Below are 57,671 nucleotides of genomic sequence, written 5' to 3' on the forward strand. Positions count from 1 at the left end.
TCCTCTCCGGGTTTGTACCCGGCTTTCTGAATAGCTTCCAAGATCACTTCGATGGCCTCTTCGTTGGAGCTGAGGTTGGGTGCAAAACCGCCTTCATCGCCCACACCGGTGTAATAGCCCTTATTCGACAAGAGCTTTTTTAGCGTATGAAATACTTCTTCGCCCATGCGGATACTTTCTTTAAAGTTCGGCGCATGGTGCGGAGCGATCATGAATTCCTGAAAGTCTAGGTTATTGTCCGCGTGACGTCCACCGTTGATCACGTTCATACACGGGACCGGCATCACATAGGTATCGCGCTCGATAAGCTGACGGTAAAGGGGGATCTTTTTGGATACAGCGTTCACCCGCGCAAAGGCGATCGAAGCGGCCAGAATGGCGTTAGCGCCTAACCGGGCCTTATTGGGTGTTCCGTCCAGGTCGATCAGCACCTGATCAAAGGATGCCTGATCAGCGAATGCGGAGCCGATAAGTGCACGCTTTACTTCCTGATTGATACCGGCCACTGCTTTTTCAACGCCCTTGCCCTGATAGCGGCTTTGGTCGCCGTCGCGTAGTTCCACCGCTTCTTTCTCGCCGGTGCTGGCACCCGATGGTGAGATCCCCCTTGCTGTTGAGCCATCTTCTAGAGTGATCTCCGCTTCAACGGTCGGATTACCTCTTGAATCCAAAACTTCCCTGGCCATAATGTTCTTGATGTTCATTTTATGTTGTTTTTAAAAGTTTAAATCGCATGGACAAAACCATGAACTGATGCCGGAACAATGAGCAGGGAGGTGACCTGGCTAAATGCGAGACGGGATAGAAAAGGGATTGAAGTACCGCTGATCATTCACCTACAATAATGTTCACGACAAGACCTGCAAGGTTTCATCTATGCTATAATTGTAGGCGTCATCAGCACGAGGCGGTTATTTTGAACGGAAGACACCATTTCCGTTTAAATCATAACAATCAAAACGCTATTTGTTTTTAAAAAATATGAGCATACAATAGATATGTTAGGAATGAGTTATTTTAGTGCTGGATAATTGGTCGATGTCAAATTGGACACAGTTTGTGTCCAGTTTGCTGTTGATATGATAAGGTCTGGCCAGTTATCATTTTTGAATATAAACTTGGCTCAAAATAAAGCGCCCCCTGTTTTCACCAAAAATCATCATCGATACGGAAACAGGGGGCGTCCTAAATGGGCGGGCGATAGCCCGCCGTCCGGCAATTTTTGAAAACAAGGGGGATTGCTCCCCCTTGTTGGCTTTAGTTAAATATTAGTGCCTCATTGCCTCGCGTAGCGAAATCCCGGCAAAGATTAAAGGCGGTTTGTGCCCGCTGTTTGGCGGTGCCGTCCATGATGGATTTAAACTTCGCTTCCTCGCTTTTGAAACTGCGTACATTCTGAAAATACCCGGTTACCGCATTATAAGCACCAAATACCGTTCCTGCAGTCGTATCGATCTGTTGCGTCGGGCTGGCTAAAGCGTATTCATAAACGCTGTCAACAATGTTTGTGTAATGCGTAGAAAGCTGTTCAAACCTGCTTTCGGCTAAATGTTCTAATACCTCTTTATTAGGTGCCATAGCAATCTGTATCAGCTTTCTCACTTCACGGTCTGTAATGCGGACTTTTGCCCACTGGTTAAACAAGCCTTCCATTTCCTGGCTCAACTCACGGCTGATGCCCATGAGCGTATGCGCTTGTTTTAACCGCTCGGCAGCAGACGCGGTATGCCGTATCTTAATTGCTCCTGAATGATTCCGCATAGCAGCATTAAGCGTGTTATTACATACAATTCTGATAGGCGTAAAAGCTGCGGTTATACTGCCTAAACCATCATGCGAAGTGGTCAAAAACAAGTATTGCTCTATCCAGTCCTTGACACCTACACGGATATAATCAGGCAGCTTGGCGGTTATGAATACTCGTTCGCCGTTGCCTAATGCGCCTGCGGTCTCGTACAAAATACCATCACTACCGCCGACAATGGCGTCAAAGAACGAAAACGCATCACGGTTTTGCACAACTTCATAGTCATTGCCGACTACACCTAAAACCTGCTCCGTGTCTGCCCTTACGGTGGCAAAGAAATTCGGTACTTCTATTTCAGGAATGATCATATCGTCGCTGCCTTCACCCAAATGGTTGGCAGTATCATAAGTAAACAAAGGACGTTTTTCTACAATGTAGTCCAAACCCGCATGCTGTATCGCTTCGCTGCTGGTCGGGTAGCGGTCAATGATCTGCCCTAAACCGTGCCAGGCTTTTTCCTTTACGCTCATAAAGCTGTGTTTGCCTGTTTTCTGATTGAAATTGATCTGATGTGCCATTGCTTTAATTTTTTGTAGTTCTTGTATTCATGGGTATGATCTCGGTGCGCAGCACCTGTACATTGCCAGTGCTCGTAATTTTTACGTCGCTGTTTTGCAGTTCTGCAATAGCGTCGTGTATGTTAGGGTGCGTGGTTTGAATGGCCACTTTCACCAGTATGAAAATTTTGTCTTCCATTGCCTTAATATTGATAGGTGTTCAAAAAATCACGGAATTCCATTTGAAATTGTGCGGGGTTCTCCTGCGCCAGTTGTTCGGCGTAACCTTCCCAAAATAGCTGGTCGGTCAGTTCTATAAATTGCTCGTACATGGGAGTAGCTGTTTTGATGAAACTTAAAAATGCCCCCGGCTAAACGCCGGGAGCAATACCTGTTCAGGCGTTCGGAAAAACGATGTTAGCCTCGATGTCGGCCAGTTTTTCGTGGCAGGCATCAAAAATGAACTGTGCCACCATGCGGATAAGGTTCGGCGTGTTAGTGACGAATTCGCGGCGTTTATCATCCTGAATGATGAGTTTGCAGCCTTGGTAGGGGTTGCTTTCCAGTTCGTCGTTCTCTTCCTGTAATTGCACCTCAAAATCTTCTAAGGTCTTAATTCGGGCTATCAGGGCCAAACGCTGGATAGACAAGCGGTGCAGGTCATTCACGGATTTGAGCGTTTGCTCTAAATTCAGCGCGAACTTTTTAGGCTCAAATTTTACTTCTTCCGTTTTAGCGGGTTCGGCCTGTGCTTCGGCTTTCACTTCTTCGGTGGCTGGCTGGTTTGCAGCGTTAATGGGTTGGTTATCCACTGTAGCGGTGCCACTGGGCGCAGCCTGGGCAGGCGCAGGTTCCGCAGTTTGTGAATTTTCGGCGGGCTGTTCATTGGTAGTGTTTGCATGTTCTTTGGCTTCTTTGCCTGTAAGGCTTGGGCGGTTTGTAGTTCTGTTAGCTTCGTTTGCTTTTGCTGCTGCAACTTGTACACCGTTTGCATTTTTTTCTGCTGTTTTCATCTTAGAAGATTTTAAAGGGTTAAAAAATTTGTTTTTCGTTTCCCTCTTTTCCCGAAGACTTCCCTTAAAAAGCTATTTTTCAAAAGAAAAAACGGTAAAAAAGAAAGTCAAAAAAGCGGTCGTAAGCCAGAGCGGGAGAACTATAAGTCCCGAAGGGTGGCCGCAGCGAAGCGAAGGACATTATGCGTTCGTACGTAAAGGCTGACCGAGATTGACGCCGCTTTTGTCCGTTTTCGTTGGAAAATAGCAGCTAAAAGAAGTCCCTTAAATCGAATCAGCAAGGGCAGGAATGCAGGCAAGCGAAGCTTTTCCCGGCGAAGGGTAACGGAGCGGGTAAACGAGTGAAGTCCGGAATGATGCGCCTGCAGGACGTAGCCAGTCAAACGTTATAAGCGAATGCTTTTGCAGCGCAGCAAAAATGCAGGAGCGGAATTTTAAGCAATAGACATTGGAGAAGTTAGCCTGTCAAGGATTGCAACGGCATCCTTTTCATGGAAAAGATATAGTGAAAAGCCTGGCCTTGGGGACAGCCAACGAGCTTTCAATTTATACGCTTGTATAATATCTCGCTGTTTACCCAGAGAATATCACATGACAATCCTAATTTGTAAACAGCGCAGCTATGGTCTGTATCGTCAGAAACATTTTCCCAGAGTCCAGTTTAACAAAGTCATATTTTAAGTAAAAGGCTTCCGCATCGGCGTCAAGCGGATCGACGATCACAGCCATTGCCCCGACATGCGTCAAAGAGACGTCGTAGCACTTCTTTAACGCATCAATTAAAAGGTATTCGCCAAGGCGTTGTCCTTTATAGTTTTGATCCAATGCGAGCCTTCCTAATAATATAGCAGGGAGGTTATGGTAAGAAGGCGGCATTTTCTTTTGCACTTTTTCCGGCACCAGTTCGTAGGGTATGCTGGTACTTGATAGCGTATAATAGCCGATGATGCGGTCACCATCCAGCATGACAGACACGGTACTTAAACGCCTTTTGATATCCTGGCTTGCCTGTTTGTGCAGGTAATTATCCAGCATTTCCTTGCCGCAGGTAAACTCTTTTTTGTTAAGTCCTGAATGCAGCGGTTCAATCGGATAACTCATTAAACTTCCGTTGACTGATTATTTAATTCACGGTAGCGCTCAGCAGCCTCTTGTAAGCGTTTGCCAGGTTTCGGCGGGTTCATGATTGCTTCGAAAAAAACATTCCTGTCCCTTTCTGTAGCCAGAACAGCTTCGTGCTGTTCCACAATAAATTTTGCTTTTTCCTGAACAGTGGATACCACAAAATCGGTAAGCGTACGGTAACCGCCTAATTTTGCTGCCCGTTCAAATAATGTTTTCTGATCTGTTGTCAGTTTGGTATCGAATCTTGTCTTTTCAGCTTTGATCGCTCGTTCCATAATTATTGCCTTTCAAAACAAATATACGGAAAAATTCCGTACAAATAAATAGACCTTTGCAATAATCAATCCATTTTTATTCACACCAATATCGTTAATAACATTCACGATTTAGCTGTTAACGAGAAGGTGACTGCTTTTTTATTTTAGCGGTACGGGTGCTTTCAAGTCGCAACGCTTGTTTTCGCATATCTTCGAGAGAAAGTTTAGGTTGACGGATTTTTATCTTCATAGCTAACCGGTTCATCTCTGCAAATGACACGTTGTAATTCATTGTTAGATTGATTATATAAAACAAGATAATTAATTGATAAACATTAGCTATCTATTGATAGTGCAGTGATGTAGATTGATCAGGCAGCGTCTTTTCCATCTAAGCTCAGGAAACATCAATGCATATCATAGCGAGCAGGGCGGCCTGAGAAACTCAAGCCGCCTGCCGCTACTACTGGCCGGTGCTTGGTGGAGCGGATTTTTCTTTAATAAACTGCTGGTAAATTTGCTCAATCTTAGCTATCAGCAGTTCAACTTTATCTTTTAAGCGCTTTACAGATTCTTCATCTGGATTAAATTGGCTTTTATATCGTGCTTCCGAATATCCTGATTGCAGCAAATTGAATAGCTGAACGCCTTCCGTCGTGTCTAACTGCAAAACCCGCTTAATTTCTTCAGTAAATAACAATGTTATTCTAATCTTTCTCGACAAATTATGCACCGATAAGCGGTAACCTAATACCGCCCGAATAATAGCAATCAAACTACTTTCAGCAGCCTGATGAAGGGAGAAAAGTGCCAGTGAATAATTGTTATCTTCAATGTAGCGAAGAGCGCCTTTCATGAATTCTTTGCCTTGAACACCCCATCTGTTCCAGTCGTGCCCGGCTCTTTCCAGCCACACACTATTATCAATGGAATGCGCACCTGTTAGCTCAACATCAGGAGCTTTATAAACATTAATACTTTTGAAGAGTGTGTTGTGCCAAAAACGCTTATTGTTTGCCAACGCATCTTTGGCACTGGCCAGTTTATGTACAAAGGCGAATACTGATGCCAGGTGACGACAGTTATCCTCAATTTTGTTGGCAATCTCGTGTTCAGGCGTTTTTTCCTTGTCGTCTATCAGTATCAGTAAATAATACGTAAATGGGTTGGAGTGTGTACCCATCAGGTAAATCATACAAACAGATGGAATACGCTCAACGATCAGGTTCTTTACTTCGTCAATGCCTGACTTTTCAGCTTGATTTAATACCGGATCAAGGTCTTTTAGTGGTGCTAATTTATCATCAATGCTTTCTTTTTCCGACGCATTCCGGTTTCTGCCCCAACCTTTATGCGTGATCGTTTCTTCGGTCTCGCGCTGGTGAATGAGCCATGCTGCGGAATAAAGTTTACGGATATTATCATACACGTCAATGATCTCGCCAGCGATCAGCGTTTCGTCAGCAGCACTGTTATACAAGGCGCTGTGCAGCCATTCGTGCAGATAGTCGCGATAATCCTGCGGCGTTATTTTTTTGAAACACTTCTTCACGGCTTTATATGGGTTAGCAAGTTCTTTTGCAGACAAATTTTTTGGAAAGTATACCCATTCCTTTTTTTCCTGTTCGATCTGCTCTTCGGTCACGTCCTGTAAGCGTGGCCACCTGTCGTAATTTCTGAGTAGTAATAAATGCAGAGCTTCGATCAACTGAAGGGTTTGATCATAAATGAATAACACGTGTCCAGGCCCATGCCGATCTTTATAAAACTTGTCATTTAATACATAAAAACGCCATTCCTTTAAATCCTCCCGGTGATCTTTGGGCCACCCAGAACTGAAAAAGTCGGTAATGACTTTTAAAGGATTCATAATTTCGCTAAAACGCAGATGTTTGGGGTACTGCTCCCACGGTGCTATGTTTCCTAAATACATCGTCATGGTCTTGATGCCGCCATTGTTGCCAGCAAGACAAATGACCGCAGGAACAGCTTTCTAACCTATTCTACAGCTTTCTATCGAAGTAGCAAACTCGTATAATTTATGCTTGCTTTAGGCCGATAAAACTGGTAACTTGAAACTTCAAATTTTCATACATTTGCTTAAACAACCATTTTCGTCATGAGGACAGCTACCGATTCGCCAAAAAATATTCATCAGGGACGCAATGTGAAGCGCTTTCGCGAGATGCTCGGGTTAAAGCAAGAAGCCTTGGCCTTGGCTTTAGCGTTAGGAGATGATTGGAGCCAAAAAAGAGTATCGTTATTGGAGGGAAAAGAGCTTATTGAAGAAGATATTCTTGCGCAAGTAGCTGCTATACTTAAAGTTCCCGTTGAAGCCATCAAAAACTTTGATGAGGAAAAGGCGGTGAATATCATCTCGAATACATTTAACGATACTTCGATGTTAAATGCTGTAAATTACAACCCTACATTCAATCCTATAGACAAGTTAATTGAAGTCTACGAAGAAAACAAGAAGCTTTATGAGCAACTTCTCGCAAGCGAACGGGAAAAAGTAGAAATTCTTAAAGGTAAAGCCAATTCATAATATCATGACAGTGGAGCAGCACGAAAAGCCATACAGAGAAAGGATGTTCAGTCTTGTTGCAGACCCCGAACTAAAAGCAATGGAAACCAGGTACGAGCCGTATCTTGACATTCATGCTATTGAGGACGTCTTAGAAGGCTGCGACATTATACAAGCCCCTCTGGGTGAGGTGCCTACAGGCAAGCTAATATGGAAAGAGGGTTATGATCTGCCGTTGGAACTCAAACGAGATATCATCAACTTATACAACAAGCACTTCATTGATCAGGAAGCGGGTTAAGCTCAAACAACGTTCTCCAGGTATCTTCTACAGGTTTTTCAACTTCTGCAAAAGGCACATCATCCCATAGATGCAGTTCCTCGTTGATGAACCGATATAGCTTCCTGATTCCAACTTCGTTACTCGCAAACACATGGGTGATACCTTCTTTTTCCAGATAGTCTTCCCAATAGCCGTCTGAACTAAGGGGTTCAATATATACGTCATCATCAATATCCTGGTCGAAGGCAAACCGGAATCCGGATACTTGTGGTAAAGGGTTACCATCAGTGGGATCATCTAAAATAGTCGTTAAACGAAAATGCATCGCCGGGTAATGGCCGACACTATACATAATCTCCACTTTTGCCAACGTGCGGGCATTCAGCTCTAACACGCCATAGGTTAGCATCTCGACGAGTTTCAGCCATTGCTCGTCTGATACGCTTAATAATACATTGTGTGCCTCATCTAATGTTTTCATAATAGAGTATTTTAGATAAATAGCAACAGGTCAATGATGACCTGTTGCCTAAAAATGTTAAACACTCATTTTGCTTTTACGCGACTGTTTTTTTTTTGGCAGCTCCTCCGAGGATTGCGCATGAGACTTCAAGCTTTTTGTTGCTTTGGCACTTGTACCTAACAGCTCTTCCCGCTTGATCTTCTTCATCTGATGGTCGTAAAGATCGACGGTTTTGAACTGCGGGTTAGCTGCAATGAAATACTTTTTTTCGCCTTCACCGGTTGCAACGGTGATCTGCTGCGCATTGCCCTTTTTCAGAGAACGATATAAATCTTCTTTTGCTTTTGGATCTTCCAGTTCCTTGATACCTTTTCCGGCAATGACCTTTTCAATATCATAGCCGTAATTCTCGTGGTAATGCTTGATCTTCTTATTGCCACTTTCGGTCAGATTTTGGTCGTCCAGCGTTAGCCAGGCCTGATATTTTTGATTTTCCAGGTTCGTTAGCTGTTTATGAACAGAACGTCCCTCCATCAAGTTGAAGGCTTCTTTAGCTGTAACGCCATTTCCTTTATTAATAAAAAACGTTTGGCTGACCTCCTTTGCAGCGTCTTCGTGCCGGATATGCGCATCGAACTTATTAAAAAAGTACATGTCCTGGTTGTCGCCTGCTTTAAAATGAAGGGTGTAATCGACGGTCTTTTGATTGAACTCGTGGCTTAGGCCTAACCTGAATTCCGGCGTTTTCGCTTCCATTTCCTTGTCAAGTTCCGCATTTACCTTTTCTCCAAAACCTAAATTCAAAAGGCTTTTCTTTAAAAATTCTGAATTTTGTGTCTTCATAACTGTATGAATTAAATGGTTAATTAAATGATTATTAATTAGCGGCCAGCGTCAGCGCAGCCCGTGATGGTACAGGAAGGACTTTGATATCATCCAGATCATCTTGCCTGATTTGTAAATAAAGGTGCCGGTTACCCGAACGCTCGTAAACCTCGATGAATAGCGCCTCGTCCTCCGATAGCGAAAACCGCTTAAAAGCAAATACTTTGGTAACATCATGATCTTTGACTACAGCTGTACGGCTCCGTAAAGTGCTGTAAAGCGGGACGATCTCCTGTTCGTGGGTAGCCATCCGGTCCACGGTTTTGCGGTCACGAATATAGAAACGGACAAAATCAATCCCGTAAGGCAGGTTCGAGCGATTTCGTAGATCAAGCCGCAAATAGATCCGGTTACCCGCAAGTGAAACTTTATTGATCCAGGCCTTGATACCGCCCGTTTTCTCATGGGTTGCGACATCAGCACGTTTTCCTGATGCCAATTGCTGCGCGATAACCTCTTCGGTATTTTCCGGCCTGTTATTTACAAGTGTACGTACAAGCGTCATACCATAGCCAATCCGTCGCCCTGCCCGTCCATAAGAATAAGCTACCGGGATGCTGTAGACCTTTTTGGTGCTTTGATCCTGAACACTAAGCGTAACATTTTTAAAATTCGACGCGACTGCTTTGATCGTTAACACCCCATTGCCTTTGTCCGTAATTACGTACTTGCTGCTTTGGCTGCCGAGCACTTTAACTGGCCCTTGAAAAAATAATGCTGTTGCCTTGTCGTGGCTTACATAGGCTGTGTCCTGTGCAAACGCTATTTTCCCTATCAACGCAAGGAAAAATATAACTGTTAATCTTTTCATATTACCTCCTTAATTATCGCGGTCATTGTTGTCCTTAAGCAGAACTTCATATCCGGCTTTGACTTTGACCTTAATCTGTTTTACCTTTTTGCCGAACAGCCCTTTAGCGGCTTCAATACCGGCCCCGGCTGCTTGTGCGCCTAACGATTGATCCATGGTCATCAGCTGCATGGAGCTAACGGCGTTGCCCATTCCGTTCTTAGCAGCGTCGCGGCTGATGGACCCAGGCACATATAAACCTTCCAGACCATCCAGGTCATACACAGTGAGTGCGACCGGCAAGATGTTATTCAGGTAGCGTATACTGGCAATCTTGATTTCCAAGCGTTCGTTGTTCAGGGCACAAGTGCCGTAAACGAAGCTGCCTTTAGGAATCATTTTGCCTTTAACATAAATCCCGTCCAACAGCCGCAGTTTAACCACCGCGCCGCTGACCAACGTTTGATCTTCGTGAATCACGGCTTGAATGGTATTCCCTTCCGCATTTTCACCCTGAGCGGTTTTATTGCTTGCATACCTAACGTTGGGCCCTTCACCATATTCGTCGCTATCATCGCTTACGGCAGTTACCGCATAGACACGGTTACGATTTTTTAGGGAGCGGGCGCGAAGGACGTTATCGGAGTTGCCGGGATTTTGAATATCATTGATCTGCTGAAGCATGCGGCTGAGCTGTTTCATTTCCGGGTCTTCAGCACTGCCGCTGTTCATGGAAGCCATCATCATTTGCAGTCGCTTAACGGCTGCACCGGAATTTGGCTGCGGCTCATAACCGCCCGTTTGTACCGGTGACGAAGACTGATTGAGCTGCGTATTGATTTGCGCAAGTTTCGCCTGAATTTTGGCTTCATTAGGATCGTTCGCCGCCAGTTCGCCTGGTAACGAAGAGGTGTTTTGCAGTTCTCCTTGTGAAGCCTGCTGTTCAGCAAAGCCCATCGAACTAACGAAGTTTTGGCTTACGCTGCCCGCGGCGGAACTGTCTGAGTTCTTCGCAGATGTTTGATAGACACCCATTTTATCCTGATCACTACCATTTTTAAATTTAGCTTGAGGTAAAGTAGTGTTCAGCCCTTTGACCGCCGTCTGTTCGCCGGTCATATGGCTACTGTTCCGTCCGCCACCCAACGCCCAAAAGGCCATCGTCAGAAAAGGAAAGATCAATACTGGTATCATCATTAAGAATTTACGCTCTTTAAGAAATTCAGGAGCGTGTGCAGGCAAATTGCCTTGTTTGAGTGTTGCTTCCATGATCTAATCATTTTTTAGTTAGTGAATCTGTTAATTGTGCATCCCTTCTTCCAGAGAGATTGACGTCGGATGCCATACCGATATGTGTTGCGGGTTTATAGGATTGATGAAGGGCCGGTATTGTATAGGAATTGGTAAAAAGTCCTGCTAACAATATGACCGTTATGATCGCCACGACACTCACCAGCAGGACCTTTTGCTTACCGGCGCTATAAGCATTGAACCGTTGGCCGATTGACGCTGCTAACTTAGCCTGAAAACTTACAATAAATTCCGAGACCACTTTCGCTATTCGGTCGTTCATCGGAGTGGATGAGCTATTATCGTTACTTTGTGTTTTCATGGCTATTGATGTTGAAGGGTAGTATCCCTGTTGGCTAATGTTTCCCAATGCTGAATCAGGAATCCGTGCGGGTTGTTATCTGAACGCGCCACGTTTCGGAGATAACCCTGGGTAACCAGACTGCGGTTAATGGTTGATGTTGCGCGGATCAGCTTTTGCGTAGCAAAGCATTTAAAGTAATAAGGGTACTTATCAATGTCGAGTTGAATGCTGTCCACCACAACCTGTTGGCTGATGTTGCCGGAAATCAAGTTGTTGTAATAGCTTTTTTCCTTAAGATCGTTGTACTGATTTTTGGCGCTTTCATCGGCCAGGTACAATGCCTTTCCGATGTTGGCATTGATCACTTTTTCATCAGGGTCAAGCGTGAAAAAGTAGTGATGAAACATTTTGATGTGATCCCGTGCCTCAACCGGGATGTTATCTTTGCGGTCTGCGGCGAAGGCTTCTAAAGCTTTGCCGTTCGCTAATATGTAAATATGCCTGCTGGCGAGGTCTGCTGCCTGGTAACTTTTATAAAGGGCAAAGCAGGAGATGATCGTGCAGGCCGCTATCAGGAAGTAACTGAACAACTTCACATGCCGGAAGGCAGTTTCAATATTCTTTAGGTGTGTAAACATGGCTACGAATTTTATGGTGAACTACTTAATTTCCGTTGATGCGAGCTGCCTGATGGTTAGCGGGCTGTGACTTATTTTCCTGACCCGCATTGTTCCAGCCGCTCATAAAGTCGCCTGGTGCATTGCTTAAATTAATTGCGCCGTTGACCATTCGTTCTCCCACTTGAGAACCAGCCGCCACGGTGGCATTGGAACTGGTGATGACCAGTGCATTTACTTTTTGTAAAAGCCCATGGCCGCTGCCTGCATTGACAATGTAATTGGCTACGCTCGGAACCGTGAAGTAGCCTATGATCCCAATGATCAGGAAAATGAGGTAAGCCGTATCAGTCGAACTAAAAAAGGTATCACCCGCTGATTGTACTTGTGAAATATCCAGTTTGAGCATATTTTCCTGCACTTTACCGATAATGGCACCGAATATATTCGCGACTGGTAACCATAGGAATACATTGATGTATTTAGCCAGCCACACCGTTAACGTGCTTTGAAAACCGTCAAATACCGCAAGCCCAAAAACGATCGGCCCGAGGATAGCCAGAATGATCAGGTAAAACGTACGAATAGTGTTGATACATAGTGCTGCGGCTTCATACAATACCTGTAGTACCTCTGACATCCATTGCTTCACGGTATTACGAAAGTTATAGGACGCTTTAGCCATAGCGAATTTCATATCATTTCCAACGCTTGCTAATACACCTTCACCACTGCCATCTTTGTCTTCAGGATGGGTATACTTGTACCATTTATCCCGGTCACCATCACCGTCAGGCCCAACGTACATTTGCCACGTATCTGTCTTCTCAACGGCTTCCTGTTTGGCTTTTAATAAGGCGGCAATCGCTGCATCTGAGTTTTGCACCATTCCGCCCGTCGCATTTACGGTAGGCTGCATGATGCCGTTGATGATTGCGATGACCGTGGGAAATAACAGGATCGCCAGCCCGAGAGCGAAGGGACGCATCAGCGGGTAAAAGTCTATAGGTTCTGCCGCCGCAATTTGCCGCCATACGCGGCTGCCGATGTACCACAGTGCGCCGAATCCTGCGATGGCCCTGCCTACGCCGATCAAGCCGCTGCACATCGGCAGCATATCATTGTAAACATTATTGAGCGTTCCCTGCAATCCCTGGATGTTATCTGCAAGCCCTGCTGCATTTGAAAATAATGGGAAAAGAATCCCCGTTACCGCAATGATTGCGGTTAAAAAAGCTGTCTTTTTCATAATGTCTGAATTAGTGGTTTATACCGTAGAGCTTCTTTAATGAGAGGGCATCGCCGGTTTCCTTCGTTCGCTGCAAACTGAGCATCACACCGTTGCGGTTGAAGTATCGCAAAAACTGAAGCTTATCAGTAGAGTTCACATAAATCCGATCTATTGCCCTGATCCTTTCATCATCGGTCATCCTCAATTTAGAAGCTGTCAATACATTGGTTAGCTCATTGATATTGTCAAGGCTTTGCTTTACCAGCCCGCCATATACCTTACCCATATAGTCAAGTTCGCCTGCGGAAAACGATCCGCTTTGTTTAAAGCGGGAAAAAGCCTTCTTGTACTCACTTAGCAAACTGGCCTGCTGGGAGATGATCTCGGCAACCCTGCCGTAGTTTTTGACAGCCGGACTGATCTGAAGCAAGCCGTTTAGATACACATCATGCAGATTAAAGTTTCCTTGGGATAGCGACGAAATCGTACTGTAGCCCCTTTGATAGATCTGGTAACCTGTCTTCATATCGGAAAGGATGCTCTTCAACTGAGTTAGCTTTTCTATATTCAATAACAACTGCTGTAGTTCCTGGCCCTGAGCCTTACATACCTGAGTATGCGAGAGAGTCGCTACTGTAAATCCTGTCAGCAAAAATGCTTTGATGTGCTTTTTCATAATCCTTGATATTATCGAATACCGAATATGTATTTGCTGGTTTCGAGGTTGGTATTTTCTTGCTGTTTCTGAAGGCCATAAACCTTGATCTTGCCTGCGAAGTCTGCGATAAACCGGTAATTGCTCTGCATCGCCAGGTGAATGCTGTTCAACCGCTTTAAACGTTCATCGTCAGTCATGGTCAGTTTGCCGTTTGTGAGGAGAATTTGCAGCGCTGTGATCTGTTCATCGCAGTCTGAAAGCAGTGCCTGTTTGACTTGACCAACGTAAACCTTTTCCTTCGTTGACAGGTAAGTTGCCTGATCAAGACCTTTAACTGCTCCTAGAATATCCCTTTGCCATGTCAGGATATTACCCACCTGCGGGTTATTCTTGACTACCATATTGATGGATCTCAACTTATCATAGTAGGTCGTATGCAAACTGAACTCGTCCTTTAACGAGCCGGTGATATAACCCAAGCCGCCGTTAGCGATTTGGTAACCTTGCTTCAAATAATTGGAGTAAACCTGTAAAGCTGCTATTTGCTGAAGCAGGTATTTCTTTTGGGTTTTCTTTTGAGAGAACCATTCGGCAAAAGTCTGCGCATGTGATTGTGACAACCATAACGAAGCAGCGGCGGTCACCAGCGCATAGGTTAATAGTGCCTTGCTTTTCCGGCCGATATCATCAGCACGGCGCTTTAACTGGCTAATTGATTCCATACAATTCCTTAATTGATTTCGTATCTGCAAGGTCACGGCTTCGTTGCAAGCAGATCCGAATGTTTTGATTGTTAAACTGCTGCAAGTCGTTGTAATTGATATCCAACTGGTCACTTGCATGATTAATCAGTTCGAGCCGATCAGCATCGGACATTTGCGTTTTGAAGCTATTGATGACCATTAATATCTGATCGAGGTTCTGAACGCTGGCATCTAAGATGCCGCTGTAAACCTTCTGCATGTAATTGATTTCTTCCGGACGAAAGTGGTTGTCTTTTTGAAACAGCCCCCAGGCCCGCTTGTACTGACCCACCAAAGCAGCCTGTTTCAAGGTGACATCTTTGATCCGCTGGTAATAAGCAATGGTGGATTTGATCTTCCATAGCTCTGTATAGTAGCCGCTGTACAATTGTTTTTGTTCTTCTGTCCAGCCGGATATCTCCGTAAGTTTAACTTTAGATAGCTCGTTTTCTAACACTTTCTGTGCATTCTGCAACCAGATGGTCTTGTTCTGCATCCGCTGAACTTTAAGGTCAATGGCCTTGATCACTTTCTTGACGGTGAGTTTAATTACTTCTGCTACTACGAACTGCGCATTAGCTTTCGGCACTGTGAACAATAACATTATCAAGGCGATTAATATCGCTGGTCGTACCTTAAATTTTTTCATAAGAAGTCCCTTTCCGATTATTTATCAGATTAAAAAAGGCAAGAAATAAATTGCTATTTTATTTTCTTGTATTCGGAATCGCCGAGTTTAACGCCGTTATGGTCTGTAATATAAACCTGATTTCCAAGGTCAGTTTGCTGTAGTACCTTTGAATCTTCGTTGTAAGTGGCATCCCATTTGGCAGACTTAAATTCCTTGCTCTTTAAAACGCCATTTCTGATTTTTTGAAAACCAGATTTTCGTTCAATGTTATATGCCTGGTTAGAAGAATTGATATTTCTGATAATAAGAGTATCGTCTGTAAGCGAATATTCATTCTTGAAATGGGTTACATAAGTCCCGGACGGGTCTGACTCTTTAGCGGTCTCTGAGCATCCGTAGATGATAAATAATATCAATAATAGAATGATTAATGCTTTCATAATGATATAATTTAATTAAGCTGCTTTTTCTAATTCTTCCTGAACAATAGCCGCAATGCCTCGCTGAATACTTCCATATTTCTTAGCGTATTCTTGAACACGAGCTTTTTCCGCTGATTCCGTTGTATAAGTCCAGTATTCCTCACGGCTCACCTCTGTCCGGTAAACTTTTGACAACTGACCATTGAGGCTGATAAACACCTCTTTGTATTTTAGCTTTTCATCATTGTTCCGGTTCATGCTCATGATCAGTGCCGTTTCTTTATCCGTGATGCCCAATAACTGCTGAATTTTCGGAAAGTCATTCTGGTACTTGCGTTGGTCAAGCAGAATTTTGCAGTCGCTGTTATTGATAATAGCCTGCTTGACCACCGGCGAACTGATGATATCTTCAATATCCTGGGTAACTACCAAAGCTTCACCAAAATATTTTCGAACCGTTTTAAATAAGTATTTGATGTATTCGGCCATGCCTTCACGCGCAATAGCTTTCCATGCTTCCTCGATTAAGATCATTTTGCGGGTGGCCTTACTGAGTTTGCGCATTTTGGATACAAAGGTTTCCATAATGATCAGTGTCACTACCGGGAAAAGAATGGGGTGATCTTTGATGTTATCCAATTCAAAGACAATAAAGCGGCGATGCAATAAGTCGAGATTTTCTCTTGCATTCAACAGGTAAGCGTACTCACCACCTTTGTAATATGGTTTTAATACGAACAGCATGTTATCAATATCAAAACGTTCATCTTTTACTTTTGATTGTTTCATGGTCTCATAAAACTCTCCTGCAAGGAAATCATAGAAGCTATCAAAGCAAGGAAAGATATCAGAATTCACTTTAAGCTTTTCATAATAGTGGTACAAAGCATCGGAAATCGCAATGTATTCTGAACGTTGTACGCCTTCATCTTCCTTCTTCCACAATGCCAGGATCATGGCTTTAATGCTTTCCTTCTTTTCCGTATCCAAGTAGTCGCCCTGAGCGATATAAAAGGGATTGAAGCTGATGGGGTTGTCTTCTGAATAAGTGAAGTAATATCCTCCGACGAACTCACAAAGCCCCTGGTAACTGTGCCCTACATCGACCAATACAATGTGAGCGCCCTGTTCAAAATAGCTTCGCAAAAGGTGGTTGGTAAAAAAAGACTTTCCACTGCCCGACGGACCCAAAATAAACTTATTCCGGTTAGTCGTTATGCCTTTCTCTATCGGTTCATCACTGATGTCTACATGGACAGGTTTGCCTGACAAGCGATCGCCGAGCCTAAGCCCGCAGGCACTGATACTGGATTGGTAGTTTGTTTCAAGATTTAAAAAGCAGGTTGCCTGTTCAACAAATGTATCAAAGGTATCATTCATTGGAAAGGTAGCTTCATTGCCTGGCAATCCCGACCACCATATCTGCGGTGCTCCGTCCGTTTCCTGTTTAGGTTGCGCATCCATTTGAGCTAAAGCTGAACTTACTTTATTTTTGAGGTCTTTAAGTTCGGCTCGGTCGCTTGTCCAGGCCATCACATTAAAGTGTGCTTTAACCGGCAGCCGCTGCTGACTGATTGCTTCATTTAAAAATTCGTGAGTCGCATCCCGGCTGATCGCATTTTCACGGGAATAAGCGGATAACGATTGTAAGCGCAGCTTCTTTGCCTCCAGCTTCTTTAAGGTTTGCTGGCTGTCTTCGATAAATATGTACTGGTTATACACATGGTTGCATCTCAACAAAGTGCCGATCGGTGAGGCAAATCCAGTACTAAACTTTGTTTTGTCCGTGCTGTACTTGTCAAAGGTTATCCTCGGGCCACAAAGCGGCGGCAAGTCTTCCGCATCGCTTAAAGTAAAAAGCTGACAATAATCATTGCCAATGCGGATCTCGTCCTGAATATGAATATCCTTTAAAACCGTATTGCTGTTCTTGTTGAGCAGAAAGCAGTACTGTTCCAGTATTCCGGGTGTCTTAGGCGTACCGGACAGTCCGTCGTCATTGATGCCCCGCAATGCAATTAGGCCGCTATCTTCCAGCACCTTTACAAACTGTCCGGCATTATCTAAAAAGTCACGAAACAGCTCTTCTGATGTGGTTTGAGAAGGGACTATGCGTTTTCGCATCAATGTGCTTACCGCGCTCGTATAGTGTTTGAATTTTTCGGGCTTCTTAGTCAGGAAAACATGGCAATGATGATGCAGGTATGGACGCTCGTGGAAATGCTTTTCGCTGGAATGTGACAGAAACGTTTTAACCTGCGTTTCGCCGTTTTCCTGAAACCTGGCCTTATACTGCTCACTTATAAACCAGTCCTGCTTATGGAAGATGGTATTTTTCGGCAGCAGCTTTATTGCCTTGATCCAAGCCTCGTGAAAGCTGTGGTATTCGTCATTGGACATGGTAAAAATTTCCGGTAGGTCAACTTCATAACCAATGGTCAGGTCGCCTTGCGCTGAAAGCATACAATCGTGTTCCACCTTATAAACAGGAAATACCTGTTCCGCTTTGCTGTGTGATCTCATGATCTTCTTTTTAATTGGAGAAATACGTTTCGTGTCTTGAATTGCAGGTAACGCGGCAGATATCGCTTTGCCGATCTCTTCATCAGCCCATATTGGCCATATTTATGGCTAAGCTTAAACACCTGGAAAAACAGCAGGCTCCCCAATGCACCTACGATTATCAGGCACATGGTCACCGGTATGCTCACCAGGTACATGATTGCAAAGCCGACGAGCAGAATAACGAGGCCTGCTCCGAGGTAGCCGATGTACTGGGCCTTTAGCCCTTTAAATTCGATGGGTTTATTGATGCCCTTATTGATCTGATACAATGCCATATTGATGCAGTTAAACGCCAAAAAAAGATTTGAGTACAGTAGCGACAACTACTAGAAAAATGCAGCTACCAAACCAGCTGGATGCAACCTTTCCGGTATCATGCTCGCCGTCGTTCCACTTTTTGTAAACCTTAATAGCACCTACCAGGCCTACCAAAGCACCAATAGCATACATCAAGGTTGTACCGGTAGTAAAATAGCTTTTGACCTGCGTGGTTGCCTCCTGAATGCCGGCATTACCGTCCTGTGCATACAAGGTGAAGGCGAAAAGGATAAATGTCAATGTGCCGAAGCCTTTCTTCAACAGATGCCTCAGATCGTTATTTCTTTTTACTTGCTGTGTTTTCATGATTATTTATTTTAAAGGGTTTAAAAAATGTTACTCATTCAAGGCAGGCAGGTCATTGCTTGTCAAGTCGAAAGGCAATTTTCCGTGCGATTCGTTCAAGATGTGCTCAATTACCTGTAGATAGTTTATTTCCGACTCGTAAGGTTTATAAGAGGTAAGCAGAATGTTCAGCAATGAAATAAATTCTGATTTACTGTCAACGTCTGCGAAAGCATCAATGAGTTTGTCCGTCTCATTAAGCAGTTGTGTTTGTGGCAAAAACTCAACGGGCTTTGCTGCTGTTGTTTCAGCAACTGGTTCGTTTAAGTCTTCGTCGATGTCGGCTTCCGCGAATTGTAACTCTTCGTCGGCTACGACGGTGATGCTTTGATCTTGCTTAGCTTGACCCATCACCGTAAAAGATGAAAGGGTGCTGCTTGGGGCAAGTAGCTGACCTGATTGCTTAGCTATAAAAAGATTGGTAACCTCGCGCTGATAGTAGCGAAGAATCACATACAGGTAGTAAGATGCGCTTATGATAGCGATGGCTGCTAAATACTGCTGCCAGGAGATGGATGACAACATAACACTTTGATTTTAAAGACCATCTGCACCATGCAGCGATCTCGAAAGCAAAGGTTGGCCTATCCAAAAAACTTTTATCACACCTCATGTACAGGGTAGGATAAATTTTTTATAACAGATTGAAAAACAAGTAGTTGAAAATAGCTATAATTTTAGCTTTTGCTGAATAGAGCCATCTTCATCAAGTTTTTGGTCTATTTTACGGAGTAAGGCAAGCTTCAGCTTATCAAGTAATATTGTACGATCCTTTTTTCGCCGCGTTATATCGGTGTACTTGTGATAGTACTGGCCAAGTTCGATATGAAAAACCGTTTGAAAAAAGCTAACAACAGTTTTGATCTCCGCATTGCCATTGTTAAATACGCCAGCAGCAACCAGCGCGTAAATCAGTTCGATCAGATCGGTCTTTGAAAATGTCCAGGTGAGCGGCAATTCGAGGCTCATCTCTGGCGGGCGCTCATCATGATTATTGAGCTTTTGAAGTTCGATATTTAAAAAGTCCTGATATTTTTCGTTCGCGATAATATTGGAAAGCTTGTAGTCGTGACTGGTTGAATACACCTCGTCTTCTTCAAATTTTTCCAGTTCCACATGTACGTCAAATCCACCACGCGTAAAATACACTTCATCCATCTGAGTGGAACCGGAGCGGTAGTACTGATAAAAAGCGGCGTTATGATCGAAATAACGTTTAAGATCGGCCAGTTCAGAGTTGATATATTCTTTTAAATGATCTTCGGCTCCTGTCGGCCTTTTCATTAGGTAGTTATAAACGCTGATGAAGTAAATGTATTTACTGTAGAATTGGGGTTTTACTTCTTTGAAGAAATGGATCTCGTCTTCGATACTTTCAAAAGAATAGCTGGAGATGTAGCTTTTCAGCTTGGCCATTGCTTTTTTGCAAAGGATAATAGAAGCTTTGTATTGTTCGGCTAAAGGTTCGCCGTTCGTGGAAATTTCGTTCAATTGATTTTCTAAAGCGCTGTAGAAACGCTCGGTGATAGTGCGCATAAGGAGTTGGATTAGGTAATTAGGATTATTGCTTAATACGCAAATTAAGAATAACGTGTTACGACACGTTATTCGTTTAACTTCACCTTAAATCAATATTACGTTAATATGACGATTGGCATTATTACTTAAGAATTAATCACAACGTCTTGAACGATAGCCTTTATGTCATCTTTGATTTGTTGGTAATTACGCAGGACTTCCACCTGATCGATATCTCGAACGGTAGGGATTGGCTGATAATTCAACTCTTCATTGCGTATACTGTCATGGTCATTTTGAATTTCGTTATGAAACACTTTTAAGCTGATCTTATTGGTCGGGTCATCGGCTACCATGCCCACAAATTCACCGGAGGACAGCCCAGCAATTTTAGATGCAGGTATCGCGAAGTCCAGTAGAGTAGAACGGCTCACCGAGGTATCCTGACTGTTGATGGATACACTTTCTTTTTGTTGGTTAATTTTTCCAAAGCGTTCTGACAACTGTTTGGCTGTATCGCCTGTTACCTGCCCGCAAATAATATTACCTACGATATTCATAATAACCTCTGCCTGATCACGGCCATAATCCTTTTTAAGCTGGCTATAGTCTTGAACCGCCAATGTCACCGCTACCTTATTCGACCTTGCCGTAGCGATAAGGTTGTCAATGCCGTTAAAGTAAATGGTTGGGAATTCATCGAAGATCATGCTGCATTTCTGGCGGTTCTTTTGGTTGACCAGCTTGTTAATGCGGTTGATATACAAGGACAGCACAGCACCGTTAACCTGTGATTTTTGCGGCTTATTGGCAAGGCAGACGATCTTCGGTTCGTCAGGGTTATTAATGTCTAAAGAGAAATCATTGCCACTTAACACATAATAAAGCTGCGGTGATGATAGACGCGCCAAACTGATCTTAGCGCTTGCCACCTGACCTTCTAACTGTTCATAGGCTTCATTTTGCCAGGCAGAAATAAAAGGATTGATCAATACTTCGATTTCAGGTTCTTGTAGCAATACTTCAAACAATTCCTTGTAATCCACTTGAGCTAACTCAATAACATGAGGTAAAGTACAAAAGCGGCCATCCTGGTACTTTCGCAGAAACCACATGATCGCTGTGATAAAGTTGATCGGTGATTCCACAAAAAAGTCTCCCTGCTTTTTGATCCATTCCCGATTTAAACCAAGCATGATCGTTCGGCTGGCGTCAATCGCATCTGTTATATCCAGCATGGTTTCTGGCTCCAGTGGATTCGCGCGGTGCATAATCTGTTCGAGGTTAATCACATACTGGGTCGGTTTGACCTTGTACAAGTGACCATGTTGAAGCAATGCGTTATAGGCAATCTTGGTTAGGTCATCATACTTAAAATCATAGATCAGCATGGAAAAACCTTTTTGAATATGTTGGGTGATAATGTGGCGGATAACAAAGTAGGACTTACCTGAACCCGGACTGCCACCTATCAATGTGCCACGGAAAGGGTTGATGATATTGATCCAGCTTTTACGCGCTTTACCTTTCAGGTGGTAGATAGCAGGCAAGTTAATCGAATACTCATTGTTAAGGTACCGCTCTTCCTGTGGAAATGATTCGTTGGCCTTGTTAAAAATGTCATCAGCCAGCTTCAATTTAAGCATTCTGAACAGCGCACTTAGTCCTGACAAGATCAGTAGATACCCTAACGCGGTTAAGCCGATATATAGTGATGCCCTGATTGATACCGGATAGTTGGCGTTGAGGAATACTGCACTGATAAAGTATAACAGCAAGCCAGTAAACGCATAGGTAGTGATCGTCTTAAGTTTGATTTTCTCATCTTTCTTCCCCTTGCTGCCTAACAAGGAAATCATCAAAGCGCACAGTGCTGCAAGTTTTGCATAAAGTACACTTTTGACGACTGTAATTTTCGAGACAGACAGTAGGATACTGTTAATGACCGGCTTGGTCACCCCCCAATGCTGAAATGCGGCATAGCAGGAAATATAAAAATGAAGGATAAGAATGGCCAGGCTGATAAACCGGGTAAAATCAATGATCCTTCTTAATGCTTGTTCGTTTTCACCTGTTTGCATAACTGTAAAATTTAAAGTGAATGTCCTCTGCGTTTTTTCTTGCGCTTTCTTTGCTGAAGCCTGCCGATGGCTGTCATATCTTGTTTTTCCTCCTGGTATAAGGCTTCTAGGAATGCACTGCCACTGCTGAAGTTGTTACTACCTGTAATTCCTGTGTTATCAGGCAAATGTTTATTGCCGGATAGTTCAACGTTATGGCTTGGTTTAATGCTTCCTTCTGATCGTGCAAAGAATTGTGAAAGGCTGTTTGCGCTATATTTTTTGCCTAAGTCACTGCCGTTGAACACAGCTTTAGTTTTATGATCGACAAACGTCACCCCATACAACCGGCCATCCTCACTGTGCCTAAAAATGGCTTCAATATTCTGTTCCTTAAGCTTTAACTGAAACTCGGTTTTACCAATCGGTTTGTTCAGCAGATCATCAATCGTCTGCTTTACCTGCTCTCTTAATGATTTGCGTAGCACGTCATTTAAAGCAAAGCGTCCTTCGAGCGCCTTTAACGTTGGTTTACCGTAGATACTGCTGGCCTTGATGGGAACGCCGATCTTGCTGCCTTTACCATCCAGTGCCCAGTATACCAACCCGTTTTTCTCATACATTCTGGATTCTTTTGAACCCCGGTCAGCCGTCACGTTAAAGCCGTTCAGAACCGCGTTGAATTCCGGGATACTGGTAAACTTGTATGTTCGCAATACCTCACTTACGACATTAGTGATGGCCCGTTTAGTTTCTGATTTCCCGTAAGCTACTTGTTCCAGGGATAGAGATTTTATGTTATGTTGTGCTTTGCCTTGATCTTCTGCCTTGACTAATCCATAATTCAGCTCTACCTGCTTCCGCGACTGCTCAGAGGCTTTATTAGCCAGCAAATGAAAGCTGATCCTTTCACCATCCGGTTTAATATTGGTAGAAACGAGATGCAGGTGCGGATGTCCGGCATCGTAATGCTGGTAGACAAGGTAGGGTTGCTTACCAAATCCTAAGCCTTCCATGTATTCATCGGCAATTTGCTGAAGTGTCCATTTTTCCAAACTTTCGCCAACAGCAAAATTCAATGACACGTGTAAGGCATTGACCTGTGTGCGCTCATTCCGTTTTGTCAGGTCAGTCAACCGGTTCACCTTGTCGCTGAAAGACAGGTCAAGCGGCTCCTTCAAATAACCCTGTGCCAGGATCAATTCAGCCTTGCCTGAACGCACCTTATGCTCATTGTAATTTATTGCCCCGAGGATGCTTCGTCCGGTTTTAATTTTTGCGACCATAGTTCTGAAAAGTTTTGCATGCGGTCTTTGATCTGGGCGATGGCGGGATCAACTTTGGACCTGATGATAGACATAAGCGATAACCATAAACGGTTGTCTGCGGAGCCATGTGCCGCGTTGATCTGACGGACAGCTTGGTTTAGATTATTACCGATGGCATTGAGCTCCCGGCGCAGTAAAGCCAGCTCTTCCAGCATCTCATCCATGGACTTGTCCCGGTAAGTTACGGTGATCGGTTTCTCCAGTAAAACGCACCGGATGTACTCGCTCATCTTTCTGAACCGCGTCTTTTTGAAACGCTTGTCTATCAGTAAAAATTCACCTGGTTTAAATCGCGTGGTGATCTTTCGTAACCTGTTCTCTTCTTCATTTTCCATAACTCACATCTTCTAAAAATCCGACTTCGGAGGATTTTTATAGTGCCCCCAAACTGACTTTGGAAGGGATGGCAAGATTCCGTTGTCCGACAACGGTTTATCTTGCTGATTGCTCAAAAATGCAATCTCGTCCTTTTGCAAAATCCTCGATTTGGATTTGTTCAACGTCATCAACTTAAAACGATTCACTGTAAAATGGGGACTGCCTAAACCTGCGTTTTACGTCCTGGTGATGGTTATAAATCCATTCAGATGCACATACCTTCCAGTTGAAGATCTTGCCGCCAGTTGGGGTCTTCCATCCACGAGCATCATGCTCGTTGAAAAAGTCTTCAGCTAATTCGCCTTCACCTTTTTGGTCAAAGTAGATGAGCAAAACGTCCTTGTCGGGGGGCATGGTAGTTCCCAGGCCGTCGTGATTATGCACAATATTTTTGCTGCTTTTCCTGACCTCCTTTGGCTGTCTCGGTATAGTCCGTTTGGCCTTGCGTTTCATGCCATTTTCATCTGATCGTTCAACTTGCCGGAAGCCATCAGCTTTTCAATTTCCTCGGAATTGTAGTAGGTTATACCACCTAATTTTTTGAAAGGGATCAAGCCTTTATCCCGAAGGTATTGCAGTTTGCTTTCAGAAAGCCGGAGCATTTTTTTGATCTCAAAAGCTTTCAACCACTGGTGGCCCGGCTGGCCGGATTGTTCTTTGAGCAACTTCTTAATATCAACGATCAGCTGTTGCTTAAAGTCGAGCAAGTCCTGAACCGTGATGAGCTGATCACGGTTTACTTTAGGAAAGTCATGTTGGATTTCATTATGATTTGCCATAGCTTAAAATTTAGCAACAGCAAATGTGAAGAAGTGAAAATTGAAAACATCACACCTCATGTACAAGGTAGGGTGTTTTTTTTTAGAAATTTTATTTTTAATTATCAGTTAGTTCAAGTGACACCGTCAATTACTCGCTGCCATGCCACTAAAACAACGTACTTTAGCAGGAAAATGAAGCTTGAAAGATTGTAAATGAACAATGAGAATATAATTCAAAAGATATGGAACCTTTGTCACATACTAAGGGGTGATGGCATTAGCTATCATGAGTACATTTCTGAGTTGACATATCTATTATTTTTAAAGATTGCGGAAGAAAACAAAACTGAGGAATTGTTACCCGACCATTGTCGATGGGGAAAATTAATCGGTTATAAAGGTGATGATTTATTGACTGAGTATCGGGATATACTTACGTTTTTAGGGGGACATGCTAGTGTTGATATAATTAGAAAAATCTATGCATTTCCGACAACCGTATTTTCGCATTCGGAAAATCTGAAAGCTGTAATCGATGGAATTGCAAAAATTGATTGGCATTCGATAACCCAAGATGGCATGGGCGATATTTATGAAGGCCTGCTTTCAAAAAATTCCCAAGACGCAAGGTCTGGTGCTGGCCAATATTTTACTCCGAGAGCTCTCGTAGATACTATCGTAAAACTTATATGCCCTAAGGCTGGCGAACTAATTCAAGATCCAGCTGTTGGTAGCGGTGGATTTTTAATATCTGCTGATAAGTATATACGTGATAATAATAGTTTAAATGTTTACAACGAGAATCCACCCAAATACGAGGGAGTTGAGATTGAGAAGTCAACTTATAGGATTTGTTTGATGAACGTATTCTTACATCAATTAAGTGCATCAATCATCTTAGGAGACGCATTAACGGATGATTCAAGATTACTTTCAAGCGCCGACGTTGTTTTAGCAAATCCTCCATTTGGGGCTAAAGCCGGTAGCGCAAGGCAAAAAAGACAAGATATAATTCATTTTACAAGTAACAAACAACTTGCATTTTTACAGCATATCATCTCGACCCTAAAACCTGGCGGACGGGCTGCCGTCGTTCTTCCAGATAATGTATTGTTTGAGGCAGGTGTTGGAAAAACCATTCGTCAGGAGTTAATGGCAAAATGCAACCTTCATACTATTTTGAGATTACCTGTCGGTATATTTTATAGCCAAGGAGTGAAAACAAATGTTTTGTTTTTCACAAAAGGGAAATCAGGTAATGCAAATACTAGTAATGTCTGGTTTTACGATATGAGGACTTTACCCGTTAGATTTGGAAAGAGGAGGCCTCTTTCTACAGAGGACTTTGCAGCCTTCGAAATTGCATTTGGAAGGGATCCTAAAGGTAACAGCGAGCGAGTTGATCAAGGAAATGAAGGGCGATGGCGTTCCTTTACGCGAGATGAAATTCGTGAAAATGATGATAGTCTTGATATTTCATGGTTAAAAGCAGAGAATGCAATAGAAGATCAGGTATTTGATACGACTGAAATTGCCGCTGCTATTTTTGATCATTTGCGGGAAGCAATGAGTGAAATAAAAGATTTAACAGAGGATTTCGAAGCTTTAGAATCAAAGGGTAACGATGACTGAGATGCGGTGGATCATACCCGATGATTGGTGTTGGGTGAGGCTTGGAGAATTAGCTGAAGTCATTGGCGGAGGAACGCCACCAACCGGAGATGGATCCAATTTTGAAATGAATGGAATACCATGGATTACACCTGCGGATCTAACCGGGTATTCAGAAACCTTTATACGAAAGGGTAAAAGAAGTCTAAGTGAGAAAGGCTATGCTAATAGTTCGGCCAAAATTGTACCAAGAGGTTCTGTGCTTTTAAGCTCAAGAGCACCTGTTGGTTATTGTGTTATCGCTGCAAATGAATTGTGTACAAGCCAAGGATTTAAGACTTTTGTTTTAAAAGGCTCTATTAATCCCGAATATGTCAGATATTATCTTTTATTCTCGAAGAACTACTTAGAGAGTATTTCAAGTGGTACTACCTTTAAAGAACTTTCTGGCTTTAAAGCATCTACTATTAGTTTTCCATTGGCGCCATTAGAGGAACAGGCTGTGATTGTGAACTACCTATCAGGACTGAATAGTAAACTTCAAAGAACGCGATCACATTTAAATGCTGCCGTACAATTAGCGGAAACCTTGAAGGCCAAAGTTCTTGAGAATGCTTATTCGGGAGTGTTAACGGAAGAATGGAGATTTAAACACAAAAAATTCACACCTGAAAGAGTTCAACTTGGCAGTATAATTTCAGAAATTACTTATGGGACATCATCTAAGTCATCTAGAATTGGTAAAATTCCAGTTTTACGGATGGGTAATATACAAGACGGAGCTATTGATTGGAGTGACTTAGTTTATACTAACGACAATCAGGAGATAAAAAAGTATATATTAAAAGCCGGTGATGTTTTGTTCAACCGAACGAATAGTCCTGAATTGGTTGGGAAAACTGCTGTATATAAAGGTGAAAGAGAAGCTATTTACGCTGGTTATTTGATAAGAGTGCGTTGTAGTGATGTTATGCTTCCTGATTATTTAAATATTTGCCTGAACAGCCCACAGGGAAGAGAGTTTTGCAGACGCGTTAAAAGCGACGGAATTAGCCAGTCAAATATTAATGCGACAAAGCTAAAAACATTTATTCTTCCGTTACCATCAGTAGAAGAGCAACGGGAAATCATCGCTATCATTGAAAAGAACTTTAACCGTATCATAAATATAATAAATGGCGTTGATGGCGCTTCAGGAAAACTTAGCAGTCTCGAAACCACCTTTTACTCAAAAGCATTTAGTGGAGAACTTACCAGAAATGTTACTCACGAACACACCGCAATTGATATTTTAGATCAAATTAAACTGCATGATATAAATGCAAATAAAATTATCATAAGAAAGCCCAAACAAACGGGCAAAAGCACAGCGAATATTATGAAAAAACTTTTAGATGTTTTATCAGAAGCTGACGAATGGCTTGCTGCTCAAGAAGCATTTCAACGATGTGGCATCAGGCTGGACTCAACTACTGAAGAAATTGAGCCATTATATGCTGAGCTAAGAGCTTTAGACAAAAAAGGTATGTTGGCTGTACAACCAGTATTGGATTCTGAAGGTAGGAAACTTTTTGATCGCATTAAATTATCACATTAATACTACTTGAATGCGATTAGATAAAATCACAATTGGTTCCTCGTCTAAGAGTCCAAGCCATCAATTTAAAAACTTAAAAGACATAACAATTGATTTTGATCAAAATCATTGGGTAACAGTTGTAATAGGCTGGAACGGAACAGGAAAATCAAATGTTCTTGAGGCATTAGCGATCATTTTTAGGGAGTTTATTAGTCCTAAAAAAAATCCGAAAATTGATTTTGCCTTCAATCTTTCCTATTGGATAGGCACAGACAAAGACGAAAGAGCAGTAGTAATTGACCATGATCCTGACAGAATTCGCAATAAGTTTTTAATTCATATTGCTGAAAAGTCTCTTATGAATAACGCATCAATAAGCGAGTATTTCACAGATGACATTAAAAGAGATCATATTATAACCATCAATAAATTTCTTGACGATACCAAGGCTCTTCCACGGTATGTATTTAGTTACTACTCTGGAGATAGCCAGCGGATGCATGAAATTTTTCTACCTTATTTGGAATGGTATGATGACAAGTTAAGAAAAGGTGAAGATCCAGGTAACAAAAGATTGTTTTATGCATTACCAGTACATAGCCAGTTCGTCTTACTTGCCTTTTTGATTGAAAGAGAAAGCGATGATGATCTAATTGCCGATTTTTTAAGAGATAATCTTGGATTAGATCCAATAGATGGATTAGAATCAGTTCTTTTTGTACTTAGACAGCCACCGTGGAAACCGCGAGATGATGGTGATCTTAGGTTTTGGGGAGCAAAAGGCGTAGTAAGTAAATTTTTATCAAAACTACTTGATATTTCTTTAGCCCCAATTGAGACAACGAGAAGAGTTCCAGTCTCTCTATGGAATAAGGAAACGTTGCAGTTTAAATATTTATTTGTCAAAGACATTGCTTCACTTCGAAAATTAGTCGGTGATCAATCTCCAGCTGCTTTTTTTAGAGATCTTGAAAGCACATATGTATCTCAACTAATCAACGAGGTTAGAATAAAGGTAAAATTGAAAAAAAGTGATCAAACGGTAACCTTTCGGGAGTTAAGTGAGGGCGAGCAACAATTGCTTACTGTTTTAGGATTATTAAAGTTTACCGCAGACGAAGAAAGCCTTTTTCTACTTGATGAACCAGATACACATTTAAATCCTCGATGGAGTGTAGATTATTTGAATTACTTAAAAAATGTGATTACAAGGTCGTCAAAAGGAAATACTAATAGTCACATTTTATTAACAACTCATAATCCATTAGCAATTGCAGAGTTGGTTAAAGAGCAAGTTCAAATTTTGCATATTGATGATGTAGAACAGAACAGAAAAGTAATTGCAACCTACCCTGAAGATGACCCGCGAGGAATGGGATATGCTGCGATTGTCGCAAGTGACATGTTTGGTATAGCATCAACTTTAGATCAATCGACGCAACAGACTTTGGAAAAACAAAGAATTTTAGGTGCGAAAAAGAATCTCACACTAAGCGAACAACAAGAGCTTGATCAACTTAATGATCAACTGAACAAGTTAGGCTTTAGATTTTTTCATCCCGATGATGAATATAGCCGTTATTTAAGAATTAGACATCGCGCACTAACAAAGCGTTTCAAAACTGAAGAAACAGAGGCCTTATCAAAGAGCACTGTGAGTTTGAATAGACAGGAACGCGAACAGCTGGCGAAAGAGTTAATAGACGATTTATTGGCTGACAATGACAATCAGCAAATATGAGATACATTAATATTGACTCTTTGAGAATGCCAGATGGGTGGCTGGCAAGATCAGCTGTCGCAGCAGCTCAAATAGCTGGTGGAGCAGCCCCGGATGATTATGGAGATATTTGGAGAGAACTTAAGCCTGCCATGCTTCAATTATCCCATTTCAAATGCTGGTATTGCGAATCGCCCGTTGACCGTAATGATAATGCAGTAGATCACTATCGTCCTAAAAACAGGGTATTTGAAGCATTAAATCATACTGGATATCGATGGCTCGCACTTGATAAGTCTAACTTTCGTCTGGCATGCACATTTTGCAACAGTAAACGAATAGATGTAGAATTTGGAACCGCAGGAGGAAAAGCTGACAAGTTTCCACTGCTTGACGAAGCAAGAAGGGTTTATCAACAAGCATCCATAGATAATGAAGGACCCAAGTTATTAGACCCTTGCGTAATCGAGGACTGTGAGTTATTAGGGTGCCAGCAAGAAAACGGAAAACCATGCTGTGCGACAGAAGTCCAGTTAGATTTGTCAAGAGTTAATGCATCAATTGAAATTTTCCATTTAGATAGAGATGCTACTTGCGTTAGGCGGCATGGTATTGCAGTTAGCCTAATAGCCGACATCATGGAAGCGAAGAATCTTTTTGATATTTCCCAAGTTGATGAAACAAGAAAACCAGGTTTTAAAAAAGTAGCCAAGCGTATTCACACCACTATAAGTCGCGAAGCGCCTTATAGTGGTGAAATGAGGTATCTATTACGGGGTCAACGTGCTGAAAATCATCCTTGGATTCAACAGCTGCTTGAAGCTTAAATATTTAAGCTATTCTCCGAACTTCGTTATAGAATTTTGTAGATGTTAAAAATTAGTGATTTTAAAGCAAGTTTTAGTTTAAGTGCTTATTAGGTACATCGTTCGATAAAGTGACAGGATAGCAAAAGTATGCCATAACGATATATTCCATAAATAATTCATTAAACATAATTTTTTGAGTTATTTTACAAAGAACTCATGGGAAAAAGAAGCCAACAAACAGCAATTGATTATAAGGCAGTTAAGGAAGTAGTAAAAGGTTACAGTACCTTGCACTATGGACCAAAGTTGCGGGAATTGCTTTTAATGATCTATCCCAAAAACAATTTTAGCAAATGCTGCAAATTGGAATTGCATCAAAAGATCAACGATCTGATCTTACATAGCTATGATGGTGAACAGGTGCTTAAGTATGAATTATTTAAGGAATTCCACGATAAAAACGTCGTGGCGGCTTATGAGATAAAGGTTAAAAGGAGCCGAGTAGACTTTCTGACCATTAATGGTTTTACCACCAGTTTCGAGATTAAATCAAATCTGGATAACTTAGATAAGTTGGCAAAACAATCCGTTGACTATTTATCAGCTTTTGAGTTCAATAACTTGGTCATTCATGAGCGTCATCTTAAGAGATGCATTGGCATAATACCAGAGAATTTTGGGATCATCACAGTAGAAAAAGATCAGCACAGCTTTTATCGTAAACCGAAGTTTAATCAGCATCTCAATCCTTCAGTTCAATTGTCATTGCTAACCAAAAAGGAATTAGTGCAATTTTTCGGTATGGGCAACCAAGAAGATATTTTGATCAGCAATAATATCACAACTATAAATGACTTATTTAAACTTGCACTTAAAGAGCGCTACCGTAGCAGGTGGGAGTTTGTTGTAGAACATTCCAATGACATTCTACCTATTGATATTCAGTTCTTTTTTAACAAAAACATCAAACCGGTACATATCTACAGCTAAAGTAGAAAATAACCGTCCTCAATCTTTGTTCTAATACAATGTAAATAATGTTCCATTGATATCCGTTTGAATTTTGCTTGATTCTTGCCGCTTTCTTCTTCATCCCAAATATCTTCAATCATTTTCCAGCCTTTATTTTCAACAGAAAGATAGTCGGATTCTGCGCTTTGCATTCTTGCAGCCGCATCTGATGCGAGAACAGCCGGAATTATAATGTTCTCAAAGTCTTTCAACTCACGTTTTTCAGATCCTTTAAAACCGAAAAAATTATTTTGTACAGCATCGTAAAAAATAAATCCTGGACTAACAGCTCCGCCATCTTCTACTTTGTCCTTTTTGATGCCTGCGTAATCTGCAAAGCAGTTCGCTCCAAGTTTGTCATAGCGATTCATTAAGCTGTTATCAATGACGTTAATCCTTTCACAATGCCCCAATTCAAAGTTTTTGATGCTGTTAAGGATACTGTTGCGCAGCAATACGACGTGACATTGATCAAACGCCATTAAGAAATCGATCATGAATTGAATCGTTGCCATATCTTCCTTGTCTGAAAGATTGTAGTCTTCCAAATCGACGATTAAAAAATCACCTGCTTGAGCAACTGAACTAATCTGATTCATGTCATTGGTAAATGTTTTTTCAGACGTTCTAAAAGCTAGAATTGGATAAACGACGCGCAGATCAGCTTCCTGCAACTTAATCGAATTTGGCTCACCGGTTAATTGAGAATAGGTGCTAATCACAGGTATGACCTTGTTCCGCAGAATACTTAAGCTTAACAGGTAATCTGTCCGCACCTTCCTGTTTCCAACAACACCACGAAGAAACTCAAGCACCTCTTTTTTCATTTTCCTTGACTGCTGCAAATGAACAGGCAGGTCAACAAAAACTTTTTCGCTATTGATACTATTAAGCGTTGGGATATAAATCTCATTAAAATGTTTAGGTTCACGCGGCTTTTTTTTGGGTTTTCCAGCCTTAGGCTTCGGTGGTAACCGTTCAAATTCCTTGAAAATTTCAACATATGGAAAAATATCAGCACCGAAATTGAATGAGGTCAATACTTTCTTTTCCTCTTGACGTAATCTAAAGACCGGTATGTAAGTTGGTATGCTCATGGCTATTTAGTTAATTGGATTAGTGTTCAATGAAATAATCGAGGTTGATCTTTACTTTTAGATTCGATCCAAAGAAATGCGGAACCTTTTTGAGGTTTTGTAAACGTCCGACCACAATAGCCGGATGTGTGGAATATTCCCGGGCAATTCTTCGAACAATCTTTTCATCGACTTGCTGTTCATCAATCTGTTCTAAAAAAGTATCCGGAAGCAACCAATCACGAGCGAAATCATTCGCTTCCTGTTCTTTATTACTGTCATTTTCCACACCCTCAAATTCCTCTATAAAAACGTCTTTTTTCCCATGTAATAAGATGTGCCCAGCTTCGTGGTAAAATGTGAACCAAAAATGATCATTGGTCTTATACCTATCTGTAATTTGGATCAAAGGTGTCCCGCCGACCCATCGAGCAGCACCACTGATTGGTGCTTTTGGAAGACTGTTCGAATAAATAACTGCAACTCCAGCCTGCTGACATAATGATTGTAGGGTAGTTGGAAAATCTTCCGGTTGTGATTGTACTAAATTTTTAACCTTCTGAAGAACTGACTTAAAAGTATCTTTTTTAAACTCCGGATATTGTTGTTTTCTTAGCTTTAGTTCTGCAATCCTTAACCAAGCTGCCATACTGCTTAAAAGCGTCTTATGATTCGGGCTTTTTCTAAAACTGGTCTGCGCGTAATTTTCGATATACACGTTTTCCCATTCAACTGGCGAGACTACGCCATAGAATTGCAAGCACTCCTCGACCATTTCCGTTCCAACCTTATCACTTTTTAAATACCCGAACTTTTGTAATTCTTTGACCGGTTGTTCTTTTAGCCAATCCAGGCATTGTTCTAAAAATTCCTCTTGCTCGATTCTCGCTAACTTCTCACGATAAAACATTTCGCGGTTCAGCCAGAACTGCATATCTATACCCAAAACTTTTTCTAACTGCATAGCGGAATTAACCGTTATAGGAGCTTTTCCTGAGATCAGGTCATTGATCTTTCCAGGAGTTTTCCCCATGCGTTCAGCTAACTCAGCTTGGCTCATTTTTAGATGCTGAAGAGTTTCCAAAATAGTGTCCCCAGGCTTAGTTAACAATTCTCTTTCTATTTTTATATTGCTGCTCATGTCTCTTCTTTTGATATGGATTAATGGTAATCTGTCGTATCTATAATCCTGATATCGGTCACTTCCAATGTTTCGATACCACCGAATTCCTTTTGAGGAACAGGATCATGGTTGATGTCGAATATCATCCGGTGATTCCCTGAAATGTCCAATGCCCATTCGCCTTGCATATCGCCTGAAAGCGGGTGACAATTTGCCGCAGGGATTTGCATCAGTACTTTAAGATTAGGGGATGCTTCAATATCATCCAATCTCTGCTGTACTTTCTTAGCCATTGTACCGTATGCCTTTTTAATTTCGGCTGCGGAACAAAGCTTTTTCTTGATCTTGTTTGAACGGTAACTAATGTTCATTTCAAAAATTTTAATTACCGATTTTCGGTAATATTTTTACAAACTTACTTAATATTTTTTTAAATCCAAATTCCTTAGCTTTTTATACCGCTGAAAATGAGTGGACTTGCGTTGAGGTTTATTCTAATACAACATATTTAAATGCAAGACAATGACATGTTTAAGATTTTTTTAACGTTTTCCCTAATCAAGATAATTTGCTTTGAAGCATCTTCATGTCTTCTTTTAACTTCCGTTCAACAACCTTAGCATAAATCTGAGTGGTCGTAATTTTAGTATGACCTAAAATCTTGCTTACCGTTTCAATAGGCACACCATTAGATAATGTTACGGTGGTAGCAAAAGTATGCCTAGCGATATGAAAAGTCACATTCTTAATAATGTCACATCGGTCAGCAATCTCCTTTAGGTAGCTGTTTACTTTTTGATTAGATATTTTTGGAAACACTCGGCCGTCGTATAAAGCCCGCTCATTATCTTTATACTTATCAAGAATAGCTAACGCTTTGGGCAGTAACGGCACTATCACAGGTATAAGCGTCTTTTCACGGCATGTCCTAATCCATCGGTCGCCGTCAGCACCCATTACTATATGCTCGGGCTCAAGATTGCTTACATCCACGTAGGATAGGCCCGTATAGCAGCAAAAGACGAACATGTCTCTCACCATTTCCAAACGCTCAATTCCAAACTTTTTTTCTTCTATAGCTTTTAGTTCAACTTCCGACAATTGCTCTCTATTTACTTTTTGAATTTTAAGTTTATAAGTGGCGAATGGGTCTGCATCTATCCAGTGGAGATTTAAGGCCAGGTTGGTCATCTTCTTTAACCGGATGATGTGTTTCATCACTCCATTGTTATTAAGCGGCTTTTGATGATCTTTCGGTTTGTGGTTACGTAAGAAAACTTCGAAGTCTTTCACAAACTTGTAATTAAGCTCACGTAGGTAAATGTCAGTAGCCTTATAATGCTCTTCAATGAACTTTTTTAGGTACCGCTGGGTAACAAAGTAATGCTTAAGCGTACTCCATTTCAGGTCAGATGTAGCCGTTTCATTATGGTAGCTCATTAGGCTATTAAGCGTAAAGGCTTCTTCCTTCTCACCGAGGAAAAGGCTCTTGATCGATTTTGTGTCAATGAATTTTCCTTTCAATTGCAATTCCTTATAGCAATTTCCCAACTTCAAGCGTACCTCTTCAAGGAATGTTGAGAGCTTTTTGACCTGATCCCGAGTTCCCTTTGGGTATCCCTTGTCAACATCCCACATCTCTATTGGAACACTTTCTTTCAATCCAATGAGGCATTTTTCCCTATTTACTGTAACTGCCGCGTAGAGCGGAGCTTTACCATTTTTCGCTTTATAGGCTCTAACTACAAAGTGCACTCTGAATGATTGTGATGTTTTCATTTTTTATCTCCTTATTTAATGTTCAAATTGATGTAGCAGGCTACATATTCCGTGCATGTAAAGTGGCCGATGAAACCTAAAAAATACCGTAACCGATTGCATTTCAACAAATTGCATCGAAACTGAGCACCTAAGTTAAAAACTTAAAAGAGGTGCTCAGTTAGGTGCTCAGAAGTTTGGCTTTCTTTGGGGTTAGGAAGGGGATAATTAATGAAAAAACCCCCTAAATAAGCTATTTAAGGGGTTTTAGGTACTCCTGGAAGCGGAGTTTGTGCGCCCACCTGGGCTATCTCAGTATCTCTGTTATCAATTGATTATCAGTAACTTACGAGGGTCACAGCCAGCACTGGGTGCCGTTTTAGGTATCCACCTCTCAAGCGGTATAAAAGTACTAATAAGTGCTGAAAGACACCGAAAATCCGGGCTAAAAATTGGTTGTTTCCTGGTTCGAGCCCAACTAGGGCTAAACTTATATTTCGATCATAAATTATCGAGGTCCTAAACTATTTCTAAAAAAGCAACTGATATCAGCCGCTAAACATTATGCAGCGCCTCCAAATGGGCTCGTGTCAGAAACCAAAAATCGTGAGTTTTCTACTCTAACCAACTGGCCTATAGTGCAATCACGTCCAGTGACTTATAAATGCAGTTGATTGATTCTGCAGTCAATTTTAATGAATAATTATGAGGTAACTTTTTGCTAACCATGAATTAGGAATATTAATCGTGGACTGCCTAACTTATACTTTTTGGATGACGAAGACCATCCATCAAATTATTTACTTTGAACCATAAGGTAAAAGATACTACCTAAAGTTAGTTTATCGGTAAAAATTATTTCGTTCACAAGAATTAACAACAGCTTATTTAAAGTAAATCTTATAAACATGAAAATCTTAGTAGTTGGTGGAACAGGCTTGATCGGCAAATCAGTCAGTAAGAAATTGGTTGAAACTGGTCACGAGGTAATTATCGGATCTCCTTCTAAGGGCATAAATATTATTTCCGGGGAAGGGCTCGCTGATGCCTTGAAAGGCACTGAGGTTGTTATTGACCTCTCCAATTCTAAATCGCCGGATGACGAAACAGCTTTAAACTTTTTCCGCGCGGCCGGTAAAAATCTGGTAGCATATGAAAAGGCAGCTGGTGTAAAACACCACTTGGTGTTATCCATCGTGGGAACGGACCGTGCGCAATATATCGGCTACCTTAAAGCAAAAACGGAACAAGAGGATAATATTAAAGAATCCGGTATCCCCTACACCATTATCAGGTCCACCCAATTTCATGAGCACACTCCAACAATTATTGCGGTTCAGGGAAACGAAACCCAGGTCAATGTTTCGACGATCGACTATCAGCCTATTGCGGCTGAGGACGTTGTCGACTTGGTGTTACAATTCGCTTTAGCACCACCCAAGAATGGCACAGTGGAAATTGCCGGCCCTGACCGTGCGCCAATGACCGAATTTGTTCAAAAGTATCTTAATGCGAAGGGTGATAGCAAAATAGTCGTATCAGACGACGAGAATAAATATATGTTTTTTGATATCCCTAAAGATGGATTGGTACCGCTTGATAAATTTCACTCCGGTCGAATTGATTTTGAGACCTGGATACAATCTCATTGATCAGTTGCATCAAAAAGCCCCCATTTATAAATAAAATAATTTCGAATAGGAGATTACAAGCTGACCAAGCGGATTATTTAGATATCTGCCTGGTTTTACTACCGCTATGATTACCGTAAACCATTTCAGAAACCGCATCAAAAAACTACATTATGTATCGGGGCTAACGCTTTCGCTTTTTATAGGGTTTCACCTCATCAATCATTTATATGCGATCGCGGGTCCTGAGCGACATATAGCGATCATGGATATCTTCCGAAAGATCTACCGGAACCCAATCGTCGAAACCCTACTTCTGCTCGTCGTATTTCTTCAGGTGATAACTGGTGTTCGGCTGGCTATCCGGCGCAAGGCCCAACTCCCTGCAGAAAGGTTGCACGTCTATTCTGGATGGTACCTAGCCTTCTTTTTGATCGCACATGTCGGCGCGGTCCTCTCAGCGAGATTTGTTCAACACCTGGATACTAACTTTTATTTTGGAGCCGTAGGCTTAAACTTTTCACCATCGGTCTATCTGTTTGTACCGTATTACTTTTTAGGGGTTGCTGCGATCAGCATTCATGTGGCTGCCATCCATTATCTCAAAACCGGGTCAAAAATGATGTCTTACGGCATTGGTACGATCGGCATTATGACATCAACAATAATCATACTTGCTTTTACAAATTGTTTTCAGGGCAGGGCTATGCCAGTTGAATACATAAATTTTATGAAGGCATTCTTTGGTAATTAATATTACCTTGAATCACTTTACCTCTTTTAATGCTTTGGTGAACTTCAGCACCTCCTCATCGGTAAGTGAGGCGAAGCCTAACCTGATACCGTTTACGTCATTATTGTATCTATACAGACTTCCGTCGTTCATGTAGATACCTTTAACAGCTAATCTTTTGGATAGCTCTGGTATTGAATACTCCATATCAAATGTTGTCCAGACGGCCATCCCCCCTTGCGGAACGGTGAAGTGCGCCATATCTCCAATGGATGCTGCCAAAAGATCACAAAACTGGTCACGTCTTTGCCGGTATAACTTAACGGATCGCCGGATATGTCGCTGCATTTCGCCTGTACTAAATAACTGCGCTACTGATTCTTCAAACAAAACGTCTCCACGGATCTCAACCAGTTGTTTTAGCTTAGATGCCTGCCAGATGAAATCCTCACTACCAATTAAATAGCCAAGCCTGATCGTCGGTGCTAGCGTTTTGGATATAGAGCCAATGTATAATACATAACCCTGATGGTCTGCACTGGCTAGTGGTAAGATGGGGCTGTTTTCATAATGAAAGTCATAATCATAGTCATCTTCGATCACCGGGAGCTTATATCTTCTGATCAGGTCCAGAAGCTTCATTCTTCTCTCCGCGCTTAGCGTCACTGTTGTAGGATGATGATGGTGAGGAATGATGTATAACAGATCCGGGCGGGAATCGTTACAAATTCGCTCGACCTCGTCAACATCCATACCGTGCTGATCCACTTTTACCTTGATCAATGTTGCCCCGAGTTGCTCGAATAGCTTGTCTGCCAGCACGTAGTTAAGGTCTCCGACAATTACCCTGCTGCCTGGCTTCAATACCATACTGGCCGCAGTAAAAATCGCTAATTGCGCACCGTGTGTAACAAGCACATTCTCTGATCCAATACTTAGGGCTCGTGTTTTTGAGAGAAAAGCAGCCAGTTCCGTTCTCAAAGCTAAACTTCCGGCAGAATTTCCCGTCATGAGCATGCCATGCAAATATGCCCTGCTCAATAAGGCTTTGTAGCGATTAAATATGGAATTCAGCGGCGCGATCCGCTGATCAGGATAACCATCGTTTATGATCAACTGGTAGGGTTTTAATTCCTGGAAAGGCGGGCGGGTAAAACTCACCTGGCGATAAAAGTCCGGTTTTTCTGACGAAACGGACCCATCAAGTGCTGCTGCTTTAAAAGTTTTGGGATTGATCACCGGAAGTTGTTTAGAAACGAACATTCCTTTTTTGCCAACCACCTCTGTCCAACCTTGTATTCTCAGTTCTTCATAAGCCGCCACTATGGTGGTACGGTTCAATTTCATCATACCGGCCATTTCACGGCTTGCCGGTAACTGGTAGCCTGGCCTCAGTTTACCGCTCCGAATCAAGTTCATCAATCCGTTTGCAATCTGCCTGAAAACAGGTGTGGCCGATCTCCTGTCGATCTCTATAAGATTGCTGAATGGCAATGTTTGGACGGTCATGATATTAAGTTTTGGATGATTAAGGCCAACCAATGACGGCGTAATTTTACGAAAAAATCTAACATGAAAGTATTCCATATCGACAGCAGCGTTCGCGGTGACTGGTCAGTATCCAAAGATCTTACCAGGCATTTTGTACAGCAGTTAAAAGAAAAGTTTCCTGATGCGACGATCGACCATCTTGATCTTGCTGAACATATTCCATCACACCCGACACCGTTGTTTATACAGGCAAATTATGCTCCAGCCGACACCAGGAGCAAAGAAATGTGGGAAGCATTGGCCGAATCCAATTCATTGGTTCAAAGAATGCATGATGCGAATGTGATCGTATTCGGTGTTCCCATGCATAATTTTTCGATCCCATCGATCTTAAAAGCCTTTATTGATAATATCGTCCGGATAAACGAGACCTTCGCCATGACAGTAGATGGCATTGAAGGACTTTTAAAAGATAAAAAGGTATACGTCATCAGCACCCGCGGGGTAGACTTTAATAATCCGCACATGGAAGCGATGGATCAGATAAAACCGTACTTACGGACCGTGTTCGGCTTTATAGGAATGACCGCTGTGGAATTTATCGATGTTTCCCCGGTTCAATTTGCGGATCAGGAAGCTCGGAATGAAGCCATCAGCAAGGCAAAACAGAGCATCAACGTGCACATCAGTAATTTAAATACTGTTGGATAATGGTTCAAATAAAAAAAGTTGCTTCTAAGGATGACGTCATCATTTGTTCAAAAGCGATATTGGAGTTCCGGCCAAATCTCAACGCCGAAACACTGGTGGGGCAAACCTTACGTATGATGGACGAGGGGTTTAAAATTGCTTACATTCCTACTGAAGATCATTCGCAGGCGGCAGCCTTCGTTGGCTATAGAAGTTACGAAATGTATCGCACAGGTAAGATCATCTATATTGACGATGTTTTTACCTCACCCGAATGCAGAGGAAGAGGTTATGCCGCGGCGCTGCTCAAACATATAGAGGCTGAAGCTTTAGCCGCCGGCATACAGTCTATCCACCTTGATAGCGGTTATGCCTTACATCCGGCTCACCGTCTTTATCTGAATCAGGGTTACATCCTACCGTGCCATCATTTTACAAAGCCGTTAAGTTCTGATCATGTACAAGATCAACAGAACAAACAGTGAATAATAGTCCTACCACTTAATTGGAAGACATATATGGCTCGGGAGTTAAGATTTCGGGCCATACTTTTTACAGTATCATCATAGCAAAAGACTGCTTTTGAATATCTCTAACATTTTAATCGTGCTGAATTTAGATTAATTAACAGTATGGAATTTGAACCGCACATCATGCTGCACAAACTGGAAAGAAGCGGAAGCGGTATCAAGTTAGGGCGCTGGGGAGATAAAGATGTTGATAAGGATGAATCCTTTCACCCTCATAGGCACGATCATTATACTTGTATGTTACTTGAGCATGGCGAGATCGACGTATTGCTTGACTTTGAAAATTTTAAAATGTCAGCACGAACGTTGTTCATTTCCTATCCCGGACAAGTACATCAGGTTTTATCATCAAAAAATGGTAACGGGTGGTATCTTTCGTTTGACGACGCCCTGATCGATGAATCAGTTCAAGCCTCTCTAAACAGATCTTTGGCGGAAAAAATATCCGTAACTCTAAGTCCTAGAGAATTTGAATGGTTCATAAAGCTGATCAATTCTATTAGGGATTTAGGTGAGATCAATGACTTGCCACCTCCTGAAGTTGAACATTCGTTATTATCTGCTTTCGTTTCTCAGGCAATTTTTAGTTATCAGAGGCGGCAATTAACCGAACAGATAAACATAGCGTCCAGGCCATTCCTGATCACACGCCGTTTTAAAAACCTGGTAAGGACTAATTTTAAATCAATAAAAAAGCCTGGTGCTTACGCTGATCTGTTAAATATTACGGTTTCTTACCTCAACGATACGGTCAAATGCGTTACAGGTCTGTCATTAACCTCAACTATTCAAAATGAGATCATTAAAGAAGCGCAGCGATTACTTACTTATACTGAAATGACCGTTAAGGAGATCGCAGCCTCATTAGGTTATGATGATCAAAAATATTTCACCAGGTTATTTGGCAAGATCACCGGGTTATCACCAGGCATCTACAGAAGCCGTAGTGTAAATGGTAAACGAGTGTAAAATCGTATAGACGGCTATTAGATATATCATTTTAAGCATGCATAGGTGATTCGTCCACACCTTACCGCTATCTGTCGGATTGATTGCCATTCAATAGCTGCCGTCCTTTGTAATAAAGAATGAGTATTGCAATACGGATCAAAAATTATTAACAAAAAATTGAAAGAATGAGCAGTCAAAAATTTAATAGCGGTTCAAAACCCGCATTAGCAACCACGCCTGATGGTATCGTTGAGTCTTTATTATTACATATTAATTCACTGGATGTAGAAACCATGCTTGGTTTTTATGAACCTGAAGGCATTTTGGTAAATGCTAAAGGCGAACCTCAGCAAGGTCGTGAGGCGATAGGTAAAGAACTGGCGCTATACTTTAGCTTTGGTCTTCCGATGCAGATAACGGCAAGACACATCTTTGTAGCAGGAAATATTGCATCATTGGTATTGGACTGGAACATTGTAGGCACAGGTCCTAACGGTGAGCACGTACATATGGTAGCTACTTCAAATGATATCGCACGCAAAGGAGAAGATGGATTTTGGAGATATATCATCGATAATCCATTCGGTACACAAGTACGAAGTTTATTTTGATTCACGCGTCGTTTTTTAAAGGTCTTCGTTATCGGAGGCCTTTTTTACGTTGTAGGCTAATCACTCTTTGATAAAGGAACCTGACCTAGAATAAACTCAATTGATTTTAATGCATAAAAGAAGCTCTGGACCATCTCTTTTGAGACTTCTGGATCATTTACCTGTGTTTTTAAAGGCATAGTTTTGCTCAAAACAATGAGAGACAAGTTAAAAAACATATCACAGCTAATTACAAGGCTGGCTTTAGGTGTTGGGTTTCTTTACCCTGTAGCGGATCGTTTAGGATTTCTCGGCGCGCCGGGTTCAGGAGTTAATTGGGGTGACTGGAAACATTTCACAGATTACTCGCATACGGTTATGGCATTTTTGCCTCGCGCATTATGTGATCTGAGTGCCCTGATCGCTACTATTCTGGAAATAATTTTTGGGATGTCTTTGCTATTAGGTTTCAAAATACGTGTTACTGCAATTGGCAGCGCCATATTAACGCTTCTTTTTGCTGTAAGCATGATCATTTCTAACGGTGTTTTGGCACCCGTCAAGTATCCGGTGTTTGTATTCGTCGGCGCAAGCCTGCTTTTAGCACAAATGGACTACTTCAAATGGAGCATAGACTCGCTTCTCATCAGTCATAACAAAACGAGTAAGCATTTATAAAATACACAAAAATGGAAAGCAACTTTTTTTATATAACCCGCTCTTTAATGATAGTCAGTGCATTGATCATTTTTTATTACCTGGTCGAGGCTATTTACAGGACTGACCGTTCACACTAAAGCAATTATAACATTCCATTAATGGTTTAATTACTATGTTATGTCACGCAATACTCGAAAAAAGTTTAAATCCAACTCACAGGAATCCGTTCGGATGTTCAAAAGTAACTTGCTTGAACCGCTTTCAAAGGTGCATTACACTGTGCCGTTGTTCCTCTTTATTCCGGTAATATTATATTGTTTATACCGGTGTTTAAATGCAGGGCTTTGGTGGTGGGAATATCTAGTTACCTTTATTATAGGTCTGGTGGTCTGGACATTAACCGAATACATCATGCATCGTTATGTTTTTCATTGTGAACTGCCCGGAGAGATTGGAAAGCGCCTGCATTTTATCATTCATGGTGTGCATCATGATTATCCAAGTGACCGATTAAGGCTTGTTATGCCCCCCTCACTGAGCATTCCTTTAGCAATCGGCTTTTATTATTTTTTCAGGTTCATCATTCCTTTAAGTTATTTCTGGTGCTTTTTTGCAGCATTTTTAATCGGGTATCTGGTTTATGACATTGGCCATTATGCCATGCACCACTTCAATTTTAAAAGCGGGATATTTAAACGGATCAAGCAACATCATATGCTACACCACTACCAGCAACCGGAAAAAGGTTACGGTGTGAGTTCTCCGCTTTGGGATCATATTTTAGGGTCTGTATTTGATAAGGCACAAAGTGTAAAAACGGATCTGCCACGGGGGATTCGTAAATAAATAATCAGGCTAATCATCACCCGGATACTTCAATTAAAAGTGCCTGCCGGGACCAAAAGTGTATACACGGCTTATTCGATATCGGAATTTTATTTACGTGTGCCTTCTGAACTCTACAACAAAGTAAAACTGGACCTGACAACAAAACTACCAACCTATGATTATGCCGAACTTTGTATGAAATTATTAAAGATATGTGGACAACAAATGATATTCCAGGCTTAGGCGGGAAAACAGCGCTGGTGACCGGGGCTAATACCGGGATCGGCTATGAAATAGGGAAGGCGCTTTATAAAGCTGGTGCTGATGTAACGCTGGCGGGCAGGAATGCCGGTAACCTGGAGGCTGCTGCCGCACAAATAAGGACTGAAGTCAACGGTAATGGAACGCTGGCAACCGGCATTCTGAATTTGGGCAACCTTGGGCAAATACAGCGTTTTGCCGAAAACTTCAAAGCTGAAAATACGAAATTGGACATTCTCATCCACAACGCCGGCGTAATGATCCCGCCGCCGTCTCTAACGGATGACGGGTATGAATTACAGTTCGGAGTTAATTTTATAGGGCATTTCGCTTTGACAGCGCATTTGTTCCCCTTACTTAAAGAGGCACCTGAAGGCAGAGTGGTTACCCTCTCCAGTGGAGCAGCCACTTTAGTTTCAACGATAGATTTTGATAACCTCAAACTGGAAAAGCCCTATGAGGAGTGGACCGCCTATGCCGTAAGTAAGCTTGCGGATATCCTCTTCGCTTACGAGTTGAACAGAAGAGTGCAAGCTAAACGATTAAACATCATATCTACTGCCGCGCACCCGGGCGTAACTCGTACCAGTTTACAACGCCATATTCCGCATGATGTATTGGACGGTATGTTAGCGCAATATCCGGAAATAATGGAACCCTGGCAAGGAGCGCTTCCTGCACTGTTTGCAGCTACAGATAGGACAGTATCCGGAGGGAAATTTTATGGGCCGGATGGTGACAAGGAATATGCCGGCTATCCGGCGCTGTCAAAGCATAGTACGCCAGCCATGAATGATGCCTCCTTAGCTGCAAAACTATGGGATTATGCCGAGCGTGTTACAACTTTGAAATTCAATTTTTAATCATCTCCTATCATGAAAGATCATATCATATTGGTAACCGGCGGGTCCGGATTTGTTGGGGTCCACATCGTTTTGCAATTATTGCAACAAGGCTATCGTGTACGAACTACCCTGCGGGACCTCTCTAAACAAGACACTGTTTTGAAGGCCCTGCGGGACGGGGGCATCGCAGATCCTGAACCTCTCCAGTTTTTCCAGGCAGAATTAACCAGTGACCAAGGCTGGAAAGAAGCGATGAAAGACGTAGATTACGTTTTACACGTAGCCTCCCCATTTCCGGCAAAGCAGCCAGAAGATGAAAGTGAGCTGATCATACCGGCTCGCGAGGGTGCCTTAAGGGTATTGAGAGCTGCCAGGGATGCGGGGGTTAAACGCGTTGTCCTGACCTCTTCATTCGCTGCAATAGGTTATAGCAACAACTTACAGGGGCATGTCTTTACAGAAGAGGACTGGACAGATGAGGCTGACCCGTTAATGCCATATATCAAATCAAAAACCGTGGCTGAGAAGGCAGCCTGGAATTTCATCGAAACGGAAGCCCGTGATCTCGAACTGACTGTTATCAATCCTGTGGGCATATTCGGGCCGGTCATTGGTGACATCTCTTCTGCTTCGCTGGATTCGGTAGTGAAAGAAATAATGACCGGCGCGGTCAGCCAAAGTCCGGAATTTACATTTGGCGTGGTGGATGTACGTGATGTGGCAGACATTCATATTAAGGCCATGTTGCATCCCGATGCAAAAGGACAACGATTTCTGGCCACGGCGGATGGCGTGATGAGCTTTTATGATGTGGCCGAACTCATTAAGAAAGAGCGTCCGGAACTTGCAGCGGGAATCAATAGAATAGCACCAACTCCAGAGCGCTTTTATATCAACTTATCAAATGAAAAAGCAAGGCAAGTGTTAACATGGCAGCCAAAAAGCAAAGAAGAAGCGTTGCTGGCCAGTGCAGATAGTATTGCGAAAACGTTATTTTAACCAATATCGGCTGAGCTACTAGTCGTTTGCATTGCCACCCTTCGATACCGCATTCAGTTTGTCAGGCGAACAAATAGTCTTCAAACTGTTTTCTCCTTAATTGATCACTAATGAAAAATATAATTCTATTCTCCTACTGATCTTCGGCTCGCCGGTAATTGCACAACACTCAAATGGTGTGCAGATGGCAGATACATTTATAGTTCAGGATAGATCCAGGTGGTGGTCGGCAGGATAGCCATCGTCTTCCTGGGTCTGGCCATATATTTATTTAATATGGACCGTTGCGTTAGAAAACTGGAAAAGGACCATGAGGTTCAAAAATAACCAAATAAAAAGGGCCGGAAATTATTGCTTTCGGCCCTTTATTGTGTACCTGTTAAACACAGATATAAAACGTCAGCAAGCCGAAATTTACAAGCAAACTCGCAAAGAATGCGGTCAGCGTTACCCGGATACCGAATCCTCCCATATTTGCGACCAAGTTGGCGAAAAAGCCGCCGACAGTCAATCCGACCAATAATACGGAAGCATTGTAATAATAAACCAGTACTGCGGGTACTGCCAATACCAAATTGGCGTGTACGACCAGATTAATGAACCACCACATGGTTTTATAACTTTCCTGATTATCCAGGAACTTCAAATACGCCTTCCATGGAGACAAATGAAGACTTTTAAATATTCTGGCCGGTGCAGCGGCAAGAATATGGAGATTAAGTGTAGACATTCTATTTAATTTTAATCAACGAATTAGTTAAGGGAAAGCACTTGTGGGCCAAACTCCTCAAAGTGTATGTTGTCCTTATTTATCCCGGCTGATACAAGGTCTTTGTATTGCTTACTTATGAAGACCGATGGCCCACATAGGAAATAGTGCCCGTTCGGATCGAGCTCCAGTCCATCGATACCCTGTATGTCCAGAAACCCGTTCAATATACCCGCGGCCTGGTCAGTTTCGGACGCTAGATCGTAAAAAATATGATGGCGGACCTGTGCATGTTGATCAGCCAGCTCAGCAACTTGTTTTTTGAACGCATGAACACGCTCGTTCCTGCAACCATGCAACCAGGTGATCGGGAACGGATGTCCTTTGTCAACCAGGCTATATAACATGCTTAACAGCGGTGTAAGTCCGACGCCTCCACTGATGAGGGTAACGGGGGCATCCAGGAGTTCCGGCAACACAAAATTACCTGCCGGGGCCGTTAGGTCAACCATATCACCCTCCGAAACGTGATCATGCAATCTGTTGCTGATCATGCCATTAGCATCGATCTCTTTACCAAGTTCCCTTTTTACAGAGATGCGATAATAACTATCATCGGGTGCACTGGAAAGACTGTACTGCCGGGCTTGATTAACTTGCATTTCCGGTAAAAAGATGCGGAGACTGATAAATTGCCCAGGGACATGCCTGGCAACTTTTCCACCATTTACGGGTACCAGATAGAATGAGGTGATCTCTTCCGATTCCCAAACTTTGCGTTCTACTTTAAACGGTCTCCAACCCGTCCAGCCATGCATCTGACTAGTTTTTTCCTGGTAAAGTCCGCTTTCATGGCCGCTCATGATCGCGGCGAGCTGGTTATAGGCGATCGTCCATGCATCTACAATATCAGGGGTGGCCGCATCGCGCAAAACCTCCTGTATCGAGGCCAGCAGGTGGTGTCCGACGATTCGATAATGTTCAGGTCGAATATCCAGGCTGACATGCTTGTGGCCGATCCTGTCCACCACCGGCATTAGCACTTTCGGATCTGCTATATTCTCTGCATAAGCAAGCACGGCCATAGCAAGCGCCATTTGTTGTTTATCTGTTTTCTGATTACCCATATTGAATATGTTCTTCAGATCAGGGTGATGGATAAACATCCTGTTGTAGAAATATTTAGTTAACAATAAGCCATTCTCACGAAGAATGGGTACGGTTGCCGTAATGAGTGCTTTCTGATCGGTTGTCATAATAAATATATTAATACCTTTTAATCCTTTTATTAACGTAGTAAAGCCAGCGCTGCTTTTGTTACGGGACAAATCTATAGATAAAAAGAATAAAAGACCAAATTATCTTTATTTATCTTATCTTTGTTCAATGGCGATATTTTCAAAAACATGTGAGTATGGTATCCGGGCGGTGTTCTTTATTGCCCACACATCCGCTAACGGACGTCGTATTGGGATCAAAGAGATCGCTGCTGGAATAGATTCTCCGGAATTTTTCTTAGCAAAAATTCTTCAGGACCTGAGCCGCAAGGGTATCATTAATTCTATAAAGGGCCCTAATGGCGGTTTTTATATCAGCAGTGAAAATCTAAAACGTCCTATCAGCGATATTGTAGAAGCCATAGATGGAAATGGATTGTTCAGAGGATGTGCTTTAGGTTTAAAGCAATGTTCGGAGGTCAACCCTTGTCCACTGCACGATGAGTTCAAGGCGATAAGGACTCGTATATACGATATGTTGCGAGGCATTAACATTGATCAGTTCAATCAGGAATTGTTAAGTGGAATACTTTCATTAAAAAAGTAATGGTGATTGTAGGTATTCATTGAGTTAATTCCTTTCACGAAAGGATAATGATGCAAAAGCACTAAAACGGCACCTCAAATCCATAGGCGGATTGTAATACCTTATTGATTAATGAGATAGATGACTGCTTCGAGCCCGATCAGGCGCATGTACAGAATTTGCTATTTTCACATTTAAACTTATCCACTGTAACTGGCTGCAAGTCGTCCACAACTTTGCGGTCTGGAGGATAGTACCTCCCGGTATGTTTAACTGAAAGAACGCCTGAAATTCAAAGGCGGCATACGGGTTCCTATTTAAAAACTATTGCAGCAGCTATTATACCATATCCGCACCCGGTTAAACTTCTCTAAGAAGAGTTTTAAAATACTCGCGGGTCTCGCGGTCTGTACAATAGATATAACAACCTTTCATCCCTCTGGACATCAAAGTTCTGTAGGTGTTTTTGATTATTTTATCTAACAGCGCCTCAGTTTCAACCGGATTGGATTTCATTCTGTCCTTTTTGCCATAAGTTGCTGTATCATCACTCGCCCTTTTGAATGCATCAGAAATCGCCTGCCCGTTTCTGACTACGAAATCCGGACCTATGATCACACCTACATAATCAACTTCCAGCCCTTGACTAGTGTGAATGCATCCGACCTCAGTAACTGACTCGGGGTTCATAATCCATAGCATACCATCGGTTCCTAAATTCCAACGCATGGCAAAATCATGCTCGGGAACGGTGATATCCATGATTGACGGATCCTTCTTGCTAACCCACTTCCAGCAAATCCCTGCCAATAGTCTGGCCTTGTTGCGATCTTTATTCTTTTCAAATATAGTATCGCGGAGTTCATTAGGATCATCAAAAATCCGAAAGTCGTATTCACCCGGGTCCAGTACGACGTTTGCGGTCTTCCGGATCTGTAGGGAATTATCCAGCCAGGCCATGTAACCATCTGAACCGCCACAACGAAATTGAGATGTCAGTTCCATCGTCGTGACGTTGGCATTATAGAATGCAGCCCATTTTCTTATCTCGTCATCCGAACCTATATCAAGAAGTGCTACTTTCTGATCTTCATCAAGGAAAAAGACTGAACACGTGCCGCTGTTGATAATTTCCTTCACCTGATTTTCACCCTTTTTGAACATACCGGATTTTTCATTGAGCCTGTGGGCCTCATCAACTATCAGTAAATCAAACGAATTGGCGGGTGTCTCCGTAAAAATCCCGGAACCTTTGAATAGATTAGAAATCCGGCTCTTTTTAAATGAGCCGGTAAGTTTATTTTCATAAACCACTCTTGGGGCAGAATTTTTGGAAATATAGACAGGCACCAGGCCTTTCTTTATGACTTTGGCCAACAGGTTAATTGCCACAACTGACTTTCCTGTACCTGGCCCTCCTTTAACAATAATTACATTTTTATTTGATGCACTGGAATTGGTTGTGATCGCAAGAACCTCTTCTAAAACCACTTTCTGTTCGTCGATCATAACAAACTCTTCGTTTCCTTTCAACATCGATGCGATGCTGTCTGCCAAAGCTTTTGAAGGCCTGATCCTGCCATTTTCAATTCGGAAAATCAAGTCCCTTTTATCGCCATGCTTTACGAAAGAAGCAATAAACTCTCTCAGTTTGATTTTATCTTCCTGGCAAAACAAAGGTGCTTTAGCGATATACTCACCATAAAAAGAATCTGTTATAACAGAAATATCTTTACAGTTGTGCAGGTAGGCACATGGTTTTAACTGTATATTTTCCGTGTAAACAGTTTCGTTAAAGCCGTGCATCATCGTGGAGTATGACCAGGCCTGGTAACTGGGGTGAACCGTATCTTTTAATCCATGCTCAAAACGGACTTTCACCATCGCATCTTTAGACGTAATATTAATTTTTTCCCATTGTTTAAGTTCGATCAATACCGCATGTTCAACACCTTCGGCGTCCTGACCAGATACGATAAAGTCAATTCTGCTGCCGGTCTGAGGTATGTTGTATTCGATCGCGATTCCCGCATCATCAGGAATGGTATTTGATCTTAAAACACTACTCATGTAAGGCAGAGACGATTTCCAGGAACGGTATTCGCTTTCTCCAACCTTGCGGTGCAGTTTTTTAAGCACTTCTTCTTTTATAATATCCTCTATAATAAAGTCATCGATGTCATTGAGGAATTCACTTTTTGACTTTTTATAAACGATCATAGTTCGGTGTACTTTTTAGCATTGCCTCTGGCTTTTGAGGCGGGATATTTAATGTCATTTTCAGCAATCTTTTCCTTAATGATTTCGGGGACAGATAGCTGATGCTTTTCAGCGAGAAGAAAGCAAAAAGACAAAATGTCGGCGAGTTCCTCCTTTAATCTTTGAGGATCAACATCTTCATTTTGTTTCCAGAGAAACAGTTCAAGCAGTTCACCGGCCTCAATGGAGATAGCAAGCGATAAGTCTTTGGAATTATGAAACTGCTGCCAGTCCCGTTCATCACGGAACTTAATCAATTGTTGAATGATCTCCTGTATCTCTGACATTTATCTTACGGCTGATTGAAGGCTGCTTAACCTTTTTTTGAATGACGTTCTGGTGACTACCCTGTCGGTAGCGCCATTGCCAGTTAACATAAAAGTAAGCAATCATTTGATAACCGCTAAATTATTTCCATTTACAACTCTACGCAAAGTCGTCACCCACCGACAAGCATGAATCAGACATTAACTACGACCTTAAATCGTTCGCCAATAACTCCAGTAAGGCAAGTTCAGAACCAGCCTGATAAGATGAGCTGCAGTAAATTTCTTTATCCCGGACCTTAAAATAGGCAATGACGTTCCACTCTTGGTGCGGGTGTTGGCAAGTCTTGAACCACTCAATTTCATGTTGACTATAGCCTGTTGAAGAAAGACCGTTTTCCAGGAATTCCCGGATCTCCACTTGCTGATAGTCTTTAGTGAAGTACCATATCACCCCCTCAACCTCAAAGGTATTCAAAGGGATAAAGGTTCCTTCAAAAATAAAACCCCAATTGTCATTACCATCATCAGTAATCGGGATTATTGCTCCGTCCACGTAAACAATCTCTGTGTCCGGTGTAATTTCGTAATAGTTGTTGTGCACCAGTGCTCTCATTTCAATTAATTTTTAATTTTAATAATTAATAATAATCAGTCCGCTTTTCTTTAGCTGTGCGCCCCTCCCCGGACAGCTGTTTTTCAAAAGAAAAAACGGTAAAAAAGAAAGTCAGAAGAGCGGTCGCAAAGGCGGAGCGGAAGAACTATAAATCCCGGAGGGTGGCCGGAACAAAGTGCAGGACATTATGCGTTCGGACGAAACGGCTGACCGAACTTGACGCCGCTTTTGTCCGTTTTTCTGGGAAACAGTGTTAGCCTCCCCTTTGAAGCAGGCATTAAATCGTATTACGGTCAGGTGCCGGAATATTTCAATCGGCTTAGTTGAATTGAGATCCTGAATCATTCAAGGTAATTAAGAGAGTGGAAGTTGTTACGAACATAGTTATCGTCAGCCAGCCGATTCCGACAGCGTCCCGGATCAGTATAATGGTACGTTTACGACGGGATGGATATTATGCTGCTTAGCCGGGAACTGAACCGTTGAACAGAAAATCGCTTTATTCTGTTTAGCAGATCTGGTTTTATCGGGTTCTATACATGCGAGGTATAAGACTTAGCCAAATGTGATTACACCCTGACGGATACAATCAGATTTGGCTAAACTTTCGTGTCAGGCATTCATGAAAAGAAGGTTGTATGTAAATGCAAGGAATTGCTTCTCTGTGGTAATAAATCAAGCACGGATGATTACAGGGTAAACCCACAGCGGATGGCTTTTTTAATATTAAGAAGCGCAATACGTTTATTATGGTCCGTCAGGGATTTTTTCTCCGTCACCAGATCGTTCATAAACTGATATTCATAACCCTGAAGCTTTTTAGCTCTACGATCCCATGCAAGTACTTTCCCAAGCAGTTCAAGAGTGACATTGATATCCTCCTCTGAACTTTTTCCGGCAGCTTCATCAGGGTCATCCGTATAAAGGATTTCGGGTGCCCGTTCTGTGACGATTTCAAGAATACGGATGCCGGCCAGACGCTCAGTATCTGTTAGGAGTTTGTTATTGCGAATCCGCCCGACCAGGTTAAAGCAATGGTCCTGCTGCTGAAGCGAAAGATTTCCTGTTGCTTTGCCCCAGTCATCAATTTTACGCCATATAGCGGGAGGTACCGAACGCAGGCGCTCTGTATCTTCCGCAATTAATATCTGTGCGGCCTCATCTTCGGAAATCTTCTTTCGCTGACCGGATCTTTTGTCCGCGAAGTCGCCTTTCAGTGAAGAAAGGTCAATTTTAAAATCGATGTTTTTAAGCTGATTCCAGCAGTCTTCCTTTTTTGCCCATTCTCCATAAAGCGAACCGGGAGCATTGACTCTTATCCATGAATCAATATTACTCATCAGATCATACAGTGTTTCAGAAAGGTTCTCTGAAATCTGCTGCTCTTTCCATATTTTGAATAAATCAAGCTGATAATTTGTTTTATGAGCCAGCCATCCGATTGCATAGGGAACTGTTATATAGCGCATATCTCCGATTGCGTTCGGTTTAGTACCATATATTTTTTCGGCTGCCCTGAAAATAATTGCTTTTGCAACAAGATCCTCGAAAAAGATATTGTCCGGTACTGCTGTGGCTACAGCCATGAACTGAACGTAGTTTTTCTGATTACCTCTCACAACGGTCCAGGGACCTGCGGCGAGGGTACGTCCGGTATATTTCTCCCCGTAGGCATTCTCGTACTTGGCAATGTCTTCTTTGCTGAACACCTGGAATTTCGGGTTTTTAATATCGAAGGCTCTGGCTCTGGCATCTGTGAAGCCATCCTTGAGCCGGGCATTTTTATACTGCCCGCGGACACGTTCATAAAACCATCTGGTCTGAACAGATCTTGAATCATGGTGCGGTGTGAACAATGCACGGGATATTTTTTCAAGTTCCACATGAAAAGGCTTGTTGGAACTCAGGTCCGATACAGACACTTTATTTTGCGTATTGGCATATTCAGCGATACGGGAAACGATGCTGCCCAGATTGTCCTTATTTGTAACAAGCGAAAGTTTCAGCTGAACGTAAATGCCGGAAATATCTGCCTTATCCTTTTTAAGTGTGTGGTATATTGATGCGGTTGTCTGTCCGCCATTAACGATCTGCAGGTCTTTTACCGAGGCTATCACCTGACCTTTTCCATCTGCGGAGGCAGCTATCGTGACATCCTCAGCGGTGGCAGCAATTCCGTTATTAAAAGCAAGAAACATCTGGGGCTCGGTCATAATGGTTTTACGGATACCGTTATTTATTTTACCGGAAAACTGGAGAAAGGATCTTACATTCTGTTCCAGCAGACGTGCGCCAAAGCGTTCGTATATAACAGCAAGTGCATTGCCCGGTACAATGGCCAGATAGGACTGGTATTCGGTGGCCGGTCCCGGAGCAGCTACACAGGGAATCTCAAATCCGTCTTCACGGAAATTGATTTCGATCGGAATGTGCGACTTTACACTGATATTATATAAATATTCAAGGTCTACAATCCGGACGAAGACCGGATAACCTGATATATTAGCCTGCGCAGGAGGTTTACCCGAGTAAATACCGTCGGTAATAATGATTGCGTTAATCCGGACCAGATTTTCCCGCAGGTCAGAAGAAGTGCTGAGTGTGTGCGCAAACTGGAATATTTCTGAGGCCTCCTCAATTTCACCGGCATAATCCTTGTAAACAGCCTTACGGAAGAAATTGGTGATCCGTTTTACCGCGGTATCGACATCTTCACGTGCAATTTTCTGCGGTTCGTCATATCCTCTGTAAAGAGTTATGATGAGATCGACGGTTTCATAGTTTTCGGATATCGCATATCCGTTGATTTTATGCTGATTCTTCGTTCCGAGGGCCTTTTCATCATAGGACGGCCTGGCATTCTCGATTTCACCCGATTCACCAAGCAGGTTAAGAGCCCACTGGGTGAAGGTTTGTTCGAGTGTACCGCCGTTTTCGCCGGTCAGCTGGGTCGAGCGGACTTCACGTGATACCTCGGAATAAAACCGGTTAATACCGGCGCTTTCGTATAAATTACTCATGATGATCTAGGCTGTTTAATACTGTTGCTGAAGTTACCACATAATCCCGGCAGGACGAAATCATGACTGAATACTCGACATCCCCGATGCCGGAACGCAATTCATTTTCCTGAATTCTTGGAAAGTTCCCCTCTACTTTATAGAATTCCGCAGCGCGTATAAGATATCCGGTTTCTGTATAATGGTCACGGTCTTCATCACGATAGCCACCAAAAAGCAGTTTGGCGTTGAATCTGTTCAGGGCGGCCGCATTGGCAATAAGCGCCAGTCGTATTTCATCTACCAGCGCCGGAAGCGTTTCACCTGCATCCTGCAATACTTCCAGTGAAATATGGAAGAGGAAAAGATTACTGAGATGGGTTGGATCCAGCTGGCGGTCACCATTTATAAGTACGCTCTCGTGATTATTTCCTTTGGTCGTCTTTACTTCAACGGCGCACAGCCCCGCCTGAAAATCCCGGACCTGCCCTTCACAGCCCACCCACGCACTTACCCTTCCGAAATGGTCCGGCCCGCCATGTAAAAGAAAGAGCCTCAGGAAGTGAAGTTCTCCCCAGAGCCCACGCTGTGATTCCGGTTTAAGCCAGTCACCGGCGGCTTTTTTAAATAAGCCGTTCCAGTTCTCAAACCGGTTCAGCATTGTCTGTACGAGCATTTGTTCGGCCGTTATCGTGCGGGCGGAATTTATCAGGTCTTCACAAAGTATTCCGAAGATATCATTATGGTCAGGGTTGGTGAGTTTAAAAAGCAGCAGATTACGTCCGGCTTCACGTGGATGTGGTTCCAGTATAACTTCCAGATCCCTGAGTCCGTTATAAGGTGTCAGGTCCGGAGCCAGTCCGTTACTGACTGAGGCCGCGAGACATCTGTATTTCCCTGGCGACCTGAGTGCCACGAAAACATTAGGCAGGATTCCGCCTGTAAAACCCCTCAGCATAATGCCGGAGGTAAATTTCGGATCGTTTTCCTGCTGGCTCCAGATTTCCTTAATTGTCATCGTCATCATCTTCGTCCTGTTCGAATTCAAAATCCTGGTCAAAATAGGGCAGCAATTGTTCGGGAATCTTATATGACACCGCTGAATTAAAACGGCTTCCCGGAAAGCTGATGGCAAAAGCAACAACCGGTTCACTGAATGTTGCCGGTTCGTCTTTCAGGAAGGCTCCTTTCGGTTCCAGCAGGTAAATCATCAGTAGCGAAGTCGATGGATCGCGGATTTCGTTACGTACGATTTCTCCGTTGGGATACTGGGGAGCACCTTCCTTGTTTTTATCTATCCACATTGCAGTTGTCCGTTTCATCGCTTCCAGGTATTCTGCATCTTCAAGATCTATGAACTCATCTCTTGGACTGATCACGTGTGACTTGCGCAGATAATAATTTTCGGAAGTTGTGTTCATGGCATCTGCCGTCCGCAGATACCAGCCTGCACTCACGGCACCACCAATCATACTTGTATGTTTGTCCGGGTCAGCGGTTTTCTTTGATATAAGGGCCACGTTCCATGACGTAAGTTCCTTGTTGGTGAGCTGGAGATTGATAAAACGGATAAGATTTGAGGGATCAGCGGCCCGGAGGTTCTCCGAGAGTCTGAACCCGTGCAGAAATTCCAGCACCTTTCCGGCAGAAACATCCTTCCACAGGTAGTTGTCTTTTCTAACATTGAAGCTGCTACCAAGAGACTCTATAAAACCCGTGGTAATTTCAAGGTTCCGGAGAACGGTATCCCTGTTTTTGGACAGCTCATAGGACTCAATCAGACGCCCTGCCCATGATATGGTAATATCGACCGCTTTCCGGATTTTATTCGATGCAGATATCTGCAGAACCCCGGGATGCGTTCTTACTTTCAGCGCATATTTTTCAGGTGTCGCGCCGGCTACATTGGACATGTAATCGAATTCATCACGCAGTTCTTCCGAGGCGTGCGTAATATGACAGAACCATTCGTTGATATCCCGGCTGGTAAAAAGCCGGCACAGATCTGTGTAACCCGTCCGGTATCCGAACCAGCGGCCCATCTGCATGAGTGTATCGTACATGCGGGATGCTCTCAGATAATAGCTCACTGAAAGACCCTCGAGCGTCAATCCGCGGGAAAGTTTGTCTCCCCCGATGGCAATCACTGACAGTCCGCCTTTGTGTTCGTAATAATCCAGTACATCCTTTGAACCGCCGTTGATTTCCCGTACCTGGATCCTGGAGGCGGCATCATGTAAAACGGCAACGACATCCTCCCATGAATGAACCTGCATATGGTGATCGAGTTTACCCAAACCGTTGGCAAGAATCGTCCGGGTGGTTGTTATATAAGATCTGTTACCATCAGTGTCTGTTTCGAAAACCGCACGGAGTTCGCTTATAATCTCCGGGACGTTCTGTTCGATCCCCAGCTTGTAGTAAGACAGCAACTCATCGACCACCCGGAAAACGAGTTTCTGCCAGTTCTGAAAACGGGTGATGTGTATGAGCATCGAATTATGAACAGCTGACTGTCCCCTGAGCAGGCGTACAGCGCAAGTAATGATAAAGGATTTGACAGCAGTTTTGAGCGACTCAGGAGCTCTGCCCCGAAAATCAGTTATGTAATTCTGCTCGACAGCCTCATTGGTCTTCCAGATGGGCAGATCAGCTTTTTTGTGTTTGTCTGGTATAAATGTATCATAATCGTTGATACGGCGCACGACAGGAAGAACCGAATCAGAATCTCCGTCATCTTCAAGTACAGAAAAGCCAAAGACCCGGTCAGGTCCGATGTAATTGGACGGCGCGGGAAGGTTTATGATAAAGTCACGGGGAAAAAGCTGATCCTCCTCGATAGGAATAAAGATATTGGCGAAAGGCGTTGCCGTATAGCCTACGTATCCTGATTTTTCGAAGAGACCGATTACGTCCCGGATTAAGCGGTTGGTTGTAGTCGCAGGATCATCTTCCTTATTGGTGTTAATAGATGCCTGATCTGCTTCGTCATCAATGAGCAGCATTTTCTTTGAACGGATAACGCGTTTTCCGTCGGGCCGCTGTTCTGCCTGGGCTGAAAGCCATTTAACGAGTTTCTCCAGGCGGGGCTTTGTTTTTTTAGCTACAACGATAATGGGCTCATTGGTATGGAATGTAAGTGTTGTGCTGCCACCGATATCACCGCCGCTCGCGCTGGATGTGACAGAATGTACCGGAAGACGCTGACGGTTGATTCCTGCACCGATAGTATGCTCCCCCGTATCAAATGCTCTCTGAAACTGCGTGTCGAATCCGAGAAATCCTTCGTCAATCCGGAGCTGCGTCT

61 protein-coding genes and 1 riboswitch (2 of these 62 only partly in view) are annotated in these 57,671 nt (G+C 42.6%); of the genes, 19 read left to right on the plus strand and 42 right to left on the minus strand.

Annotated elements, in window-relative coordinates:
* The 8 genes from eno to GO816_RS09745 form a co-directional block, all read right to left on the minus strand.
* Window positions 1-704, minus strand: the 5' portion of a protein-coding gene (gene eno / locus GO816_RS09720) for a phosphopyruvate hydratase (protein WP_127702903.1). 574 nt of this gene lie to the left of the window's left edge; 704 of the gene's 1,278 nt are visible here — the first part of the coding sequence; its start codon is at window positions 702-704; the stop codon falls past the left edge of the window.
* Between the two features lie 177 nt (window positions 705-881).
* A riboswitch (Fluoride riboswitch) is annotated at window positions 882-947 on the minus strand.
* 310 nt (window positions 948-1,257) lie between these two features.
* On the minus strand, window positions 1,258-2,325 hold the full coding sequence (locus GO816_RS09725; protein WP_127702904.1) for a DUF932 domain-containing protein: 1,068 nt from the start codon (window positions 2,323-2,325) through the stop codon (window positions 1,258-1,260).
* Window positions 2,326-2,329: 4 nt separating this feature from the next.
* The gene (locus GO816_RS18715; protein ID WP_164849849.1) at window positions 2,330-2,503 is read right to left on the minus strand and encodes a hypothetical protein; all 174 of its coding nucleotides are present in this window, start codon (window positions 2,501-2,503) and stop codon (window positions 2,330-2,332) included.
* 4 nt (window positions 2,504-2,507) lie between these two features.
* Complete coding sequence (locus GO816_RS18895; RefSeq protein WP_262707637.1) at window positions 2,508-2,636, minus strand: hypothetical protein; 129 nt, start codon at window positions 2,634-2,636, stop codon at window positions 2,508-2,510.
* A gap of 63 nt (window positions 2,637-2,699) precedes the next feature.
* Window positions 2,700-3,317, minus strand: a complete 618-nt coding sequence (locus tag GO816_RS09730) for a hypothetical protein (RefSeq protein WP_127702905.1) — start codon at window positions 3,315-3,317, stop codon at window positions 2,700-2,702.
* 600 nt (window positions 3,318-3,917) lie between these two features.
* The gene (locus tag GO816_RS09735; protein WP_127702906.1) at window positions 3,918-4,418 is read right to left on the minus strand and encodes a GNAT family N-acetyltransferase; all 501 of its coding nucleotides are present in this window, start codon (window positions 4,416-4,418) and stop codon (window positions 3,918-3,920) included.
* On the minus strand, window positions 4,418-4,717 hold the full coding sequence (locus tag GO816_RS09740) for a type II toxin-antitoxin system TacA family antitoxin (protein WP_127702907.1): 300 nt from the start codon (window positions 4,715-4,717) through the stop codon (window positions 4,418-4,420). The genes GO816_RS09735 and GO816_RS09740 overlap by 1 nt, the downstream gene beginning before the upstream one ends.
* A 445-nt stretch (window positions 4,718-5,162) precedes the next feature.
* A complete protein-coding gene (locus GO816_RS09745; RefSeq protein WP_127702908.1) occupies window positions 5,163-6,638 on the minus strand; it encodes a HEPN domain-containing protein in 1,476 nt (491 codons plus the stop codon).
* A gap of 180 nt (window positions 6,639-6,818) precedes the next feature.
* Between GO816_RS09745 and GO816_RS09750 the strand changes: the two genes are divergently transcribed.
* Together GO816_RS09750 and GO816_RS09755 are read left to right on the plus strand one after the other, a co-directional pair.
* On the plus strand, window positions 6,819-7,247 hold the full coding sequence (locus GO816_RS09750; RefSeq protein WP_127702909.1) for a helix-turn-helix domain-containing protein: 429 nt from the start codon (window positions 6,819-6,821) through the stop codon (window positions 7,245-7,247).
* 4 nt (window positions 7,248-7,251) lie between these two features.
* On the plus strand, window positions 7,252-7,527 hold the full coding sequence (locus GO816_RS09755; protein WP_127702910.1) for a hypothetical protein: 276 nt from the start codon (window positions 7,252-7,254) through the stop codon (window positions 7,525-7,527).
* Here GO816_RS09755 and GO816_RS09760 read toward each other — a convergent pair.
* From GO816_RS09760 to GO816_RS09860, 21 genes are all read right to left on the minus strand, one after another.
* Entirely contained in the window at window positions 7,505-7,990 is a 486-nt protein-coding gene (locus GO816_RS09760; protein WP_127702911.1) for a hypothetical protein, read from the minus strand. The genes GO816_RS09755 and GO816_RS09760 overlap by 23 nt on opposite strands.
* A gap of 57 nt (window positions 7,991-8,047) precedes the next feature.
* A complete protein-coding gene (locus GO816_RS09765) occupies window positions 8,048-8,815 on the minus strand; it encodes a hypothetical protein (RefSeq protein WP_127702912.1) in 768 nt (255 codons plus the stop codon).
* A 34-nt stretch (window positions 8,816-8,849) separates the two neighbouring features.
* Entirely contained in the window at window positions 8,850-9,668 is an 819-nt protein-coding gene (locus GO816_RS09770; RefSeq protein ID WP_127702913.1) for a DUF4138 domain-containing protein, read from the minus strand.
* A 9-nt stretch (window positions 9,669-9,677) separates the two neighbouring features.
* Entirely contained in the window at window positions 9,678-10,916 is a 1,239-nt protein-coding gene (gene traM / locus GO816_RS09775; protein WP_127702914.1) for a conjugative transposon protein TraM, read from the minus strand.
* A gap of 7 nt (window positions 10,917-10,923) precedes the next feature.
* A complete protein-coding gene (locus tag GO816_RS09780; protein WP_127702915.1) occupies window positions 10,924-11,259 on the minus strand; it encodes a hypothetical protein in 336 nt (111 codons plus the stop codon).
* Window positions 11,260-11,261: 2 nt separating this feature from the next.
* On the minus strand, window positions 11,262-11,879 hold the full coding sequence (traK, locus tag GO816_RS09785) for a conjugative transposon protein TraK (protein ID WP_127702916.1): 618 nt from the start codon (window positions 11,877-11,879) through the stop codon (window positions 11,262-11,264).
* 25 nt (window positions 11,880-11,904) lie between these two features.
* A complete protein-coding gene (gene traJ / locus GO816_RS09790; RefSeq protein ID WP_157541637.1) occupies window positions 11,905-13,107 on the minus strand; it encodes a conjugative transposon protein TraJ in 1,203 nt (400 codons plus the stop codon).
* A gap of 10 nt (window positions 13,108-13,117) precedes the next feature.
* On the minus strand, window positions 13,118-13,765 hold the full coding sequence (locus tag GO816_RS09795; RefSeq protein ID WP_232336538.1) for a TerB family tellurite resistance protein: 648 nt from the start codon (window positions 13,763-13,765) through the stop codon (window positions 13,118-13,120).
* An 11-nt stretch (window positions 13,766-13,776) separates the two neighbouring features.
* Window positions 13,777-14,469 (minus strand): hypothetical protein, encoded by a 693-nt coding sequence (locus GO816_RS09800; RefSeq protein WP_127702918.1) that lies wholly within the window; start codon window positions 14,467-14,469, stop codon window positions 13,777-13,779.
* Window positions 14,456-15,139, minus strand: coding sequence for a conjugal transfer protein TraI (locus tag GO816_RS09805; protein ID WP_127702919.1), 684 nt, complete (start codon window positions 15,137-15,139; stop codon window positions 14,456-14,458). Before GO816_RS09805 ends, GO816_RS09800 begins: the two co-directional genes overlap by 14 nt.
* 53 nt (window positions 15,140-15,192) lie before the next feature.
* Window positions 15,193-15,537: a hypothetical protein gene (locus tag GO816_RS09810; RefSeq protein WP_157541639.1), complete on the minus strand. Its 345-nt coding sequence runs from the start codon at window positions 15,535-15,537 to the stop codon at window positions 15,193-15,195.
* Between the two features lie 39 nt (window positions 15,538-15,576).
* The gene (locus tag GO816_RS09815; protein ID WP_127702921.1) at window positions 15,577-18,066 is read right to left on the minus strand and encodes a TraG family conjugative transposon ATPase; all 2,490 of its coding nucleotides are present in this window, start codon (window positions 18,064-18,066) and stop codon (window positions 15,577-15,579) included.
* Window positions 18,063-18,383, minus strand: coding sequence for a DUF4133 domain-containing protein (locus GO816_RS09820; RefSeq protein WP_127702922.1), 321 nt, complete (start codon window positions 18,381-18,383; stop codon window positions 18,063-18,065). The genes GO816_RS09815 and GO816_RS09820 overlap by 4 nt, the downstream gene beginning before the upstream one ends.
* A 10-nt stretch (window positions 18,384-18,393) precedes the next feature.
* The gene (locus GO816_RS09825; RefSeq protein WP_117381996.1) at window positions 18,394-18,732 is read right to left on the minus strand and encodes a DUF4134 domain-containing protein; all 339 of its coding nucleotides are present in this window, start codon (window positions 18,730-18,732) and stop codon (window positions 18,394-18,396) included.
* A gap of 30 nt (window positions 18,733-18,762) precedes the next feature.
* Window positions 18,763-19,296, minus strand: a complete 534-nt coding sequence (locus tag GO816_RS09830) for a hypothetical protein (RefSeq protein WP_127702923.1) — start codon at window positions 19,294-19,296, stop codon at window positions 18,763-18,765.
* Between the two features lie 144 nt (window positions 19,297-19,440).
* Entirely contained in the window at window positions 19,441-20,307 is an 867-nt protein-coding gene (locus tag GO816_RS09835) for an RteC domain-containing protein (RefSeq protein WP_127702924.1), read from the minus strand.
* 128 nt (window positions 20,308-20,435) lie between these two features.
* Complete coding sequence (gene mobC, locus GO816_RS09840) at window positions 20,436-22,370, minus strand: conjugal transfer protein MobC (RefSeq protein ID WP_127702925.1); 1,935 nt, start codon at window positions 22,368-22,370, stop codon at window positions 20,436-20,438.
* Window positions 22,371-22,381: 11 nt separating this feature from the next.
* Complete coding sequence (locus GO816_RS09845; protein ID WP_127702926.1) at window positions 22,382-23,635, minus strand: relaxase/mobilization nuclease domain-containing protein; 1,254 nt, start codon at window positions 23,633-23,635, stop codon at window positions 22,382-22,384.
* Complete coding sequence (locus tag GO816_RS09850) at window positions 23,590-24,012, minus strand: plasmid mobilization protein (RefSeq protein WP_127702927.1); 423 nt, start codon at window positions 24,010-24,012, stop codon at window positions 23,590-23,592. Before GO816_RS09850 ends, GO816_RS09845 begins: the two co-directional genes overlap by 46 nt.
* A gap of 175 nt (window positions 24,013-24,187) precedes the next feature.
* The gene (locus tag GO816_RS09855; protein ID WP_157541641.1) at window positions 24,188-24,439 is read right to left on the minus strand and encodes a hypothetical protein; all 252 of its coding nucleotides are present in this window, start codon (window positions 24,437-24,439) and stop codon (window positions 24,188-24,190) included.
* A gap of 65 nt (window positions 24,440-24,504) precedes the next feature.
* Window positions 24,505-24,834: a helix-turn-helix domain-containing protein gene (locus GO816_RS09860; RefSeq protein ID WP_117381989.1), complete on the minus strand. Its 330-nt coding sequence runs from the start codon at window positions 24,832-24,834 to the stop codon at window positions 24,505-24,507.
* A gap of 195 nt (window positions 24,835-25,029) precedes the next feature.
* Here GO816_RS09860 and GO816_RS09865 point away from each other — a divergent pair, with 195 nt between their 5' ends.
* The 5 genes from GO816_RS09865 (at window position 25,030) to GO816_RS09885 (ending at window position 31,525) form a co-directional block, all read left to right on the plus strand.
* On the plus strand, window positions 25,030-26,448 hold the full coding sequence (locus tag GO816_RS09865) for a class I SAM-dependent DNA methyltransferase (protein ID WP_157541643.1): 1,419 nt from the start codon (window positions 25,030-25,032) through the stop codon (window positions 26,446-26,448).
* Window positions 26,441-28,024: a restriction endonuclease subunit S gene (locus GO816_RS09870; protein WP_157541644.1), complete on the plus strand. Its 1,584-nt coding sequence runs from the start codon at window positions 26,441-26,443 to the stop codon at window positions 28,022-28,024. Before GO816_RS09865 ends, GO816_RS09870 begins: the two co-directional genes overlap by 8 nt.
* Before the next feature lie 10 nt (window positions 28,025-28,034).
* Window positions 28,035-29,747 (plus strand): AAA family ATPase, encoded by a 1,713-nt coding sequence (locus GO816_RS09875; protein ID WP_157541646.1) that lies wholly within the window; start codon window positions 28,035-28,037, stop codon window positions 29,745-29,747.
* Window positions 29,744-30,553 (plus strand): HNH endonuclease family protein, encoded by an 810-nt coding sequence (locus tag GO816_RS09880; protein WP_198171472.1) that lies wholly within the window; start codon window positions 29,744-29,746, stop codon window positions 30,551-30,553. The genes GO816_RS09875 and GO816_RS09880 overlap by 4 nt, the downstream gene beginning before the upstream one ends.
* 198 nt (window positions 30,554-30,751) lie before the next feature.
* Window positions 30,752-31,525 carry a sce7726 family protein gene (locus GO816_RS09885; protein ID WP_157541650.1) on the plus strand — a complete coding sequence of 258 codons (774 nt, stop codon included), beginning with the start codon at window positions 30,752-30,754 and terminating at the stop codon, window positions 31,523-31,525.
* Here the strand turns inward: GO816_RS09885 and GO816_RS09890 are convergent.
* The 4 genes from GO816_RS09890 to GO816_RS09905 form a co-directional block, all read right to left on the minus strand.
* Window positions 31,522-32,643 (minus strand): beta family protein, encoded by a 1,122-nt coding sequence (locus GO816_RS09890; protein ID WP_157541652.1) that lies wholly within the window; start codon window positions 32,641-32,643, stop codon window positions 31,522-31,524. The two genes, GO816_RS09885 and GO816_RS09890, sit on opposite strands and share 4 nt — an antisense overlap.
* A gap of 19 nt (window positions 32,644-32,662) precedes the next feature.
* Window positions 32,663-33,763 (minus strand): HigA family addiction module antitoxin, encoded by a 1,101-nt coding sequence (locus GO816_RS09895; protein WP_157541654.1) that lies wholly within the window; start codon window positions 33,761-33,763, stop codon window positions 32,663-32,665.
* A 20-nt stretch (window positions 33,764-33,783) separates the two neighbouring features.
* On the minus strand, window positions 33,784-34,116 hold the full coding sequence (locus GO816_RS09900) for a type II toxin-antitoxin system RelE/ParE family toxin (protein WP_157541656.1): 333 nt from the start codon (window positions 34,114-34,116) through the stop codon (window positions 33,784-33,786).
* Between the two features lie 187 nt (window positions 34,117-34,303).
* Entirely contained in the window at window positions 34,304-35,524 is a 1,221-nt protein-coding gene (locus GO816_RS09905) for a site-specific integrase (protein ID WP_157541658.1), read from the minus strand.
* Window positions 35,525-36,411: 887 nt separating this feature from the next.
* Between GO816_RS09905 and GO816_RS09910 the strand changes: the two genes are divergently transcribed.
* A complete protein-coding gene (locus GO816_RS09910) occupies window positions 36,412-37,155 on the plus strand; it encodes an SDR family oxidoreductase (protein ID WP_157541660.1) in 744 nt (247 codons plus the stop codon).
* A gap of 106 nt (window positions 37,156-37,261) precedes the next feature.
* Window positions 37,262-37,888 (plus strand): hypothetical protein, encoded by a 627-nt coding sequence (locus GO816_RS09915; RefSeq protein WP_157541662.1) that lies wholly within the window; start codon window positions 37,262-37,264, stop codon window positions 37,886-37,888.
* 12 nt (window positions 37,889-37,900) lie between these two features.
* On the opposite strand, the gene GO816_RS09920 is transcribed toward GO816_RS09915, so the two are convergent.
* Window positions 37,901-39,376, minus strand: coding sequence for an aminotransferase-like domain-containing protein (locus GO816_RS09920; RefSeq protein WP_198171473.1), 1,476 nt, complete (start codon window positions 39,374-39,376; stop codon window positions 37,901-37,903).
* Window positions 39,377-39,439: 63 nt separating this feature from the next.
* Here GO816_RS09920 and GO816_RS09925 point away from each other — a divergent pair, with 63 nt between their 5' ends.
* The 9 genes from GO816_RS09925 (at window position 39,440) to GO816_RS18825 (ending at window position 46,039) form a co-directional block, all read left to right on the plus strand.
* On the plus strand, window positions 39,440-40,069 hold the full coding sequence (locus GO816_RS09925) for an FMN-dependent NADH-azoreductase (protein WP_157541666.1): 630 nt from the start codon (window positions 39,440-39,442) through the stop codon (window positions 40,067-40,069).
* Window positions 40,069-40,533 (plus strand): GNAT family N-acetyltransferase, encoded by a 465-nt coding sequence (locus tag GO816_RS09930; RefSeq protein ID WP_157541667.1) that lies wholly within the window; start codon window positions 40,069-40,071, stop codon window positions 40,531-40,533. The genes GO816_RS09925 and GO816_RS09930 overlap by 1 nt, the downstream gene beginning before the upstream one ends.
* A gap of 147 nt (window positions 40,534-40,680) precedes the next feature.
* Window positions 40,681-41,547 carry a helix-turn-helix domain-containing protein gene (locus GO816_RS09935; protein ID WP_157541669.1) on the plus strand — a complete coding sequence of 289 codons (867 nt, stop codon included), beginning with the start codon at window positions 40,681-40,683 and terminating at the stop codon, window positions 41,545-41,547.
* Between the two features lie 167 nt (window positions 41,548-41,714).
* Window positions 41,715-42,140, plus strand: a complete 426-nt coding sequence (locus GO816_RS09940) for a YybH family protein (RefSeq protein WP_157541671.1) — start codon at window positions 41,715-41,717, stop codon at window positions 42,138-42,140.
* A gap of 195 nt (window positions 42,141-42,335) precedes the next feature.
* Window positions 42,336-42,797, plus strand: coding sequence for a DoxX family protein (locus GO816_RS09945; protein WP_157541673.1), 462 nt, complete (start codon window positions 42,336-42,338; stop codon window positions 42,795-42,797).
* A 159-nt stretch (window positions 42,798-42,956) separates the two neighbouring features.
* The gene (locus GO816_RS09950; RefSeq protein ID WP_232336539.1) at window positions 42,957-43,625 is read left to right on the plus strand and encodes a sterol desaturase family protein; all 669 of its coding nucleotides are present in this window, start codon (window positions 42,957-42,959) and stop codon (window positions 43,623-43,625) included.
* Between the two features lie 173 nt (window positions 43,626-43,798).
* Window positions 43,799-44,731: an oxidoreductase gene (locus GO816_RS09955; protein WP_232336540.1), complete on the plus strand. Its 933-nt coding sequence runs from the start codon at window positions 43,799-43,801 to the stop codon at window positions 44,729-44,731.
* Window positions 44,732-44,743: 12 nt separating this feature from the next.
* Window positions 44,744-45,712, plus strand: a complete 969-nt coding sequence (locus tag GO816_RS09960; protein ID WP_157541675.1) for an SDR family oxidoreductase — start codon at window positions 44,744-44,746, stop codon at window positions 45,710-45,712.
* Window positions 45,713-45,934: 222 nt separating this feature from the next.
* Window positions 45,935-46,039, plus strand: a complete 105-nt coding sequence (locus GO816_RS18825) for a CcmD family protein (RefSeq protein WP_317163618.1) — start codon at window positions 45,935-45,937, stop codon at window positions 46,037-46,039.
* A 52-nt stretch (window positions 46,040-46,091) separates the two neighbouring features.
* Here GO816_RS18825 and GO816_RS09965 read toward each other — a convergent pair whose 3' ends face one another.
* Together GO816_RS09965 and hmpA are read right to left on the minus strand one after the other, a co-directional pair.
* Window positions 46,092-46,442, minus strand: coding sequence for a hypothetical protein (locus tag GO816_RS09965; protein WP_157541677.1), 351 nt, complete (start codon window positions 46,440-46,442; stop codon window positions 46,092-46,094).
* A gap of 23 nt (window positions 46,443-46,465) precedes the next feature.
* Window positions 46,466-47,677 carry an NO-inducible flavohemoprotein gene (gene hmpA / locus GO816_RS09970; protein ID WP_157541679.1) on the minus strand — a complete coding sequence of 404 codons (1,212 nt, stop codon included), beginning with the start codon at window positions 47,675-47,677 and terminating at the stop codon, window positions 46,466-46,468.
* A gap of 130 nt (window positions 47,678-47,807) precedes the next feature.
* Here hmpA and GO816_RS09975 point away from each other — a divergent pair, with 130 nt between their 5' ends.
* On the plus strand, window positions 47,808-48,245 hold the full coding sequence (locus tag GO816_RS09975; RefSeq protein WP_157541681.1) for an RrF2 family transcriptional regulator: 438 nt from the start codon (window positions 47,808-47,810) through the stop codon (window positions 48,243-48,245).
* 339 nt (window positions 48,246-48,584) lie between these two features.
* On the opposite strand, the gene GO816_RS09980 is transcribed toward GO816_RS09975, so the two are convergent.
* The 6 genes from GO816_RS09980 to GO816_RS10005 all read right to left on the minus strand — a co-directional run.
* The gene (locus tag GO816_RS09980) at window positions 48,585-50,444 is read right to left on the minus strand and encodes a DUF2075 domain-containing protein (RefSeq protein ID WP_157541683.1); all 1,860 of its coding nucleotides are present in this window, start codon (window positions 50,442-50,444) and stop codon (window positions 48,585-48,587) included.
* A complete protein-coding gene (locus tag GO816_RS09985) occupies window positions 50,441-50,770 on the minus strand; it encodes a nucleotide pyrophosphohydrolase (RefSeq protein WP_157541685.1) in 330 nt (109 codons plus the stop codon). The genes GO816_RS09980 and GO816_RS09985 overlap by 4 nt, the downstream gene beginning before the upstream one ends.
* Before the next feature lie 184 nt (window positions 50,771-50,954).
* Window positions 50,955-51,365: a hypothetical protein gene (locus tag GO816_RS09990; RefSeq protein ID WP_157541687.1), complete on the minus strand. Its 411-nt coding sequence runs from the start codon at window positions 51,363-51,365 to the stop codon at window positions 50,955-50,957.
* A 689-nt stretch (window positions 51,366-52,054) separates the two neighbouring features.
* Window positions 52,055-54,385: an AIPR family protein gene (locus GO816_RS09995; protein ID WP_157541689.1), complete on the minus strand. Its 2,331-nt coding sequence runs from the start codon at window positions 54,383-54,385 to the stop codon at window positions 52,055-52,057.
* Window positions 54,378-55,391 carry a PD-(D/E)XK motif protein gene (locus GO816_RS10000; RefSeq protein ID WP_157541691.1) on the minus strand — a complete coding sequence of 338 codons (1,014 nt, stop codon included), beginning with the start codon at window positions 55,389-55,391 and terminating at the stop codon, window positions 54,378-54,380. Before GO816_RS10000 ends, GO816_RS09995 begins: the two co-directional genes overlap by 8 nt.
* Window positions 55,372-57,671 carry the 3' portion of a Z1 domain-containing protein gene (locus GO816_RS10005; protein WP_157541692.1) on the minus strand. The gene runs 673 nt beyond the window's last position, so the window shows 2,300 of its 2,973 coding nt (coding positions 674-2,973); the start codon falls outside the window, past its right edge — the gene reads right to left on this strand; it ends in the stop codon at window positions 55,372-55,374. Before GO816_RS10005 ends, GO816_RS10000 begins: the two co-directional genes overlap by 20 nt.

Source organism: Mucilaginibacter aquatilis (assembly GCF_009755275.1).
Lineage (GTDB): Bacteria > Bacteroidota > Bacteroidia > Sphingobacteriales > Sphingobacteriaceae > Mucilaginibacter > Mucilaginibacter aquatilis.

Coding starts and splice junctions, on each gene's coding strand:
- GO816_RS09725 (WP_127702904.1), bottom strand. CDS start 2,325: ATGGCACATCAGATCAATTTCAATCAGAAAACAGGCAAACACAGCTTT.
- GO816_RS18715 (WP_164849849.1), bottom strand. CDS start 2,503: ATGGAAGACAAAATTTTCATACTGGTGAAAGTGGCCATTCAAACCACG.
- GO816_RS18895 (WP_262707637.1), bottom strand. CDS start 2,636: ATGTACGAGCAATTTATAGAACTGACCGACCAGCTATTTTGGGAAGGT.
- GO816_RS09730 (WP_127702905.1), bottom strand. CDS start 3,317: ATGAAAACAGCAGAAAAAAATGCAAACGGTGTACAAGTTGCAGCAGCA.
- GO816_RS09735 (WP_127702906.1), bottom strand. CDS start 4,418: ATGAGTTATCCGATTGAACCGCTGCATTCAGGACTTAACAAAAAAGAG.
- GO816_RS09740 (WP_127702907.1), bottom strand. CDS start 4,717: ATGGAACGAGCGATCAAAGCTGAAAAGACAAGATTCGATACCAAACTG.
- GO816_RS09745 (WP_127702908.1), bottom strand. CDS start 6,638: ATGACGATGTATTTAGGAAACATAGCACCGTGGGAGCAGTACCCCAAA.
- GO816_RS09750 (WP_127702909.1), top strand. CDS start 6,819: ATGAGGACAGCTACCGATTCGCCAAAAAATATTCATCAGGGACGCAAT.
- GO816_RS09755 (WP_127702910.1), top strand. CDS start 7,252: ATGACAGTGGAGCAGCACGAAAAGCCATACAGAGAAAGGATGTTCAGT.
- GO816_RS09760 (WP_127702911.1), bottom strand. CDS start 7,990: ATGAAAACATTAGATGAGGCACACAATGTATTATTAAGCGTATCAGAC.
- GO816_RS09765 (WP_127702912.1), bottom strand. CDS start 8,815: ATGAAGACACAAAATTCAGAATTTTTAAAGAAAAGCCTTTTGAATTTA.
- GO816_RS09770 (WP_127702913.1), bottom strand. CDS start 9,668: ATGAAAAGATTAACAGTTATATTTTTCCTTGCGTTGATAGGGAAAATA.
- traM (WP_127702914.1), bottom strand. CDS start 10,916: ATGGAAGCAACACTCAAACAAGGCAATTTGCCTGCACACGCTCCTGAA.
- GO816_RS09780 (WP_127702915.1), bottom strand. CDS start 11,259: ATGAAAACACAAAGTAACGATAATAGCTCATCCACTCCGATGAACGAC.
- traK (WP_127702916.1), bottom strand. CDS start 11,879: ATGTTTACACACCTAAAGAATATTGAAACTGCCTTCCGGCATGTGAAG.
- traJ (WP_157541637.1), bottom strand. CDS start 13,107: ATGAAAAAGACAGCTTTTTTAACCGCAATCATTGCGGTAACGGGGATT.
- GO816_RS09795 (WP_232336538.1), bottom strand. CDS start 13,765: ATGAAAAAGCACATCAAAGCATTTTTGCTGACAGGATTTACAGTAGCG.
- GO816_RS09800 (WP_127702918.1), bottom strand. CDS start 14,469: ATGGAATCAATTAGCCAGTTAAAGCGCCGTGCTGATGATATCGGCCGG.
- GO816_RS09805 (WP_127702919.1), bottom strand. CDS start 15,139: ATGAAAAAATTTAAGGTACGACCAGCGATATTAATCGCCTTGATAATG.
- GO816_RS09815 (WP_127702921.1), bottom strand. CDS start 18,066: ATGAGATCACACAGCAAAGCGGAACAGGTATTTCCTGTTTATAAGGTG.
- GO816_RS09820 (WP_127702922.1), bottom strand. CDS start 18,383: ATGGCATTGTATCAGATCAATAAGGGCATCAATAAACCCATCGAATTT.
- GO816_RS09825 (WP_117381996.1), bottom strand. CDS start 18,732: ATGAAAACACAGCAAGTAAAAAGAAATAACGATCTGAGGCATCTGTTG.
- GO816_RS09830 (WP_127702923.1), bottom strand. CDS start 19,296: ATGTTGTCATCCATCTCCTGGCAGCAGTATTTAGCAGCCATCGCTATC.
- GO816_RS09835 (WP_127702924.1), bottom strand. CDS start 20,307: ATGCGCACTATCACCGAGCGTTTCTACAGCGCTTTAGAAAATCAATTG.
- mobC (WP_127702925.1), bottom strand. CDS start 22,370: ATGCAAACAGGTGAAAACGAACAAGCATTAAGAAGGATCATTGATTTT.
- GO816_RS09845 (WP_127702926.1), bottom strand. CDS start 23,635: ATGGTCGCAAAAATTAAAACCGGACGAAGCATCCTCGGGGCAATAAAT.
- GO816_RS09850 (WP_127702927.1), bottom strand. CDS start 24,012: ATGGAAAATGAAGAAGAGAACAGGTTACGAAAGATCACCACGCGATTT.
- GO816_RS09860 (WP_117381989.1), bottom strand. CDS start 24,834: ATGGCAAATCATAATGAAATCCAACATGACTTTCCTAAAGTAAACCGT.
- GO816_RS09865 (WP_157541643.1), top strand. CDS start 25,030: ATGAACAATGAGAATATAATTCAAAAGATATGGAACCTTTGTCACATA.
- GO816_RS09870 (WP_157541644.1), top strand. CDS start 26,441: ATGACTGAGATGCGGTGGATCATACCCGATGATTGGTGTTGGGTGAGG.
- GO816_RS09875 (WP_157541646.1), top strand. CDS start 28,035: ATGCGATTAGATAAAATCACAATTGGTTCCTCGTCTAAGAGTCCAAGC.
- GO816_RS09880 (WP_198171472.1), top strand. CDS start 29,744: ATGAGATACATTAATATTGACTCTTTGAGAATGCCAGATGGGTGGCTG.
- GO816_RS09885 (WP_157541650.1), top strand. CDS start 30,752: ATGGGAAAAAGAAGCCAACAAACAGCAATTGATTATAAGGCAGTTAAG.
- GO816_RS09890 (WP_157541652.1), bottom strand. CDS start 32,643: ATGAGCATACCAACTTACATACCGGTCTTTAGATTACGTCAAGAGGAA.
- GO816_RS09895 (WP_157541654.1), bottom strand. CDS start 33,763: ATGAGCAGCAATATAAAAATAGAAAGAGAATTGTTAACTAAGCCTGGG.
- GO816_RS09900 (WP_157541656.1), bottom strand. CDS start 34,116: ATGAACATTAGTTACCGTTCAAACAAGATCAAGAAAAAGCTTTGTTCC.
- GO816_RS09905 (WP_157541658.1), bottom strand. CDS start 35,524: ATGAAAACATCACAATCATTCAGAGTGCACTTTGTAGTTAGAGCCTAT.
- GO816_RS09910 (WP_157541660.1), top strand. CDS start 36,412: ATGAAAATCTTAGTAGTTGGTGGAACAGGCTTGATCGGCAAATCAGTC.
- GO816_RS09915 (WP_157541662.1), top strand. CDS start 37,262: ATGATTACCGTAAACCATTTCAGAAACCGCATCAAAAAACTACATTAT.
- GO816_RS09920 (WP_198171473.1), bottom strand. CDS start 39,376: ATGACCGTCCAAACATTGCCATTCAGCAATCTTATAGAGATCGACAGG.
- GO816_RS09925 (WP_157541666.1), top strand. CDS start 39,440: ATGAAAGTATTCCATATCGACAGCAGCGTTCGCGGTGACTGGTCAGTA.
- GO816_RS09930 (WP_157541667.1), top strand. CDS start 40,069: ATGGTTCAAATAAAAAAAGTTGCTTCTAAGGATGACGTCATCATTTGT.
- GO816_RS09935 (WP_157541669.1), top strand. CDS start 40,681: ATGGAATTTGAACCGCACATCATGCTGCACAAACTGGAAAGAAGCGGA.
- GO816_RS09940 (WP_157541671.1), top strand. CDS start 41,715: ATGAGCAGTCAAAAATTTAATAGCGGTTCAAAACCCGCATTAGCAACC.
- GO816_RS09945 (WP_157541673.1), top strand. CDS start 42,336: ATGAGAGACAAGTTAAAAAACATATCACAGCTAATTACAAGGCTGGCT.
- GO816_RS09950 (WP_232336539.1), top strand. CDS start 42,957: ATGTCACGCAATACTCGAAAAAAGTTTAAATCCAACTCACAGGAATCC.
- GO816_RS09960 (WP_157541675.1), top strand. CDS start 44,744: ATGAAAGATCATATCATATTGGTAACCGGCGGGTCCGGATTTGTTGGG.
- GO816_RS09965 (WP_157541677.1), bottom strand. CDS start 46,442: ATGTCTACACTTAATCTCCATATTCTTGCCGCTGCACCGGCCAGAATA.
- hmpA (WP_157541679.1), bottom strand. CDS start 47,677: ATGACAACCGATCAGAAAGCACTCATTACGGCAACCGTACCCATTCTT.
- GO816_RS09975 (WP_157541681.1), top strand. CDS start 47,808: ATGGCGATATTTTCAAAAACATGTGAGTATGGTATCCGGGCGGTGTTC.
- GO816_RS09980 (WP_157541683.1), bottom strand. CDS start 50,444: ATGATCGTTTATAAAAAGTCAAAAAGTGAATTCCTCAATGACATCGAT.
- GO816_RS09985 (WP_157541685.1), bottom strand. CDS start 50,770: ATGTCAGAGATACAGGAGATCATTCAACAATTGATTAAGTTCCGTGAT.
- GO816_RS09990 (WP_157541687.1), bottom strand. CDS start 51,365: ATGAGAGCACTGGTGCACAACAACTATTACGAAATTACACCGGACACA.
- GO816_RS09995 (WP_157541689.1), bottom strand. CDS start 54,385: ATGAGTAATTTATACGAAAGCGCCGGTATTAACCGGTTTTATTCCGAG.
- GO816_RS10000 (WP_157541691.1), bottom strand. CDS start 55,391: ATGATGACGATGACAATTAAGGAAATCTGGAGCCAGCAGGAAAACGAT.